At 36.1% G+C, this 57,671-nt stretch carries 55 protein-coding genes, 1 pseudogene and 1 riboswitch (1 of these 57 running past the window's edge); of the genes and pseudogenes, 43 read left to right on the plus strand and 13 right to left on the minus strand.

The genetic code is table 11. From position 1 onward, the window contains the following. Nucleotides 1-294: 294 nt before the first annotated feature. From CRI88_RS16030 to dnaA, 7 genes are all read right to left on the minus strand, one after another. Nucleotides 295-1,377, minus strand: a complete 1,083-nt coding sequence (locus tag CRI88_RS16030; RefSeq protein ID WP_101966850.1) for an HD-GYP domain-containing protein — start codon at nucleotides 1,375-1,377, stop codon at nucleotides 295-297. 142 nt (nucleotides 1,378-1,519) lie between these two features. Beyond that, on the minus strand, nucleotides 1,520-3,988 hold the full coding sequence (gene gyrA, locus CRI88_RS16035) for a DNA gyrase subunit A (protein WP_089933324.1): 2,469 nt from the start codon (nucleotides 3,986-3,988) through the stop codon (nucleotides 1,520-1,522). Between the two features lie 25 nt (nucleotides 3,989-4,013). Beyond that, nucleotides 4,014-5,948: a DNA topoisomerase (ATP-hydrolyzing) subunit B gene (gyrB, locus tag CRI88_RS16040; RefSeq protein WP_051891598.1), complete on the minus strand. Its 1,935-nt coding sequence runs from the start codon at nucleotides 5,946-5,948 to the stop codon at nucleotides 4,014-4,016. 92 nt (nucleotides 5,949-6,040) lie between these two features. Beyond that, on the minus strand, nucleotides 6,041-7,156 hold the full coding sequence (gene recF, locus CRI88_RS16045) for a DNA replication/repair protein RecF (protein ID WP_036119574.1): 1,116 nt from the start codon (nucleotides 7,154-7,156) through the stop codon (nucleotides 6,041-6,043). A gap of 3 nt (nucleotides 7,157-7,159) precedes the next feature. Next, nucleotides 7,160-7,384, minus strand: coding sequence for a S4 domain-containing protein YaaA (gene yaaA, locus CRI88_RS16050; protein ID WP_036119572.1), 225 nt, complete (start codon nucleotides 7,382-7,384; stop codon nucleotides 7,160-7,162). Nucleotides 7,385-7,495: 111 nt separating this feature from the next. After that, a complete protein-coding gene (gene dnaN, locus CRI88_RS16055) occupies nucleotides 7,496-8,632 on the minus strand; it encodes a DNA polymerase III subunit beta (protein ID WP_036119570.1) in 1,137 nt (378 codons plus the stop codon). Between the two features lie 169 nt (nucleotides 8,633-8,801). Continuing rightward, nucleotides 8,802-10,151, minus strand: coding sequence for a chromosomal replication initiator protein DnaA (gene dnaA, locus CRI88_RS16060; protein ID WP_036119568.1), 1,350 nt, complete (start codon nucleotides 10,149-10,151; stop codon nucleotides 8,802-8,804). A 607-nt stretch (nucleotides 10,152-10,758) separates the two neighbouring features. Between dnaA and rpmH the strand changes: the two genes are divergently transcribed. From rpmH to CRI88_RS16115, 11 genes are all read left to right on the plus strand, one after another. Beyond that, a complete protein-coding gene (rpmH, locus tag CRI88_RS16065) occupies nucleotides 10,759-10,893 on the plus strand; it encodes a 50S ribosomal protein L34 (RefSeq protein WP_004233310.1) in 135 nt (44 codons plus the stop codon). Nucleotides 10,894-10,993: 100 nt separating this feature from the next. Beyond that, nucleotides 10,994-11,338: a ribonuclease P protein component gene (gene rnpA, locus CRI88_RS16070; RefSeq protein ID WP_036119559.1), complete on the plus strand. Its 345-nt coding sequence runs from the start codon at nucleotides 10,994-10,996 to the stop codon at nucleotides 11,336-11,338. A 368-nt stretch (nucleotides 11,339-11,706) separates the two neighbouring features. Beyond that, a complete protein-coding gene (gene yidC / locus CRI88_RS16075; protein ID WP_025115704.1) occupies nucleotides 11,707-12,477 on the plus strand; it encodes a membrane protein insertase YidC in 771 nt (256 codons plus the stop codon). Continuing rightward, complete coding sequence (jag, locus tag CRI88_RS16080) at nucleotides 12,474-13,277, plus strand: RNA-binding cell elongation regulator Jag/EloR (RefSeq protein ID WP_058844070.1); 804 nt, start codon at nucleotides 12,474-12,476, stop codon at nucleotides 13,275-13,277. The genes yidC and jag overlap by 4 nt, the downstream gene beginning before the upstream one ends. Before the next feature lie 250 nt (nucleotides 13,278-13,527). Continuing rightward, nucleotides 13,528-14,913 carry a tRNA uridine-5-carboxymethylaminomethyl(34) synthesis GTPase MnmE gene (gene mnmE, locus CRI88_RS16085; RefSeq protein ID WP_036119549.1) on the plus strand — a complete coding sequence of 462 codons (1,386 nt, stop codon included), beginning with the start codon at nucleotides 13,528-13,530 and terminating at the stop codon, nucleotides 14,911-14,913. A gap of 27 nt (nucleotides 14,914-14,940) precedes the next feature. After that, entirely contained in the window at nucleotides 14,941-16,833 is a 1,893-nt protein-coding gene (gene mnmG / locus CRI88_RS16090; protein ID WP_036119546.1) for a tRNA uridine-5-carboxymethylaminomethyl(34) synthesis enzyme MnmG, read from the plus strand. Nucleotides 16,834-16,944: 111 nt separating this feature from the next. Next, nucleotides 16,945-17,661, plus strand: a complete 717-nt coding sequence (gene rsmG, locus CRI88_RS16095; RefSeq protein ID WP_036119543.1) for a 16S rRNA (guanine(527)-N(7))-methyltransferase RsmG — start codon at nucleotides 16,945-16,947, stop codon at nucleotides 17,659-17,661. 179 nt (nucleotides 17,662-17,840) lie between these two features. Further along, complete coding sequence (noc, locus tag CRI88_RS16100; protein ID WP_036119540.1) at nucleotides 17,841-18,743, plus strand: nucleoid occlusion protein; 903 nt, start codon at nucleotides 17,841-17,843, stop codon at nucleotides 18,741-18,743. 220 nt (nucleotides 18,744-18,963) lie between these two features. Continuing rightward, the gene (locus CRI88_RS16105) at nucleotides 18,964-19,725 is read left to right on the plus strand and encodes a ParA family protein (RefSeq protein WP_036119537.1); all 762 of its coding nucleotides are present in this window, start codon (nucleotides 18,964-18,966) and stop codon (nucleotides 19,723-19,725) included. Next, the gene (locus CRI88_RS16110; RefSeq protein WP_036119535.1) at nucleotides 19,718-20,566 is read left to right on the plus strand and encodes a ParB/RepB/Spo0J family partition protein; all 849 of its coding nucleotides are present in this window, start codon (nucleotides 19,718-19,720) and stop codon (nucleotides 20,564-20,566) included. Before CRI88_RS16105 ends, CRI88_RS16110 begins: the two co-directional genes overlap by 8 nt. A 77-nt stretch (nucleotides 20,567-20,643) precedes the next feature. Continuing rightward, nucleotides 20,644-21,360: a DUF554 domain-containing protein gene (locus CRI88_RS16115; protein WP_036119532.1), complete on the plus strand. Its 717-nt coding sequence runs from the start codon at nucleotides 20,644-20,646 to the stop codon at nucleotides 21,358-21,360. Here the strand turns inward: CRI88_RS16115 and yyaC are convergent. Continuing rightward, the gene (yyaC, locus tag CRI88_RS16120) at nucleotides 21,277-21,909 is read right to left on the minus strand and encodes a spore protease YyaC (protein ID WP_036119529.1); all 633 of its coding nucleotides are present in this window, start codon (nucleotides 21,907-21,909) and stop codon (nucleotides 21,277-21,279) included. The genes CRI88_RS16115 and yyaC overlap by 84 nt on opposite strands. 91 nt (nucleotides 21,910-22,000) lie before the next feature. Here yyaC and CRI88_RS16125 point away from each other — a divergent pair, with 91 nt between their 5' ends. The 4 genes from CRI88_RS16125 to CRI88_RS16140 all read left to right on the plus strand — a co-directional run bounded on the left by CRI88_RS16125 (nucleotide 22,001) and on the right by CRI88_RS16140 (nucleotide 25,398). Beyond that, on the plus strand, nucleotides 22,001-22,873 hold the full coding sequence (locus tag CRI88_RS16125; protein ID WP_101966851.1) for a mechanosensitive ion channel family protein: 873 nt from the start codon (nucleotides 22,001-22,003) through the stop codon (nucleotides 22,871-22,873). Further along, the gene (locus CRI88_RS16130; RefSeq protein ID WP_101966852.1) at nucleotides 22,873-23,073 is read left to right on the plus strand and encodes a DUF951 domain-containing protein; all 201 of its coding nucleotides are present in this window, start codon (nucleotides 22,873-22,875) and stop codon (nucleotides 23,071-23,073) included. The genes CRI88_RS16125 and CRI88_RS16130 overlap by 1 nt, the downstream gene beginning before the upstream one ends. A gap of 99 nt (nucleotides 23,074-23,172) precedes the next feature. Continuing rightward, nucleotides 23,173-24,273: a redox-regulated ATPase YchF gene (gene ychF, locus CRI88_RS16135; protein ID WP_101966853.1), complete on the plus strand. Its 1,101-nt coding sequence runs from the start codon at nucleotides 23,173-23,175 to the stop codon at nucleotides 24,271-24,273. Between the two features lie 84 nt (nucleotides 24,274-24,357). Next, nucleotides 24,358-25,398: an acyl-CoA dehydrogenase family protein gene (locus CRI88_RS16140; RefSeq protein ID WP_036119516.1), complete on the plus strand. Its 1,041-nt coding sequence runs from the start codon at nucleotides 24,358-24,360 to the stop codon at nucleotides 25,396-25,398. Nucleotides 25,399-25,453: 55 nt separating this feature from the next. Here CRI88_RS16140 and CRI88_RS16145 read toward each other — a convergent pair whose 3' ends face one another. Continuing rightward, entirely contained in the window at nucleotides 25,454-26,029 is a 576-nt protein-coding gene (locus CRI88_RS16145) for a DUF3267 domain-containing protein (protein ID WP_036119514.1), read from the minus strand. Between the two features lie 166 nt (nucleotides 26,030-26,195). On the opposite strand from CRI88_RS16145, the gene rpsF reads away from it, so the two are divergent. Genes rpsF through rpsR form a run of 3 tightly spaced genes read left to right on the plus strand, consistent with a single transcriptional unit; the run spans nucleotide 26,196 to nucleotide 27,375 of the window. Then, the gene (gene rpsF / locus CRI88_RS16150; RefSeq protein WP_036119511.1) at nucleotides 26,196-26,483 is read left to right on the plus strand and encodes a 30S ribosomal protein S6; all 288 of its coding nucleotides are present in this window, start codon (nucleotides 26,196-26,198) and stop codon (nucleotides 26,481-26,483) included. Between the two features lie 43 nt (nucleotides 26,484-26,526). Continuing rightward, a complete protein-coding gene (gene ssb / locus CRI88_RS16155) occupies nucleotides 26,527-27,099 on the plus strand; it encodes a single-stranded DNA-binding protein (protein ID WP_058844074.1) in 573 nt (190 codons plus the stop codon). A gap of 39 nt (nucleotides 27,100-27,138) precedes the next feature. Then, on the plus strand, nucleotides 27,139-27,375 hold the full coding sequence (gene rpsR, locus CRI88_RS16160; RefSeq protein ID WP_004233359.1) for a 30S ribosomal protein S18: 237 nt from the start codon (nucleotides 27,139-27,141) through the stop codon (nucleotides 27,373-27,375). 611 nt (nucleotides 27,376-27,986) lie between these two features. Here the strand turns inward: rpsR and CRI88_RS16165 are convergent. Together CRI88_RS16165 and CRI88_RS16170 are read right to left on the minus strand one after the other, a co-directional pair. Further along, nucleotides 27,987-28,184 (minus strand): hypothetical protein, encoded by a 198-nt coding sequence (locus CRI88_RS16165; RefSeq protein WP_036119346.1) that lies wholly within the window; start codon nucleotides 28,182-28,184, stop codon nucleotides 27,987-27,989. Nucleotides 28,185-28,193: 9 nt separating this feature from the next. Then, nucleotides 28,194-28,892 (minus strand): hypothetical protein, encoded by a 699-nt coding sequence (locus CRI88_RS16170; protein ID WP_058844075.1) that lies wholly within the window; start codon nucleotides 28,890-28,892, stop codon nucleotides 28,194-28,196. A gap of 368 nt (nucleotides 28,893-29,260) precedes the next feature. Between CRI88_RS16170 and CRI88_RS22980 the strand changes: the two are divergent. The 6 genes and pseudogenes from CRI88_RS22980 to CRI88_RS16200 form a co-directional block, all read left to right on the plus strand. Beyond that, nucleotides 29,261-29,365, plus strand: a pseudogene (locus tag CRI88_RS22980) (30S ribosomal protein S18); the annotation flags it as partial. Between the two features lie 419 nt (nucleotides 29,366-29,784). Then, nucleotides 29,785-30,726: a YybS family protein gene (locus CRI88_RS16180; protein ID WP_058844076.1), complete on the plus strand. Its 942-nt coding sequence runs from the start codon at nucleotides 29,785-29,787 to the stop codon at nucleotides 30,724-30,726. Between the two features lie 13 nt (nucleotides 30,727-30,739). After that, nucleotides 30,740-32,710, plus strand: a complete 1,971-nt coding sequence (locus CRI88_RS16185) for a DHH family phosphoesterase (RefSeq protein ID WP_036119352.1) — start codon at nucleotides 30,740-30,742, stop codon at nucleotides 32,708-32,710. Beyond that, nucleotides 32,710-33,156 carry a 50S ribosomal protein L9 gene (rplI, locus tag CRI88_RS16190; RefSeq protein WP_036119355.1) on the plus strand — a complete coding sequence of 149 codons (447 nt, stop codon included), beginning with the start codon at nucleotides 32,710-32,712 and terminating at the stop codon, nucleotides 33,154-33,156. Before CRI88_RS16185 ends, rplI begins: the two co-directional genes overlap by 1 nt. 13 nt (nucleotides 33,157-33,169) lie before the next feature. Continuing rightward, a complete protein-coding gene (dnaB, locus tag CRI88_RS16195) occupies nucleotides 33,170-34,531 on the plus strand; it encodes a replicative DNA helicase (RefSeq protein WP_036119357.1) in 1,362 nt (453 codons plus the stop codon). A 236-nt stretch (nucleotides 34,532-34,767) separates the two neighbouring features. Then, nucleotides 34,768-36,057, plus strand: a complete 1,290-nt coding sequence (locus CRI88_RS16200; protein ID WP_036119360.1) for an adenylosuccinate synthase — start codon at nucleotides 34,768-34,770, stop codon at nucleotides 36,055-36,057. Nucleotides 36,058-36,106: 49 nt separating this feature from the next. Here CRI88_RS16200 and CRI88_RS16205 read toward each other — a convergent pair whose 3' ends face one another. Continuing rightward, nucleotides 36,107-36,946: a YitT family protein gene (locus CRI88_RS16205; RefSeq protein ID WP_445238358.1), complete on the minus strand. Its 840-nt coding sequence runs from the start codon at nucleotides 36,944-36,946 to the stop codon at nucleotides 36,107-36,109. Between the two features lie 427 nt (nucleotides 36,947-37,373). Between CRI88_RS16205 and CRI88_RS16210 the strand changes: the two genes are divergently transcribed. The 17 genes from CRI88_RS16210 to CRI88_RS16295 all read left to right on the plus strand — a co-directional run bounded on the left by CRI88_RS16210 (nucleotide 37,374) and on the right by CRI88_RS16295 (nucleotide 54,014). Next, the gene (locus tag CRI88_RS16210; protein WP_058844077.1) at nucleotides 37,374-38,837 is read left to right on the plus strand and encodes a M23 family metallopeptidase; all 1,464 of its coding nucleotides are present in this window, start codon (nucleotides 37,374-37,376) and stop codon (nucleotides 38,835-38,837) included. 214 nt (nucleotides 38,838-39,051) lie between these two features. Then, the gene (gene yycF, locus CRI88_RS16215) at nucleotides 39,052-39,765 is read left to right on the plus strand and encodes a response regulator YycF (RefSeq protein ID WP_036077923.1); all 714 of its coding nucleotides are present in this window, start codon (nucleotides 39,052-39,054) and stop codon (nucleotides 39,763-39,765) included. A gap of 5 nt (nucleotides 39,766-39,770) precedes the next feature. Beyond that, nucleotides 39,771-41,636 (plus strand): cell wall metabolism sensor histidine kinase WalK, encoded by a 1,866-nt coding sequence (gene walK / locus CRI88_RS16220; RefSeq protein WP_058844079.1) that lies wholly within the window; start codon nucleotides 39,771-39,773, stop codon nucleotides 41,634-41,636. Then, nucleotides 41,633-42,958 carry a YycH family regulatory protein gene (locus tag CRI88_RS16225; protein WP_170829855.1) on the plus strand — a complete coding sequence of 442 codons (1,326 nt, stop codon included), beginning with the start codon at nucleotides 41,633-41,635 and terminating at the stop codon, nucleotides 42,956-42,958. The genes walK and CRI88_RS16225 overlap by 4 nt, the downstream gene beginning before the upstream one ends. Then, nucleotides 42,945-43,766: a two-component system regulatory protein YycI gene (locus CRI88_RS16230; RefSeq protein WP_036119375.1), complete on the plus strand. Its 822-nt coding sequence runs from the start codon at nucleotides 42,945-42,947 to the stop codon at nucleotides 43,764-43,766. Before CRI88_RS16225 ends, CRI88_RS16230 begins: the two co-directional genes overlap by 14 nt. Continuing rightward, nucleotides 43,766-44,554 carry an MBL fold metallo-hydrolase gene (locus CRI88_RS16235; RefSeq protein ID WP_036119378.1) on the plus strand — a complete coding sequence of 263 codons (789 nt, stop codon included), beginning with the start codon at nucleotides 43,766-43,768 and terminating at the stop codon, nucleotides 44,552-44,554. Before CRI88_RS16230 ends, CRI88_RS16235 begins: the two co-directional genes overlap by 1 nt. A 166-nt stretch (nucleotides 44,555-44,720) precedes the next feature. Beyond that, nucleotides 44,721-46,019 (plus strand): S1C family serine protease, encoded by a 1,299-nt coding sequence (locus CRI88_RS16240; protein WP_058844081.1) that lies wholly within the window; start codon nucleotides 44,721-44,723, stop codon nucleotides 46,017-46,019. A gap of 244 nt (nucleotides 46,020-46,263) precedes the next feature. Further along, on the plus strand, nucleotides 46,264-46,428 hold the full coding sequence (locus CRI88_RS16245) for a CxxH/CxxC protein (protein WP_082673719.1): 165 nt from the start codon (nucleotides 46,264-46,266) through the stop codon (nucleotides 46,426-46,428). A gap of 90 nt (nucleotides 46,429-46,518) precedes the next feature. Continuing rightward, nucleotides 46,519-46,998 carry a 23S rRNA (pseudouridine(1915)-N(3))-methyltransferase RlmH gene (rlmH, locus tag CRI88_RS16250; RefSeq protein WP_036119387.1) on the plus strand — a complete coding sequence of 160 codons (480 nt, stop codon included), beginning with the start codon at nucleotides 46,519-46,521 and terminating at the stop codon, nucleotides 46,996-46,998. A gap of 73 nt (nucleotides 46,999-47,071) precedes the next feature. After that, a complete protein-coding gene (locus CRI88_RS16255; protein ID WP_051891595.1) occupies nucleotides 47,072-48,517 on the plus strand; it encodes a hypothetical protein in 1,446 nt (481 codons plus the stop codon). A 416-nt stretch (nucleotides 48,518-48,933) separates the two neighbouring features. Further along, nucleotides 48,934-49,539: a hypothetical protein gene (locus CRI88_RS16260; protein ID WP_036119390.1), complete on the plus strand. Its 606-nt coding sequence runs from the start codon at nucleotides 48,934-48,936 to the stop codon at nucleotides 49,537-49,539. 14 nt (nucleotides 49,540-49,553) lie between these two features. Beyond that, nucleotides 49,554-50,570 (plus strand): DUF262 domain-containing protein, encoded by a 1,017-nt coding sequence (locus tag CRI88_RS16265; RefSeq protein WP_036119393.1) that lies wholly within the window; start codon nucleotides 49,554-49,556, stop codon nucleotides 50,568-50,570. Nucleotides 50,571-50,781: 211 nt separating this feature from the next. Further along, nucleotides 50,782-50,828: riboswitch (PreQ1 riboswitch) on the plus strand. 127 nt (nucleotides 50,829-50,955) lie between these two features. Then, complete coding sequence (gene queF, locus CRI88_RS16275) at nucleotides 50,956-51,456, plus strand: preQ(1) synthase (protein WP_036119398.1); 501 nt, start codon at nucleotides 50,956-50,958, stop codon at nucleotides 51,454-51,456. 119 nt (nucleotides 51,457-51,575) lie between these two features. Next, nucleotides 51,576-52,235, plus strand: coding sequence for a 7-cyano-7-deazaguanine synthase QueC (queC, locus tag CRI88_RS16280; protein WP_101966854.1), 660 nt, complete (start codon nucleotides 51,576-51,578; stop codon nucleotides 52,233-52,235). Between the two features lie 3 nt (nucleotides 52,236-52,238). Continuing rightward, on the plus strand, nucleotides 52,239-52,712 hold the full coding sequence (gene queD / locus CRI88_RS16285) for a 6-carboxytetrahydropterin synthase QueD (RefSeq protein WP_101966855.1): 474 nt from the start codon (nucleotides 52,239-52,241) through the stop codon (nucleotides 52,710-52,712). Then, nucleotides 52,705-53,433 carry a 7-carboxy-7-deazaguanine synthase QueE gene (queE, locus tag CRI88_RS16290; protein WP_101966856.1) on the plus strand — a complete coding sequence of 243 codons (729 nt, stop codon included), beginning with the start codon at nucleotides 52,705-52,707 and terminating at the stop codon, nucleotides 53,431-53,433. The genes queD and queE overlap by 8 nt, the downstream gene beginning before the upstream one ends. Before the next feature lie 41 nt (nucleotides 53,434-53,474). Next, nucleotides 53,475-54,014, plus strand: a complete 540-nt coding sequence (locus tag CRI88_RS16295) for a VUT family protein (protein WP_101966857.1) — start codon at nucleotides 53,475-53,477, stop codon at nucleotides 54,012-54,014. 156 nt (nucleotides 54,015-54,170) lie between these two features. On the opposite strand, the gene CRI88_RS16300 is transcribed toward CRI88_RS16295, so the two are convergent. Further along, nucleotides 54,171-55,361: an MFS transporter gene (locus CRI88_RS16300; RefSeq protein WP_101966858.1), complete on the minus strand. Its 1,191-nt coding sequence runs from the start codon at nucleotides 55,359-55,361 to the stop codon at nucleotides 54,171-54,173. 355 nt (nucleotides 55,362-55,716) lie between these two features. Between CRI88_RS16300 and CRI88_RS16305 the strand changes: the two genes are divergently transcribed. Then, nucleotides 55,717-56,529, plus strand: coding sequence for an MBL fold metallo-hydrolase (locus tag CRI88_RS16305; protein WP_058844085.1), 813 nt, complete (start codon nucleotides 55,717-55,719; stop codon nucleotides 56,527-56,529). 573 nt (nucleotides 56,530-57,102) lie between these two features. Then, nucleotides 57,103-57,671, plus strand: partial view of an S-layer homology domain-containing protein gene (locus CRI88_RS16310; RefSeq protein WP_058844086.1) — the 5' end (the start) only. It continues 1,264 nt past the right edge of the window; only the first 569 of its 1,833 coding nucleotides appear in the window; its start codon is at nucleotides 57,103-57,105; the stop codon falls past the right edge of the window.

Genomic DNA, 57,671 nt, shown 5'->3' on the forward strand with positions numbered 1-57,671 from the left:
CATTATTTCACTGTCACCTCTTGGCGACTCATTTATAATATCAAGATTCTAAAACTATGTCAACACTTTCTCCGAAAATATTTAAATGCAAGATAATTAAATGCGTTTAAACACCATCATAGCAAATAAGACTACTACCTAATGGATTAATATTGTCTGTTATTTTATAAAAATATACTATCCAGACACTTAGTAAAGAAGATGCAAACTATACTCAACATGGACACATACTTTACTAATGGCATTAAGGGTCAAAAAATGGCAAGCCATAATATATGGTTTGCCCTAATATTTTTAAAGACTTGTTATAATTCGTGAAATATAAAAACTACGATTTTTTCCTAAATCGAAAATTTCTCCTGAATGGATTAATTTAATGAGTGGACGTGTTGGTGCAAATTTATTTACAAACATTACTTCACCACGTTCCAAATTAGACAGTTCAACAATCGTACCTATAGGAAGATCTGCAACAATATCGATTAAAGCACGTACTACTTTAATATCGAACTTCCCAAACTCAGATTCATTAATCATTTCTATAACTTTAAATGAAGATTGTTTTGATCTATATACTCGTTCACATGTCATAGCATGAAAGACATCTGCCACAGCTATAATTTGAGCAAAAATTGAGATATTAGCGATCTTTTCACCTTTCGGATAGCCGCTTCCATTTAAACGTTCATGGTGTTGGAAAATTGCCTCTTTCATTGTCTCCTTTAAAATCGTTAAATCTTTTACCATATTATAGCTATAAATTGGATGTTTATAAATTTCATCATACTCTTGCTCTGTTAAAGGTGTCTTCTTATCTCTAATACGTGGGTGTACTTTAGCCATACCACAATCAGCTAATAAACCACCTATTGCAACTTGAATGGTAATCCCTCTATCATAACCAAGCTTTTGAGCAATCACTGCGGAAATCAAACCAGTTGCAACACAATGGTGATACAAGTAGTCTTTCGCATTTGAATACTCATTTAAATCAAATATAATTGTACGATCATCTAGGACCATCTCTACTAGAGGTAAAATAATTGTCCTTGCCTTGGCAATATCTACTTTTGCTCCGGCTTCCCAATTTTTAAATTCTTTTTTGAATTGTTCAACAGAATTATTATAGACTTTTCTAAAAGTCGGTATTTCTTCTATCACAACCTCAACATCATTTTCTTTCTTCTCTACTCGAGTATCGTTTCCATTTTTATAAACGGGGACGTTGAAAATATTAAACGCATGAAATACTTGCAAATGTACGTAGGAAATCATCGTATCTTTAAAAATGATTGGATACTGTGTATTAGCAAAAATATCTTCAGAAATTACTTTACCAACGCCTAACTCTGAAATCGGAACATATATAGTTTCCACGAAATGAACACCTCTCCACTGTTTCTTGCTTCAAATAAGGTATCTTCATTTTATCATGGAATTCTAAATAATTACTTATTTTTCATTATTTACGTAAAAAAAACCGATGAACGACATGTAATTCTGTCGTCATCGGTTGAAATTATTCCTCTATTTCATCTTCTTCGTCTTCTGGAGACTCTTCAGCTTTTTCAACTTTAGCTACAGTCGCAACTAATTCGTCGTCTCCTAATCGAATTAAACGAACTCCTTGCGTACTACGTCCAATTAATGAAATATCATTGATATCCATACGGATCAACATACCGTTGATTGTAATAAGCATGAGATCTTCAGAACCATCAACTGTTTTCACAGCTACCATAGGTCCATTTTTATCTGTAATCTGGATGGTTTTCAGACCTACACCACCGCGACTTTGTAAACGATATTCATCTTCAGAAGTACGTTTACCGTAACCTTTTTCAGTAACTACTAAAATTTCTTGCCCTGGTTCGACAATCTCCATGCCTACTACTTCGTCACCATCACGTAGCTTAATGCCTCGCACTCCACCAGCTGTACGACCCATAGAACGAATGTCATCTTCTTGGAAACGAACGAGCATACCATCGCGTGTACCAATAATCACTTGCTTATCTCCATCTGTTAGACGTACAGAAATAAGATCATCATCTTCTCGTAAGCTAATAGCTATTAAACCATTTGTTCGAATGTTAGCAAATTGTGAGACAGGTGTACGTTTCGTAATACCTGTTTTCGTCGTAAAGATAAAGTAAGCATCTTCATCAAACGATCCAACGCGAATCATGGCTGTTACTTTTTCACCTTTATCTATGTTGAGTAGGTTTACAATTGGTAATCCTTTAGCGGTACGACCGAATTCTGGAATTTCATATCCTTTTGCTCTAAATACTTTACCTTTTGACGTAAAGAATAAAATTGTATCATGGGTAGAGGTATTCATTAGATGCTCTACAAAATCATCTTCGTTTGTCCCCATTCCTTGTACACCACGACCACCACGCTTTTGACTACGATATGTATTCGCAGCTAAACGCTTGATATAGCCATTATGTGTTAAAGTAACAACTGAGTTTTCAACAGGAATTAAGTCCTCATCCTCAATCATTTCTAGACCACCAGATGTAATCTCAGTACGGCGTATATCATTAAAACGTTCTTTCACCTCTAAAATTTCAGTACGAATAATATCCACAATTTTTTCTTCATCCGCTAAAATTGCTTTTAAATCCGCAATAAGAATTTGAAGCTCTTGGTATTCTGCTTCAATTTTTTCACGTTCTAATCCACTTAAGCGAACTAAACGCATATCTAAAATAGCTTGAGCCTGGCGCTCTGATAAGCTAAAACGCTCCATTAATTGCGGCTTTGCTTCTTCGCCGCTACGCGAACCACGAATGATGGCAATTATTTCATCAATATGATCGAGTGCAATTCGTAAGCCTTCTAAAATATGAGCACGATCTTCAGCCTTTCGAAGTTCGAATTCTGTACGACGACGAATAATTACCTTTTGGTGCTCTAAATAATGGTAAAGCATTTCTTTTAAGCCCAATACTTTTGGTTGACCATTTACTAATGACAGCATATTGATACCAAAGCTTGATTGCATAGCTGTTTGTTTATATAAATTATTTAAAACTACATTAGCGTTGGCATCTTTACGAACTTCAATGACTACTCGCATACCGCGACGGTCAGATTCATCACGTAAATTTGTAATACCATCTATTTTTTTATCACGTACAAGCTCTGCAATTTTTTCAATAAGCTTAGCCTTATTCACTTGGTAAGGTAATTCATGAATAAGAATGGTCTCCTTACCATTTGACTTTTGCTCAATTTCCACCTTCGCGCGAATAATGATGGAACCGCGTCCAGTTTCATAAGCTCTGCGAATACCACTACGCCCTAAAATCAATCCTCCAGTAGGGAAATCAGGACCTGGAATAATATCCATTAACTCCTCAGTAGTAATGGCTGGATTTTCAGAAAGTGCTATAACAGCATCAATTGTTTCTCCTAACTGGTGAGGAGGAATATTCGTTGCCATACCAACGGCAATTCCCGCAGCACCGTTCACTAAAAGGTTTGGATAGCGACTTGGTAAAACAATTGGTTCTTTTTCTGATCCATCATAGTTATCAGTGTAGTCAATTGTATCTTTATTGATATCACGAAGCATTTCCATAGCTATTTTAGACATACGTGATTCTGTATAACGCATGGCTGCTGCTCCATCACCATCAACAGAGCCAAAGTTTCCGTGACCATCAACAAGCATATAACGATAACTAAAATCTTGCGCCATACGTACCATTGCATCATAAATGGATGAGTCACCATGTGGATGGTACTTACCCATTACATCCCCAACAATACGTGCTGATTTTTTGTAAGCTTTATCTGCGGTGTTACCTAATTCCTGCATCCCATATAAAATACGACGATGAACTGGTTTTAATCCATCACGTACATCAGGTAATGCACGCGATACAATTACACTCATTGCATAATCAAGAAAGGATGTTTCAATTTCTTCTGTGATATTAACTCCTTTAACACCGGAGCGTTCTTGTTCTGACAAAGTGTAGACCTCCTCTCAAGAAAAATTAGATATCTAAATTAGCGTATACGGCATTTTCCTCGATAAATTGACGACGAGGTTCAACTTCATCGCCCATTAAACGCTCAAATGCTTGGTTAGCTTTAATTGCATCATCTAATTCTACTTGTAATAATGTGCGGTACTCTGGATCCATTGTTGTTTCCCAAAGTTGCTCAGCGTTCATTTCACCAAGACCTTTATAACGCTGCACATTTGGTTTTGGCATTTTGGGTAGTCGTTCTATAATTTCTTTTAATGTTTCTTCATCGTAGCAGTACTCAATATGCTTACCTTGTTTCACTTGATAAAGTGGTGGCTGTGCAATATAAATATAGCCTGCTTCTATAAGTGGTCGAAGGAAACGGAAGAAGAATGTTAAAAGTAATGTACGAATATGTGCTCCATCGACATCGGCATCTGTCATGATAATGATTTTATGATAACGAGCTTTTTCTAAATTAAACTCTTCACCAATACCTGTGCCGAATGCTGTAATCATTGCACGAATTTCCGCATTCGATAAAATTTTATCTAGTCGGGCTTTCTCAACGTTAAGAATCTTACCACGTAAAGGCAAAATCGCTTGGAAGTGACGGTCACGTCCAGATTTAGCCGAACCGCCGGCTGAATCACCCTCAACAATATAAATTTCACAATCAGCGGGGATAGTAGAAGAACAGTCAGCTAATTTACCCGGTAAGCTTGATACTTCAAGTGCATTTTTACGACGAGTAAATTCACGTGCCTTTTTCGCAGCTACACGTGCACGGGCAGCCATTAAACCTTTTTCTACAACCTTACGAGCAACAGTTGGATTTTCTAACATAAAACGTTCAAAGCCATCTGAGAATAATGAATTAGTAATTTGACTTACTTCTGAATTCCCTAGCTTTGTTTTCGTTTGTCCTTCAAATTGTGGATCTGGATGTTTAACAGAAACAATAGCTGTTAACCCTTCACGTACATCCTCGCCTGTAAGATTGGCATCAGATTCTTTAAGCAATCCATTTTTTCGAGCATAGTCGTTAATAACACGTGTAAGGGCTGTTTTAAAACCAGACTCATGTGTACCGCCTTCATACGTATTAATATTATTAGCAAATGAAAAAATATTAGAGGAGAATCCAGCATTGTATTGCATAGCAATTTCCACTGAGATGCCATCCTTCTCTCCAAGAACATCAATTGGATCATGGATTGGCTCTTTAGATTGGTTTAAATGCTCAACATAAGATCGAATACCACCTTCATAGTGATATGTAGTTGAACGAACCTCTTCTTCTCGTTCATCAGCAATCGTAATCTTAATACCACGATTTAAATAAGCCAATTCTCTAATACGATGAGCTAAAATATCATATTCATAAACAGTCGTTTCTTTAAAAATTTCTGGATCAGCTTTAAATCGCGTTGTTGTACCATTGTGGTTTGTTTCACCGATCACCATTAATTCTTGAACAGTTTTCCCACGTTCAAACTTAATTTCATGAATATGACCTTCACGATGAACCTGAACAATTGTTTCAACAGAAAGTGCATTCACCACTGATGCCCCAACTCCATGAAGACCACCAGAAACTTTATAGCCTCCACCGCCAAATTTACCACCAGCATGTAAAACTGTCATAATAACTTCAACAGCTGGCTTACCCATTTTTTCTTGAATGCTAACTGGAATACCTCGACCGTTATCTTCTACGCGAATCCAGTTCTCTTTTTCAATTGTTACTTGTATGTCAGTACAAAATCCTGCAAGAGCTTCATCGATACTATTATCAACAATTTCCCATACTAAATGGTGAAGCCCTTTAGAACTTGTTGAACCGATATACATCCCTGGTCTTTTACGTACTGCCTCTAAACCTTCTAGTACCTGTATCTGATCGGCTTCATAAGCTTGGTTTTGTAAACCTTCGTTCTCTATAGCCACGGCTTTCATCTACTCCTTCATAACATCATTGTGTGTAAATGAATGAACAGTCAACCGAGCTGACTATTACCATTCTTTTGTAATCTAAAAAACTACCCTGGCTAACTTTTTTCAATCGCACCTTGTTTCACGTGGAACAGTTGAGCCTGTTCCATCGTTTCATGATGAATTCCATCCACACTTGTAGTTGTTACAAAGGTTTGGACTTCACCTTGAATGGTATTTAATAAATGCGATTGACGATAATCATCGAGTTCCGACAAAACATCATCTAAAAGTAGTATGGGTGTTTCTTTTGTTTCTTGTTTAATTAATTCAATTTCAGCAAGCTTTAAAGACAATGCAGTTGTACGTTGTTGTCCTTGAGAGCCATAAGTTTGAACATCATAGCCATTTACTAAAAACTGCAAATCATCACGGTGTGGGCCAACAAGTGTCACACCCCTGTCAAATTCACGTTCTCTCGCTTCAATCAATTTTTGATGTAAAGTATTTTCAATTTCACTGGTAGAGTGTTCTTTTTCAATACCAGCTACCGTACGATATTTTATAACCAGTGTTTCCTTGCCTTGTGATATGCCTGCGTGTATAGGTTCAGCCCACTCCTGCAATAAATCCATAAATTGAAATCTTTTACGAATAATTTGGGTAGCTGCATGAATATATTGTTCATTGTAGACCTCATACATCACATCATTTGACATGGACTTGCCTTGATTCATCTTTAAGAAATGGTTACGTTGTTTTAAAACTTTTTGAAAGGTCAATAAATCATGTAAATAGACAGGCGAAATTTGCCCAATCTCCATATCAATAAAACGTCGGCGTATTTGAGGACTCCCCTTTACAACGTTCAAGTCTTCTGGCGCAAACATAACAACGTTCATTTGACCAATATAATGACTGAGGCGACTTTGCTCTATATGATTTATCTTGCCCTTTTTACCTTTCTTTGTAATCGTAAGTTCGATTGGTAAAATACCATGCCTTTTTTTAACGGCCCCTTCTATTTTACCATAGTCTGAATCCCAACGTATCAATTCTTTATCGTTCGTTGTTCGATGGGATTTAGCCATTGCTAAAACATAGATGGACTCCATAACATTTGTTTTTCCTTGAGCATTTTCACCAATAAAAACATTAATTTTTGGAGAAAAGTTTAAAGCTAAGGCATCATAGTTACGATAATTTGTAAGTTTTATTTGCTCAATATACATAATTTATTGTCCAGCTGGTCCTACGATTTGGAAGCGACCACATCCTGGAATATTTATAACGTCTCCGTCACGTAATTTTCGACCTCGACGATCGTCTACTTCTCCATTTACATATACAGCATTTTCTTGTAAAAACCACTTGGCCATGCCACCTGAACTAATGGCATCAGTGATTTTTAAAAGCTGCCCTAACGTGATGAACTCCTCATCAATTTTAATGTCCTGCATAGTGTGTTTCCCTCCGAATACAGACTGTCTATCTCTCTATCATACCTAAAATTACGCCATAAGTAAAAAAAGATAGTCACAATAGCGACTATCTTAGCAGTTATGAAATTCTTAATAAGTTCGTACAGGTAAAATCAATTGTAAAATAGCATCATCGTGAACGGAGCGTAAAATAAATGGTCTCATCGCTCCTGTAAATTGAATAACTACATCTTGGCCATCAATTGCTTTTAAAGCTTCCATCATATATTTTGCACTGAAGGAAATTTTCAAGCTTTCTCCTTCTAATGATTCAACAGGAATTTCTTCTTGCACTTTACCGATCTCCGGAGAATTAGAAGAAACTTCAACTGCTTGGTTATCTAATATTTCAAAACGTACAACATTGTTACGATCTCCTCGTGCAACAAGTGACGCACGATCGATAGCTTGTAATAAAGCTTTACCGTTAATCGTTACATTTGTTTGATATTCTTCAGGGATTAAACGCGTTGTATCTGGGTAATTGCCTTCCAGTAAACGAGAGAAGAATAATACATCACCAGTTTTAAATAATACTTGCTGACTTGTAATAACAATTTGCACTAGATTTGTAGAATCTTCTAGTACTTTATTTAATTCATTTAAACTTTTCCCTGGAATAACTACGCTATGTTCAACTTCTGGCAAATTTTCCAATTGCACTTTACGTCTTGCTAATCGATGACTATCTGTTGCAACACAGATTAAAGTTTCGTTTTTGATCTGCCAGTTTACACCTGTCAACACTGGTCTACTTTCAGAAGTGGCAACAGCAAATACTGTTTCACGGATAATTGTTTTTAAAAGATCAGCCGGAATAGTAAATTTTTGATCTTCCGTTAATTCTGGTAATAATGGGTACTCTGCTGCATCAGAGCCAATTAGATGGAACTCAGATTTACCTGAACGAATATGCGTTTGGAAACCTGGTGTTACTTGGATTTCAACATCGTTTGTTGGTAATTTACGTACAATTTCATTAAACATACGTGCTTGTACAACAATAGATCCTGTTTCAGTAATGTGAATAATTTGTTGTCCATCTTCCTCTACTGGAATAAATGTTTGAATTGTAATATCAGCATCACTACCTGTTAAGCGGATACCTTCCTCTGTTACATCAATTTTAATCCCTGTTAAAATCGGAATAGTTGTTTTTGAACTTACTGCTTTCATGACATCATTTAAACCCTCTAATAAACGGTCACGTAAAATATCAAATTTCATTCTATTTCCCTCACATATTTATATTATTTATTTATATAAAATAAAAAGATATAGTAATAGGCCCTGTGGATTTGTGGATAAGTGTATTTTTATGAATAAAATCAGTCTATCCACATGTAGATAGACTGTGTATAAGTTTGTGTTTAAATAGTTGGTTTGTCCACAGTAATTACTTACCTAACATACTACGAATTTGTTTAACATCTTGTTGTAGTTGAACGTCATCTTTCAACATAGAAGATATTTTTTCGTGTGCATGGATGACAGTCGTATGATCACGACCACCAAATTCTTCGCCAATTTTCGGCAGCGAAAAATCTGTTAATTCGCGTGATAAATACATAGCGATTTGACGTGGGAAAGCAATTAATTTTGTACGTTTTTTGGCAGAGAAATCTTCTAAACGTATATTAAAATGTTCCCCTACTGCATTTTGAATATCTAGTATTGTCACTGCTCGCGGCTTTGAATTTGGGATTATATCTTTTAATGCCTCAGCTGCTAATGTTGCCGTAATATCTTTGTTCACCAGTGAAGAATAGGCGACGACGCGAATAAGCGCACCTTCAAGCTCCCTAATATTGGAGTCAATCTGGTTCGCAATATAAAGCATTACTTCATTTGGTACCTCTAGACCATCTGCTTTTGCTTTTTTGCGCAAGATAGCTATACGAGTTTCCAAATCAGGCGGCGCAATATCAGTTATTAACCCCCACTCAAAGCGTGAACGTAGACGATCTTCCAATGTTGGAATTTCCTTAGGAGGACGGTCACTGGATATAACAATTTGTTTTGATTCTTCATGTAAAGTATTAAAAGTGTGGAAAAATTCTTCTTGAGTTGATTCTTTTCCAGCAAGGAATTGAATATCATCAATTAGCAGTACATCCACGTTGCGGTACTTATTGCGAAAATCAAGTGCTTTGTTATCACGAATAGAGTTAATAAATTCATTTGTAAATTTCTCGGATGATAAGTAGACTACTTTTGCATTTGGATTATGTTCTAAAACATAATGGCCAATCGCATGCATTAAGTGTGTTTTACCTAGCCCAACTCCCCCATAAATAAAGAAAGGATTATATGCCTTTGCAGGGGCTTCAGCGACAGCTAACGAGGCAGCGTGTGCAAAGCGGTTACCAGAGCCAATAACAAACGTATCAAAAGTATATTTCGGATTTAACATACCTGGTGAAATATCATGGTGATCGTTATTTTTCGCTTGGATAATCGGCGCCGGCAAATCGAAATCGTCCGAATCCTGGTTTTTTTGAACAACAAATTTAATAAGCAAGTCTTCGCCTGTAAGCTCCGTTAATATACCTGTAATCAAATGAATATAATGATTCTCAAGCCAGTCTCGAGCAAACGAATTAGGCGCAGCTATTGTCACAGTGGAACCACTACCATTATAAGATAGTAGTTTTGTAGACTTTAGCCACGTTTCGAAGCTTGGTTTAGAAATTTTTTGTTCAACTTGAGCCAGGACATTATTCCATAGTTCTTCTAAATGTTCCAAGCTGCTAATCTCCTTTACAGTGTTCAATACATAAAAAAAAATCGCATTTATAGAAATGGTAAATACGTTCATATTACAACTCGTCCACATAATCACAAGCTGTGGATAAAAGTTAACCAAAGGCTGTGATAAAAATTATCCACAGCATATTAACAGTTGTGGATAATTAAAATGTTCATTTCAGTTTTCAACAAAGTGAAGCACAGTAATCGTATCAGAAAAACAAAGCTATTTCAATAGTTTATGAAACTTATCCACATAGCTTGTAGTTATGCACTTTAGAGTTGTCCACAAGCACTGCTTATGTGAAAAAGCTGTAGATAATCGTTGTGGATAAAAAATAATGCAAAAAATACTATACACAACTCTGTGTAAAAAAAACAAGTACTCTGTGGATAAATATTTTATGTTCATGCAATAAATAATCTTTGAATTAGTAAAGATCCAAACGCCCAATGAGGGAAGATGCAATAGATTGATTTTGATACATAGATTAGCTGGTTAAAAGAAATTTATGAAATACATTGACAAAATAACTAGAAACTTTATATAATATTCGAGTCTGTATGTTGAAAAATTCAACTCATATCAGGAGGTGTCTATATAAATGAAACGTACTTACCAACCAAAGAAACGTAAGCACAGCAAAGTTCACGGTTTCCGCGCACGTATGAGCACGAAAAACGGTCGCAAAGTTCTTGCTGCTCGTCGTCGTAAAGGAAGAAAAGTTTTATCAGCATAAAATAAGTCCACTGAGCCACATCAGTGGTCTTTTTTTTCTTTATTTTTGGTAAACCTAGAAATGAGGATCAAAAGATATTATCTAATAGCAGGTGAAAGAAATGAAAAAACGCCAAAGAGTGAAAAAAAATGATGATTTTCAAAAGGTGTTTAAAAAAGGTAAATCTTTCGCTAATCGTCAGTTTGTTGTTTATTTTTTAGCAAAAGAAGGGCAAACAGAATTTCGTGTAGGTTTATCGGTTAGTAAAAAGCTTGGAAATGCGGTAACACGCAACAAAATAAAACGCTATATTCGACAAAGTATTCAAGAATTAAAGGATGATTTAAAGCCGAATATGGATTATGTTATTATCGCCAGACATCCGGCGGCCACTATGGATTTTCATGAAGTGAAACAAAGTTTGCAGCATGTACTACAAATCGCAAAGGTAATGAAGAAAGTGTAATGTATGCAAGCAAGTGGTGAAAATACGCCTGTACTGTTAGTAATGGAGTAGAAATAGAGCGGTTTTGCATACAATTATAAATAGAGGAATATACGCGTAGGGGTATTTGTAGCGTGCGATTTCATAAAAAAATATGTAAAATTCGCAACATAACTTAGGAATAAGTATATGTAGTTAGAATATTTAGTAGAGTGAACGTTATAGGCGTGATAAAATAACTGATAACTTTATCTTTATTGAGGACGTCCCAAACGCTGGCTAAATCATGATAAAGTAGCTGGCAGATCTTGAGGTAGGAAACTGCCAGTGAATGAAGAAATGCATATAGAATGAAGAAAAAGTGAATAGTAATTGTAGGGGGAAGAAGGTTGAAAAAACAACATTGGGTAATTTTGTCACTAGTATCAGTAGCCTTACTACTTTCTGGTTGTACAGAATTCAATGAACCAATTTCAAAAGACAGCACAGGCTTCTGGAATGAATTCATTGTTTGGCCGTTGGTATCAGCGATAAAATACTTTGCTGATTTGCTCGGTACGTATGCATGGGGGATCATTGCCGTAACGATTATTATTCGTTTAGCAATTTTACCTTTGATGATTAAACAAACAAAGAGCTCTAAAAAGATGCAAGAAATTCAACCAAAATTGAAGGAACTGCAGAAGAAGTATGCTTCTAAGGATGCTCAGACACAACAACAATATCAGCAAGAAATGATGAAGCTAATGAGTGAATCTGGAGTAAACCCACTAGCAGGGTGTTTACCAGTAATCATTCAAATGCCAATTTTAATTGGTTTCTATCATGCAATTAGTCGTATGAATGCTACATCTACATTTGATTTAGGAAATTTCTTTATCTTCCCGTTAGCAGATCCTGCACCTGCATTAGCAATTACGGCAGGTTTAATGCAATTTATCGTATTACGTACAGGACCAGCAATGGATAATCCTCAAATGAAAATCATGATGTATATTATGCCATTCATGATCATTGGTTTTGGTATGGCCTTACCAGCTGCATTATCACTATATTGGGTAATCGGGAATATTATTTCGATTTTCCAAAACCTGTATATTTATAAACCTTGGAATAAAGATAAAACACAACCTGCTCAAAATGGAGGGGCTAAAAAGTGAAACAACTTACGCAAATAGGCGCAACAACACAAGAAGCGATCTCATTGGCGTTACAGAAACTTGGCAAAACCCGTGAACAAGTAGATGTTGAAGTTTTACAAGAAGGTAAAAAAGGATTTTTAGGTTTTGGTGCACGTTCTGCAGAGGTACGTGTAACAGTAAAGGAAGTTCAGGTTCCGACAATTGAAAGTGACAAAGCCGAACCGCAAAATGCGACTAAATTAGACGAACCATTAGTAGTAGATGATGTTGAAACAATAAGTTCACAAGTTTCTGAACAACCAAGTGAAATCGAAGAAGTTCAACAAATCGTAAAAGAGCAAAATGAGGAAGAAGACACGGCAAACCCAATTGAAGAGGCAAAAGCTTATTTACAAAGTATTGCTGAACAGTTGGCTATTGATGATCTTGATATTGCTACGACTCGCGAGGGGAAATATGTATTATTTCAACTAAAAAGTGAGAAAGCTGCACTGCTTATAGGAAAACGTGGTCAAACACTAAATTCCTTACAGCAATTGACGCAACTCGTATTGAATAAAAGCGCCAAGCAGTTTTTAATGGTGAAATTGGATGTAGAAAACTATCGCGAACGTCGACAAGAAGCTTTAGAATTACTTGCAGATCGAATGGCGGATAAAGCATTACGCTTAAATCAACGTGTGGCATTTGAACCAATGCCGTCTTACGAGCGAAAAATAATTCATAATCAATTAGCAAATCGTCTAGATCTTGAAACGTATTCAGAAGGCACAGAGCCTAATCGTTATTTAGTGATTGAACCAGTAAATAATAATTAGTCTGCTGCTGTAAACATACAGACACTATATATTGAAAGGTCATTTTATCTTCGTGATAAAATGACCTTTTTTAGTGAGGCAAAGAATAGTGATTTTTGTCGAAAATAAGATAACCTAAAAAATTGATATTATCCACATTTGGAAATGATCCTTACTTTAGATTTTGTTGAAAATATGTTAGTCTAAGGTGTTAGTAAGTATTGGTCGGTTTCGATTATCCACATGTGGATAACGTTGAGGAGGTCATTAAATGGAGTTCGATACAATTGCTGCGATATCCACACCTATGGGTGAAGGTGCCATAGCTATCGTTCGTTTAAGTGGGGACGAGGCAGTGACAATTGCAGATAAAATATTCAAATCACCTGGTGGGAAAAGTTTAACAACGAAAGATTCGCACACCATTCATTATGGTCATTTAGTTGATCCTAAAACAAGTGAGGTAGTAGAGGAAGTAATGCTATCACTGATGCGTGGACCAAAAACATTTACACGTGAGGATGTAGTTGAAATAAATTGTCACGGTGGACTAGTTTCAGTGAATCGTGTATTGCAACTTGCGTTAACGAATGGAGCAAGATTAGCTGAGCCTGGCGAATTCACAAAACGAGCGTTTTTAAATGGACGTATTGATTTATCTCAGGCTGAAGCGGTTATGGATCTGATAAGAGCTAAAACAGATCGTGCGATGAATGTTGCTTTGGGTCAAATGGATGGAAAATTATCGAGACTTATTGGTGATTTACGCCAAGCTTTACTAGAGACATTGGCACAAGTAGAGGTTAATATAGATTATCCGGAGTATGATGATGTAGAAGAAATGACAGTACCTGTATTAGTAGAAAAATGTACATGGGTAAGAAATGAAATTAGTAAACTTCTGCAAACATCTTCTCAAGGAAAAATTTTACGCGAGGGCTTATCAACTGTTATTTTAGGTCGTCCAAATGTAGGGAAGTCTTCTCTTTTAAATAGCTTAGTACAAGAAAATAAGGCCATAGTGACAGATATTGCAGGGACTACTCGTGATATTATAGAAGAGTATGTCAATGTACGCGGTGTTCCACTTCGTTTAGTGGATACGGCAGGTATTCGGGAGACAGAAGATATTGTTGAACGAATTGGAGTAGAACGTTCTCGAGAAGCTCTTCGTGGAGCAGATTTAATTTTGTTTGTATTAAACTACGCAGATGAATTAACTGCTGAGGATGAGCGTCTATTCAAAACAATTGAAGCGATGGATTACATCGTTATTGTCAATAAAACAGATTTACCGCAAAAAATTGATTTAGCACGTGTCGAAGAATTAGCTGATGAGCATCGTATTGTAACGACTTCCTTGTTACAGGAAGAAGGCATTACAGAGCTAGAAGAAGCCATTGCTGCTTTATTCTTTGAAGGACAAATCGAAGCGGGCGATTTAACATATGTTTCAAATGCAAGACATATTGCACTTCTGCACCAAGCACAGGCAACGGTTGAAGATGCAATAGCAGCTGCACAGGAAGGTGTACCAGTTGATATGGTACAAATCGATGTAACAAGAACATGGGAAATACTTGGTGAAATCATTGGTGACACTGTACAAGAAAGCCTAATTAATCAGCTATTTTCACAGTTCTGCTTAGGAAAATAAATTGATAAGAGAAAGGAAGATACGAGCATGCCAACAAAATATGAGGCAGGCACGTTTGATGTTATTGTAATTGGCGCAGGTCATGCAGGTTCAGAAGCTGCACACGCTGCGGCTAAAATGGGCGCTAGCACATTAATGCTAACAATCAATTTAGATATGATTGCATTTATGCCATGTAATCCATCTATTGGTGGCCCTGCCAAAGGAATCGTCGTACGTGAAATTGACGCTTTAGGTGGCGTCATGGGGAAAGTTATCGATAAAACACATATACAAATGAGAATGTTAAATACAGGGAAAGGTCCAGCAGTACGTGCATTGCGCGCACAAGCGGATAAAGTTTTGTACCAACAAGAGATGAAACGTGTGTTGGAGGAAACTGAAAACTTAACAATCCATCAAGGAATGGTTGAAGAGCTGATTATTGAAGATGGGGAAGTTAAAGGAGTCATTACACAAATTGGTGCCGTTTATCGTGCTAAAACAGTCGTTGTGACAACAGGTACTTTCTTACGCGGTGAAATCATTATTGGTGATATGAAGTATTCAAGCGGTCCTAATAACCAACAACCTTCGATTCGCTTAGCCGATAATTTAAAAGAGCTTGGCTTTGACCTAGTTCGTTTCAAAACAGGTACTCCACCACGTGTAAATAATCGTACAATTGATTATGACAAAACAGAGATTCAACCAGGGGATGACGTTCCACGTGCATTTAGTTTTGAAACAACTGAGTTCATTATGGACCAGCTACCTTGCTGGTTAACCTATACAAGCCCTGAAACGCATGAAATTATTGAAGCAAATTTACATCTTTCACCGATGTATTCAGGAATGATTAAAGGGACAGGGCCACGTTATTGCCCGTCTATTGAGGATAAAGTTGTGCGTTTTAATGATAAGCCTCGACACCAAATTTTCTTAGAGCCAGAAGGCCGTAATACGCGTGAGGTGTATGTTCAAGGTTTGTCAACAAGCTTACCAGAACATGTCCAAACACGTTTACTAAAATCTATTCCTGGCTTAGAAAATGCGGAAATGATGCGCGCTGGTTATGCCATTGAATACGATTCAATTGTGCCAACCCAATTATGGCCGACATTAGAAACAAAACGCATTAAAGGCTTATATACAGCTGGTCAAATTAACGGTACATCTGGTTATGAAGAAGCAGCCGCACAAGGCTTAATGGCGGGAATGAATGCTGCTGCTAATGTACTTGGTAAAGAGGAGTTAATTTTAAGTCGCTCTGATGCCTATATTGGCGTTTTGATCGATGACTTAGTGACAAAAGGGACAAATGAGCCATATCGTTTATTAACATCCCGTGCAGAGTATCGTCTATTGTTACGTCACGATAATGCCGATTTACGTTTAATAGAGCTGGCTTACAAAATGGGCATGATTCCACAAGAAAGATATACAAAGTTCATTGAGAAAAAGGAACTGATTGAAACTGAAATTGCACGTCTTCGTGAAATCATTATTAAGCCAAATGAAGCAACCCAATCTGTTATTCGTTCTGTTGGCGGTAGTGAATTAAAGGATGGTATTCGTGGCGCAGATTTATTAAAACGTACTGAAATGCATTATGAGTTAATCGCATCTTTAATTCCTGCAGAAATAGAGTTTACGGATGAAGTAAAAGAACAAATTGAAATTCAGCTTAAATATGAAGGCTATATCGAAAAAGCATTACAACAGGTAGAGAAGCTACACAAAATGGAAAACAAAAAAATTCCTGAGAATATTGATTACGATGCGATTTCAGGTTTAGCAACAGAAGCACGTCAAAAGTTAAAACAAGTTATACCACTTTCTATTGCACAAGCTTCTCGTATTTCGGGTGTTAACCCAGCTGATATTTCCATTCTGCTTGTTTATATTGAACAAGGTAAAATCGCGAAAGTAAGCAGCTAATCAACAACGTAAAGTGAATAAGGGGCGGGCATACCATTGTGCCCGCTTCCTATTTTTAAGGTTATACTGCTGAGTGAAGTAGTATAGTAAGATCGATAAAGGAGACTTTACATGAACGAACAACAATTTATTGAGGCTCTGAAAGAGAAAGGCATCGAACTTTCGGATAAGCAGATCGCTCAATTTAAAAAATATTTTGAATTACTTGTCGAGTGGAATGAAAAAATGAATTTAACCGCTATTACAGATTTAGAAGGCGTTTATTTAAAGCATTTCTTCGATTCGATCAGTGCCTCATTTTATTTTGATTTTTCAAAAGTAATTACTGTTTGTGATGTTGGAGCAGGTGCTGGTTTCCCTAGTATCCCTATTAAAATCTGTTTCCCGCATTTACATGTCACAATTGTCGACTCCTTAAATAAACGAATTACATTTTTAAATCATTTAAGTGATGAGCTACAATTAGAGAATATGCATTTTGTACATGCACGAGCAGAAGAGTTTGGTCAAAATACAAAATATCGTGAACAATTTGATGTGGTAACAGCACGCGCTGTAGCTCGTTTATCAGTGTTATCTGAGCTATGCGTACCTTTAGCAAAGCAAGATGGTTATTTTGTTGCTTTAAAGGCTGCAGCAGGAGCAGAGGAATTAAAGGATGCTAAAAAAGCTTTAATAACATTAGGTGTTAAACTGAGAGAAGAATTTTCTTTCAAGCTACCTGTTGAAGAAAGTGACCGCACTTTATATATATTTGATAAAATAAAAGGAACACCGAAAAAATACCCGCGTAAGCCAGGTGTACCAAATAAAACACCAATTCAATAATTAGTGTTTCATGTGAAACTTCTCAAAGTAGAAAATATTTTTTCTATTTTGAGCATACATACTAGTTATGGATGGTTCACGCAAAAGACATCTATGAACTATATACATTTGATGAAATATAATAAATAATAATAGAATGACACTTAGCAAGATAGTTACTTAAAGGTGGTGCCACTTGGATGAAAAGTCCTTTTTCACGTTTTTTTGGAGGCGGGAGTAAAACGGAGCCTATTGTGAAAAATGAAGTAGAACAAGCAGAGGCGGTTCATGCAGCGGAAGAAGTCATAAAGTTGCCTATTGATCAAATTGTACCTAACCGTTTTCAGCCACGTACTATTTTTGATGATGAAAAAATTGAAGAATTATCAAGAACCATTCATACACATGGTGTGATTCAGCCAATTGTTGTACGTAAAACATCAGAAAATCAATATGAAATCATTGCCGGTGAGCGCCGTTACCGAGCGATGAAAAAGCTACAATGGACAGAGGTCCCTGCTATTGTACGTAATTTAACTGATAAGGAAACAGCTTCTATTGCGCTAATAGAGAACTTACAGCGTGAGGAGTTAACCGCAATTGAAGAAGCGGTAGCCTATCAAAAATTATTAGAGCTTCATGAGCTAACACAAGAAGCTCTGGCCCAAAGACTTGGAAAAGGACAATCCACTGTAGCCAATAAATTGCGTTTATTAAGGCTGCCGGATGAAGTGCAGCAAGCCATTTTGAAGCGTAAAATATCTGAACGACACGCACGTGCATTAATTGCTATTAAGGATCAACCATTACAATTAGAAATTTTACAGCTATCGATTGATAATGAATGGAATGTTCGTCAGTTAGAGGAGCAAATTCAAGCCATATTAAACCCAGTCACAGACGAGCCGGAAGAAACAGTACCAAAGAAAGCAAAACCAAAACGTAAGGCTATAAGTAAAGATGTGCGCATTGCTTTAAATACCATTAAACAATCACTAACAATGGTAACGAAAAGTGGTATTACAGTAAAAACAGAAGAAGAAGATACAGAGGAATACTATCAAATTACAGTGAAGATACCTAAAAAGAAAAAGGTGCAATAAATTATTTTAAAAAAGTAATATATTGTTCTGTCCAATACTGAACAGAGGAGATATCTCAGAAAAATAAATGAGATATCTCCTTTTTTGTATATATTCTTAATATTTTATACAACTCTCTTCAATTTTTTTGATAGAATGAAAGTTAGATAGCGTATTAAATAGTGATTTTACAAATGATTTGTCAAAGTTAAGTTTGATAGATGAAAGCAGGTGCTTTTAAATGGGTAGAATTATAGCAATCGCCAATCAAAAGGGTGGCGTAGGTAAAACAACAACTTCGGTCAATTTGAGCGCTTGCCTAGCATATTTAGGTAAGAAAGTGCTATTAATTGATACCGATCCTCAGGGGAATACAACAAGTGGACTTGGTATTAATAAAGGAGAAATACAAGCTTGTATTTATGATGTGCTCATTGATGATGAAGATGTTGAAAATGTCATTCAAAAAACAAACGTAGAGAATTTATCAATCGTGCCAGCAACCATCTCACTTGCAGGTGCAGAAATTGAATTGGTTTCGACTATTTCAAGAGAAGTGCGTTTAAAACATGCACTGCAAAATGTGAAAGAAGATTTCGATTATATAATTATTGACTGTCCTCCATCTTTAGGGCTTTTAACTATTAATGCTTTAACAGCTTCAGATGCGCTCATTATCCCTGTACAATGCGAATATTATGCGTTGGAAGGGCTAAGTCAATTGCTCTCAACTGTTCGCCTTGTTCAAAAGCATTTAAATCAGCAGCTCTATATTGATGGCGTTCTATTAACAATGCTAGATGCACGTACAAACTTAGGCTTGCAAGTTATTGATGAAGTAAAAAAATATTTCCAAGATAAAGTATACAAGACGATCATTCCTCGTAATGTGCGATTAAGTGAGGCACCAAGTCATGGTCAACCAATCATCACTTATGACGCAAAATCGAGAGGTGCAGAAGTTTATTTGGAGATGGCGAGGGAAGTGATTAAAAATGGCTAAAGGTTTAGGAAAGGGTATTGGTGCACTATTTCCAGGAGAGTCTTTAGAGCAAAGTGGTCAAGTGGAAGAAATTCAATTAGATTTAATTGTGGCGAACCCCTTTCAACCTCGTAAAATTTTTGATGAAGAAAGTTTACAAGAGTTAGCAGATTCGATTAAAGAACATGGTATTTTGCAGCCAATTGCTGTGCGCAAAAAAGGGCGCAAATTTGAAATTGTTGCAGGGGAACGTCGTTATAGAGCCTGTCTGTTAGCTGAATTAGAGGTTATTCCTGTCATCATAAAAGAGCTATCAGATGCACAAATGATGGAGTTAGCTATTTTAGAAAATCTTCAACGTGAGGATTTAACCGTTATTGAAGAAGCGGAAGCCTATCAGAGTCTAATGGAAAACTTACATTTAACTCAAGAAGAATTATCGAAACGGTTAGGGAAAAGTAGACCACATATCGCTAATCATGTTCGGTTGCTTGCTTTACCAGAAGATGTACGTAAATTTATGAATGATGGTACCTTATCGATGGGGCAGGGACGAGCATTACTTGGCCTGAAAAATAAAAGAAGAATCTCAGAAGTGGCTAATAAGGTCATTAATTTAGGGTTGAATGTACGTCAAGTTGAAATGCTAGTACAAAACTTAAATGAAGAAGTTTCACGTGAAACAATTCCACCAAAGAAGAAAGATATATTTGTATCAGCCAAGGAATCCCAATTACGAGACTACTTTGGAACAAATGTTCAAATCAAAAAAACAAATAATAAGGGGAAAATTGAAATTGAATTTTATTCTGAAGATGATTTAGAACGTATTTTAGAAATACTAAATTTACAGGAAGAATAAAATACATTTCTATAACTTAATCAGAGCGCCAAGCAAACAGGCGCTCTCTATTTTTTAGAGAGAAGGAAGGCTTAAGTGTGGTATTACTAGGGGCATTGATTAATGCTGTGCTAATAGTAGCAGGTGCATTAGTAGGGCGCATTTTTAAAAATATTCCTGAATCTATGAAATCTACTGTACTATCTATTATTGGCTTAGCAGTCACATTATTAGGGATAAAAATGGGCTTTGAAAGTGATAATTTTATTATATTAGTAGTAAGTTTAGTAGTAGGTACTGTAATAGGTGAGTGGTTAGATTTAGATAGACAAATGAATCGTCTAGGGAAATGGGTAGAGAGTTTATTTCGTACAAAACGAAATGACCAAAATCAAATTAGCATAGCAGAGGGCTTTGTCACTGCCTCCTTAATTTTTGTTGTTGGGTCAATGGCTGTAATCGGTGCACTCGATAGTGGTCTTCGTAATGATCATAATGTATTAATTACAAAAGGATTAATAGATGGGTTTACATCCATTATTCTAGCATCCACTTTAGGCATTGGTGTATTGCTATCCGCTGTACCTGTTTTTGTTTATCAGGGATTAATCGCACTTTTTGCAGGCGTTATCAGTTCCTTTATACCTGATGCTGCACTACAAATGTACATTACAGAAATGACAGCTGTAGGCGGTGTTATGATTATGGCAATAGGGTTAAATATTGCTGGCTTAGCTAAGATCAAAGCTGCTAACTTGCTGCCAGGTATCGTCATTGTTGGTATTATGGTGGCTATCTTCTACACTTTTCAATGAATAGCGATGGGAAGCCAATAATAAAGCTCTTGAAAGTTTTTCAGCCATAGCATAAGAAATATGAAGTCTTGTATTTTGTAAAACGAGCATTTCCATAAAGCCTCCAATATTGACGATTCCTTTAACGGAAATGTCTCCGATTGGGGGTAATTCTTTTTTTACAGCCTTGCCAGGGAAGATGGGGCCGCTTTGCACTGAAATATGACCAACATTTTGCTCACTGCCTAGACAGGCATCAATCGCAATAATGAAAGGTTTTGTAGTATGATTGTGTAGCTGTTGCATTGTAGAATCAAGATTTAGAGCATGTAAAGGATCTTCTAAAGAACCTACAATTTCATAGGGAAAGCTGACAGATTTTTTTAAAAAGCTACCTGTTAATGGCCCAAGTGTATCGCCCGTACAACGGTCACTGCCAATACAACAAAAAATTAGTCGTTCATGATGAAACGGTATATGTTCTAAAAATAATGTACTTAATTGCCAAACGGCATTTTTACTCTCGTGATGAAGGGAATAAGGTAGTAACAAATTTGGTATAGTATTCATAAAAAAACTCACTTTCTTTTTATTTTTAGAAGTGCTCAATTTTTATGCAGTATACGCAAATTTTTAGCAAGTTATTCAAGAGGTGGTAATTATGGAAGAGAATAAAAAATTAATGGAGAGATACTGGGATAAGCTCACATCTGAGGACCTTTGGGAATCGGTTATTAATGCATCTTTAGAGATATTGCTCATTTTATTAGCATCATGGATTGCAGTAAGATTAGGTAAAAAATTTATTAAAAAAGTGTTTTTAATACGAATGCGTTCCCCATTAAACCACTCAGAGCGACGCCAACGAACAATTGCAAGATTATTACAAAGTGTGATTTCCTATGTTGTTTATTTCTCTGCAATCATTGGTATTCTTTCTTCCTTAGAAATAAAGGTAGCAGGTTTATTGGCTGGTGCAGGGATTGTTGGTTTAGCAATTGGTTTTGGCGCTCAAAGTTTAGTGAAGGATGTTATTACTGGATTCTTTATTATCTTTGAAGATCAGTTTGGTGTAGGGGATTATATAAAAATTAACGCAGCAGAAGGTACGGTTGTAGAAATTGGTTTACGTACAACGAAAATTAATGGTGCTACAGGTGAGCAATTCATCATTCCAAATGGTGCAATTGGTGAGGTCGTCAATTATTCTGTTAACAACTCCAAAATTTTTATAGATTTACAAATGGCTACTGAGGCTGATTTTGAAAAAGCAGAGGCAGTTATTAATAAGTATTTAGAAACATTACCAAAAATGCATAAGGAGCTAATAGCGACGCCAGTATTTTTAGGTGTGCAAAATGTTAAAGGGACAGAGGTAACGATACGAATAGCTGCTGAAACATTACCGCAGCAGCAATATGGAGTAGCACGTAGTATTCGCCGTGACGTTACCAAACTTTTTGAAGAAAATAATATACCAATGGCCTATCCAAAAATGATGTTCTATGGCAAAGATGAAGGGAGAAGTGAATAATGGAAGCGAAAAAATTTGGTTTAAATGATATTGTTGAAATGAAGAAACAACATCCATGTGGTACTAATAAATGGAAAATCATTCGTATGGGGGCAGACGTACGTATCAAATGCGAAGGATGTCAGCATAGTGTAATGATTCCACGCCGTGACTTTGAGAAAAAAATGAAAAAGGTTTTAATTTCTGCTGATGAGGCGTAACATCAGGCATATTAGACTTTTTATGAGTGAATCAATATAATAGATAAGGTTATATGAGAGAAAAAATTTGAACTGAGTATAGAAAGGTTGTGTCCATTCATGGCATTAACAGCTGGAATCGTTGGTTTACCTAACGTTGGAAAATCAACATTATTTAACGCAATTACAAAAGCGGGCGCATTGGCTGCAAACTATCCATTCGCAACGATTGATCCAAACGTTGGTATCGTTGAAGTACCTGATGCACGTTTAGATAAATTAACAGAATTAGTTGTACCGAAAAAAACTGTACCAACTGCATTTGAGTTCACAGATATCGCAGGAATTGTAAAAGGTGCTTCCAAAGGTGAAGGATTAGGGAATAAATTCCTTGCTCATATTCGTGAAGTAGATGCAATTTGTCAGGTTGTACGTTGTTTTGTAGACGAAAACATTACGCACGTATCTGGTGCAGTAGACCCAATTGATGATATAGAGGTTATTAATCTGGAGCTTGCACTTGCTGACTTAGAATCTGTAGATAAACGTTTACAACGTGTTAGCAAAATGGCAAAACAAAAAGATAAAGAGGCTATGGTGGAAGAGCCAGTTCTTCTAAAAATTAAAGAGCAATTAGAAAACGGTAAACCGGCACGTGCGGCTGAGCTTTCTGATGATGAACTAAAGATAATTAAAGGTCTTCATTTACTAACAATTAAACCAATGCTATATGTAGCAAACGTTTCAGAAGATGAAGTAGCAGATGCTGACAATAATGAGTATGTGAAAAAAGTACGTGAGTATGCTTCAGCAGAAGGTGCTCAAGTTATTACAATTTGTGCAAAAATCGAAGAAGAAATTTCTGAGCTTGATGATGAAGAAAAAGCTATGTTCTTAGAAGAACTTGGAATTAAAGAATCAGGCTTAGATCAGTTAATCCGTACTTCTTATGATTTATTAGGATTAGCTACTTACTTCACTGCAGGCGTACAAGAGGTACGTGCATGGACGTTCCGTAAAGGGATGAAGGCGCCACAATGTGCAGGTATCATCCATACGGATTTTGAACGTGGCTTTATTCGGGCAGAAACAGTTGCTTATGCTGATCTATTAGAGGCAGGTTCTCAAGCAGCAGCGAAGGAAGCTGGTAAAGTACGTCTTGAAGGTAAAGAATATGAAGTACAAGATGGCGATATTATGCTGTTCCGCTTTAATGTATAAAAACTGACAAGGGCAATCGAAAATGGTTGCCCTTTTTCGATTGTATCATTATCAGAATTTTTAACGTATGGAGGCGACTAACGCATGAATGCTTTGCAAATTAAGGAACGTGGTTTAGAGTTTGAGCAACTGGGGATGCTACCACAGGACGTCTTAGATTTTATTTATGAGCAACAATTATTTAAATTGTTCACGTCAAAAGAATTAGGTGGTAAGGATTTAGATTTAGTAGAGGGTGTAAAAGTATTTCAGCAAATGTCTGCACTTGATGGTAATGTCGGCTGGCTAATTACTATTGGTACAGGTGGAAATGCATTTATCCCAACATTCAACCAGGATATTTGTGAGAAAATCTATATGCCTAAAGAAGCAGTCATAGCAGGCAGTGGTTATCCAACGGGAATAGCAGTAAAAACAGATGGAGGCTACTACATAACGGGGCAGTGGAAGTATTGTAGTGGCTCTAACTATGCGTCAACATTTACAATGAACTGCTATATTGAAGAAAATGGTGTCAAAACAGAAAAAATTATTAGCTGCTCAGTGAACCCGCAAGATGTTGAAATTTTGAACGATTGGTGTGCCATGGGCTTGAAGGCAACAGCAAGTCATACAATCCGTGTGAACAATGTTTGGGTACCACAGGAAGCTACTTTTCAATTAGGTACAATCAGAAATAATTATGGCGATTCAGTACATAGCTTTCCATTTACCACTTTTGCGGAAGCTTCCTTTTTAAGTGTTTGTCTTGGGATAACAGAGAATTTTTTAGAAGAAGCAACCGTTTTAATGAAGCAACGAAATCATGATAGAAGCTGGGCTGAGCATATTGGATCCCTTCAGTTTTTATTAATGCAACAGCAGAAACGTTACAAGCAATACGAGGAACAATTCTATACAACATTATCTAAATATTGGGAATTACATCAACGTGGTGATCAATTATCCGAAGAGGACTTATCACAATTTACACAAATGAGTAAGGATATTGCTGCAGCTTGCCTAGAGATAGCGAATAATTTAATACGCAGTCTTGGTATGGATGCTATTACAGAAACATCCACTATTAATCGTATTTGGAGAAATTTATACACAGCGGCCCAGCACGGATTTTTAACGCCTTAAATTAGAATCTGTAGCTAGTCATTTCTACGCTACAGATTCTTTGAATGATGAAGTGTTACTTTAGTGAGCTATCCTTTTCCAGTGGTAGATAGACATAAAGTTTCGGCAATTTGGGATCATCCCGTATCAAAGCATCTCTTGGATATTTTCGTAATTCTTTATACATGGCAAAATCACCTACTGCTCCTGCTATTAAAAAAGCCCCAATCAGGATCAAAACCGTACTATTGAGATAAAACCCAACGATGGTTGGAAGGATGCCGGTTGTCCAGAATGGCAGTAATAGAGCCTTTTTCATAGCATGATTGAAAAGAGGCTGTTCAGTCGTCGCATAGGCAATGCCAAGCTCTAAATTGATGCCGTATTTTAAAGCCTTAAAGGGCACTTTGCCAAAAAACATAAAGCCAATTAAATGAAAAACCTCATGTAGGATAATAAAAATAATATACAACACCACGAACAGTGCTGTGCCACTAACCATGTTCCAAACAGAAAAATGAAAATCTTTAAAGCAAATATATTGAATAGCTGTAAATAATATGACAAGACCACTAGTGATCACAAAATTGTCGATCATTAATTTCTTTAAATCTAATTCGATAACAATAGGCTCTTTATTATTAGTTAGCATGAAGGTGCTCCTTTCAATTATACTGTCATTATATAATGAATTATTAGTTTGTGACTTGAAAGAAATGTATCTATATGTTACAATTCATTGATGTGAGTAATAATTAATTACTTGCTCCTTGCTCCCTTCAATAGGAGAGCCTAAGTCCATAAGGAGGTGTAAACAGATGAGAAAATACGAATTAATGTACATCGTACGTCCGAACATTGAAGACGAAGCGAAGAAAGCTTTAGTTGAACGTTTCAACGAAATCTTAACTTCTAACGGTGCAGAAGTCATCGAATCAAAAGAGTGGGGCAAACGCCGCTTAGCTTATGAAATTAAAGACTTCCGCGAAGGTTACTACCAAATCGTAAAAGTAAACGCTTCTTCAGATGCAATCAACGAATATACACGTCTTGCTAACATCAGCGAAGACATCATTCGCCACATTGCAGTTCGCCAAGAAGCTTAATAATTAATTTTTAACAAAACGCTGAAAAGGAGGTTGCATTCTGATGATAAACCGTGTCGTATTAGTCGGAAGACTAACAAAAGATCCTGAGCTACGTTATACACCAAATGGAATTGCGTCTACAAGATTTACAGTTGCTGTAAACCGTGCATTCTCAAATCAACAAGGTGAACGCGAAGCTGATTTCATTAGCTGTGTTGCATGGCGAAAACAGGCTGAAAACCTAGCGAACTTCATGCGAAAAGGAAGTTTAATTGGGGTAGAGGGCCGTATTCAAACAGGCAGTTATGAAGGACAAGACGGTAAGCGAGTATACACAACAGATGTCGTGGCAGATAGCGTACAGTTTTTAGAACCCCGTAATGGTAGCGGTGCACCTGCTCCTCAATACGGTGGTGGACAAACTTACGGTAATAACCAACCGTCATATGGCGGTGGTCAACCACAACAACAGTTTGGTGGCGGCGCAATGCCAGGACAGGGTTCCTATGGCGGCGATGCTTATCAGCAAAATCAACCACCTATGAATCAGCCGAATTATACACGTGTAGATGAGGACCCATTTGCGAATAGCAAAGGGCCAATAGAAGTATCTGAGGATGATCTTCCATTCTAATGCTTCTAAAATTATAATAAGATAAGGAGGAGACATACTATGGCACCACGTCGCGGAGGCCGCAAACGCCGTAAAGTTTGCTACTTCACTTCAAACAATATTACGCACATCGACTACAAAGATGTAGATTTATTAAAAAAATTCATCTCTGAGCGCGGTAAAATTTTACCACGTCGCGTAACTGGCACAAGTGCAAAGTACCAACGTAAATTAACTTCAGCTATTAAAGTATCTCGTATCATGGGATTACTTCCATTCGTAGCAGAAGACAAATAATATTAAAAAAAGTACAACATTGGTTATTGAACCTTTGTTGTACTTTTTTTATGTACTTAATTTCAAATATATGTAAAAATATTATAGCAATAGCTGCGGATTATTGTAGAGGTCTTAGATTTTATAAATATTTTAGAACAAAAAGGGTTATCATCAAATACTGTAAAAGGTTATTTAGAAGATTTAAAGGTTTTTTATTTATGGCTAAATAGGAGAGTTTGAAATAAAGCCAGCAGATATACCAAACTTCATTGAGTTTATTGATAATCGTCAAGCTAGTAAAAAAGTTTCTCCTGCAACATTAAATCGTTACTTAGCAACAACTAGTTCTTTTTATAGTTAAAACAATAAAAGTGTGAGTTAATCTGAATATGTATCTCGTATAAACTTTCTAAATATATTTTTCCATGAAAAGATATAGCTGGAGGACATATTTACCAAGCAGTTTTATAAACTGAAATTAGAAGGAACAAGTCGGAATTTATTTTCGAACGCTTAGACAAAATAAAACTGTATTCTTTTACCTCTTGTTTAAAATCATCCTCAGTAAAAAAGAGCAGTCAAAGTTGACTACTCCTTAATACCACGGCTTTATTCATTTAATAAATATATTACTCTCTTTTTGCATCTAATCGCCGACGAAATACTAAAGCCGAGACAGCGAAAATAACGAAAGCTAATGTTGAAGCAGCCGTAACCATCTGTAACACAATTCCTATTGGAGATTTGAACAACAAGGCGACCGAGATGATTAAAACGGCACCAGTTAAACCCATTCCTAAAATCGAGATTGCCAAAACCTTATTCATCTAATCACCTCACAGGTAGTTGAAACAAGCTACCGCTCCAGCAATACCCCCTGCACCAATAACAGCATATGCTCCAATACATGCAGCACAGATTGGAGCAGTTACTGGTGTCGGTGCTGCACACGAACCGCCACACGCAACCGCAATAATATAAGCCACCGTACCACCGACACCAAGTACTGCTCCAAGACAACTTGCCACTGCTCCTATACCCATCGGTTGAATCATAGATGGCTCTTCTGCAAGTAATTCTTCATCCGTCATATAAGCAATCCCAGCATCCTGAGATTTAACAAGTGTTCCATTCAAATACGTCGAAATCTGGAAATTTCCTAGCTCATTCTGGGTAACCAGCATTTCATTTGTCTGCAATACATTATGATCCTCATCTAAGAATACCGTTATATTACTAGGAAGGCTATAATCCCCATGCAAAGGAACTGTAACCGCCGTAACTCCACCACCAACAGTGTACACACTCGAACCTTCCAAATCAAATGCAGACACAGGAGCTACATTCTCAACTTTCCCCTTCTCGACTGCACGGAGCGTTGTATTAACCAGTTCCTTAGCAAGTTTGCCGGTAACTACAACAATACTCGGAGCATCCTCAGCTTGCACAGAAACATCTTTAGCTGGAGACAAACCTAAACAAAAAATAGTAAAGATCATTAATACTGGCAAATACATTTTTTTTGCCATCGACATAATAAAACCTCCCATTTTTAGTATTTTGTTACAAATTATTAATTCTACACCAAATCTAAATTTCCTTCTTTTTGGTAATTAATATATTTATCTGCAACAAAAAAGTAGACATTATTTTTTTGAGTTGATAACTCGTGCAATTAACACTTAACAGCCCTTGAGATTGCATCAAATACAGGATAGCTCTGCCTAATTCTGTATCTAACATGATTCTATCCCTCAAGGGCTTTTTGTGTTTAAAATACAAAGAAGAAAGGAGGGATTGGTCTAGAATAATAAAACTCAGATTATACATGTTTTTTTGTTTGATAGTGTTATCAATTGAATACACAAGGATTACATACTGTATGGTAAGAAGGAGACATACTATGGCACCACGTCACGGAGGCCGCAAAGTTTGCTACTGCACTTCAAACAATATTACGCACATCGACTATAAAGATGTGGATTTATTAAAAAAATCCATCTCTGAGTGAGGTAAAATTTTACCACGTCGCGTAACTGGCACTAGCGCTAAGATTAACTTCAGCTATCAAAGTATCTCGTATCATGGATTCGTAGCAGAAAATAAATAAGATTGATGACGTTAAGGTAACGGACCTTACATCAACTTAAAAACCAGCATATTACGATATTCGAATCAGTATATGCTGGTTTTTTGTTATAGGTAAAAGTCATTTTTTCAAGCCTAATATACGTTTTCTCTTCATGGACCGTTGAATTTGCACCAGTAATGTACCAAAGTATTTTATAAGCAAGCGCAATAATACTAAACAAGAATGATAAAATTAATGGCAATGCATATAGTGATCTAAGTGATTTTTGTTCAATACTATGAAAAAATGGTACAATAAAGGGTAGTAAGTTTGACTGAAAAAAAGGAAGGTTTTCAATGCCGAATAATCAAACAAAAGCGCTTGTACAAGGCTCAATGATGGTTGCACTTTTTACAATATTAATGCTGATTTCTGCATATGTACCATTCATCTTTATAGTAGCTTTATTATTCGCTCCTCTACCGATTGCTTGGTATAGTGCAAATTACAAGCGTTCCTCATCAATACTCGTTGCAATAGTAGGCTGTATCCTAACCACTATCACGAGTGGAATAACCATGCTACCGTTTGCCTTTATTTTAGGGCTATTAGGTGTCATTATGGGTAATGCAATTTATCTGAAGAAAAGTAAGCTCTATTTATTTATGTCAACAGGGATTGCTAATCTAATCTCCATGGCAATGGTTTATCTTGCCTATGTAAAACTTGCAGGAATTGACTTCATTAGCATGAGTTTAGAAATGGTTCGTAAAAATTATGAACAATCTAATGAATTTGCAAAAAGTGTAACGGGGCAAGTAGCTTTACAACCAGAACAGCTTGAGGCGATGCTTAAAACAATCGAGCTGACGATGCCTGCAACGATAACAATATCAGCATTTTTTGCTGCATTTATTATCATCACGTTAAATTTACCAGCTTTAAAACGACTAGGAGTAGATGTACCAAAGTTTGCTCCGTTCCAAAATATGAGATTACCACGCTCTATTTTATGGTATTACATGATTGTTTTATGCATTAATCTGTTTATGCGTCCAGAAGCTGGTTCCACGTTAGATATAATTGTATTAAATGTTTCTTATATTTTATGGATTTTACTCATTCTACAAGGGATATCTTTTATCCATTATTTCATTTCTAAAAAGGGCATGCCAACGGGAGTAAAATGGGTAGCTACCTTGTTAGCTATTCCGTTATCATCCTTCATGATTTTACTTGGTATTGTTGATTTAGGTTTTGACGTACGTGCACTTGTAAAGGGGAAAACTAAAGAATAAGGGGCTGATTGTAATGGGGACTTTTAGAAAACGACCAATTCGCTATCCGCTTTTTGTTCTTTCCATATTTGGAATTGTGACGTTCGTGCTTCTATGTATTTGGAATATCGGGATAGGTATCGGTTATGGGGTAGGTTTTATTTTATTAATGGCCTACACATGGAAGGTAGAAAAGATTGCTTTTGAAGAAACTGAAAAGCATATTGAATCCATTTCCTTCCGAATGAAAAAAGTAGGCGAAGAGGCATTGCTTGAAATGCCTATCGGGATATTGCTCGTTAACGAGCAATATGAAATCGAATGGTCGAATCCATATATGCAAGGTATCTTAAATATGGAATCATTAGTGGGAGAAGGTATTGTCGATATATCTGACGACATCTATGTATTAATGAAGACCGAGGAAACAAACGAGGCTACGATTACACTAAGTGATCGGAAATATCGTGTGTATTATAAAAAAGAGGAACGATTACTATACTTCTTTGATATAACAGAACAGATTGCCATTGAAAAGCAATACTATGCAGATCGTACAGTTATTGCTATCTTATTTGTCGACAATTATGATGAAATCACACAAGCTATGGACGACCAACCACGAAGTTTAACAAATACGATGGTTACGTCAATTGTCAATGAATGGGCTGCTGAGCATGGTGTATTTGTCAAACGAATATCATCAGATCGTTTTTTAGCGGTACTAAACGAATCTATTTTAACAGAGCTTGAAAAGAAAAAATTTGCTATTTTAGATACTATTCGAGAAAAAACAGCTCAGAAAAATTTATCATTAACATTAAGTATTGGTGTAGGGGCTGGATCATCATCACTAGTAGAGCTTGGTGAATTGGCACAATCGAGTCTAGATCTTGTATTAGGACGTGGCGGTGACCAAGTGGCGATCAAACAACCTACTGGAAAGCTTAAATTTTACGGTGGGAAAACGAATCCAGTTGAAAAGCGTACACGAGTTAGAGCTCGCGTCATTTCACACGCATTGCGTGATTTAATTCAAGACAGTGACCAAGTGTTTGTTATGGGACATAAAAATCCTGATATGGATTCCATAGGTGCATCTGTCGGTGTACGAAAAATGGCTCAGATGAATGATGTAAAAGGCTATGTCATTATAAACTTTGATGAATTAAATGGTAGTGTGACACGACTCATGAATGAAATTGAGAGTAAATCCGATTTCTATGAAAATTTCCTAACACCTGAGGAAGCTGCTGGGAAAATGACAGAAAAATCATTGCTCGTGATCGTGGACACTCATAAACCGAATTTAGTCATCGATGAACACTTATTGAAGCTAGCTGAAAAGGTTGTCGTAATCGACCACCATCGTCGAAGTGAGGACTTTATAGAAAATCCTACACTTGTTTATATGGAACCATATGCATCATCGACGGCTGAGTTAGTGACAGAGTTACTAGAATATCAGCCGAAGCGTGCAAAGATCAATATGCTAGAGGCTACTGCGTTACTGGCAGGCATTATTGTCGATACCAAAAGCTTTACACTTCGAACAGGAGCACGTACATTTGAAGCGGCTTCTTATTTACGAACGAATGGTGCTGATACAATATTGGTGCAGCGTCTTTTAAAAGAAGATGTGGACACCTATATTGAGCGCTCCAAAATTGTGCAAACCGTGCAATTTGTAAAACCTGGAGTAGCTATTGCTGTAGGAGAGGAATCGAAAGTGTATGACTCTGTTTTAATTGCACAAACAGCAGATATTTTACTAACCATGAAGGATGTTAGTGCATCCTTTGTCATTGCACATCGAGCAGATGGAAAAATTGGTATAAGTGCACGATCTCTAGGGGAGGTCAATGTACAGCTCATCATGGAAAGGCTTGGCGGCGGTGGACATTTAACGAATGCTGCCTGTCAAATAGAGGCTAAATCCATTGATGGTGTGAAAAAACATTTAGAAGAGGCCATAAATGAGGTCTTTGAAGGGAGTTCTGACTAATGAAAGTAGTATTTTTAAAAGACGTTAAAGGAAAAGGAAAAAAAGGTGAAATTAAAAATGTAGCTGATGGCTATGCACAAAATTTCCTGATTAAAAATGGCTATGCTGCTGAAGCAAATGCTCAAGCACTGAGTCAATTAGATGGACAAAAAAAATTAGAAGCTAAAAATGCAGCAGCTGAATTAGCTGAAGCACAAGCATTAAAAGAGAAATTAGAAGCGTTAACAGTTGAGGTAAAAGCAAAATCAGGTGAAGGTGGCCGCTTATTCGGCTCAGTATCAACGAAGCAAATTGCTGATGCATTACAAAAAGTACATGGCATTAAAATTGATAAACGTAAAATGACTTTACCTGATGGCATTCGTGCTCTTGGCTTTACAAATGTTCCTGTAAAATTGCACCATGAAGTATCAGCAACGTTAAAAGTACATGTAACGGAAGAATAAGGAGCGACGATCCATGAGTGAACCGATGATGGACCGCGTTCCACCGCATAACCGGGAGGCGGAGCAATCGGTTATCGGTGCAATATTTCTTGAACCACAGGCGTTAATAACAGCATCAGAAATTTTATTGGTGGATGATTTTTATTTAAATGCCCATAAGAAAATTTTCGAAACGATGCTACGCTTGAGTGATCAAGGAAAAGCGATAGATGTTGTAACAGTTACAGAAGAGTTATCAGCTAAAAAAGAGATTGAAGATGTTGGCGGGCTATCTTATTTACTAGAGCTCGCCAATGCTGTCCCTACAGCTGCTAATGTCGCACATTACGCCAAAATCGTTGAGGAAAAGGCGCTATTACGTCGATTGATTCGTGTAGCTACGAAAATCGTTGAGGACGGCTACACACGTGAGGACGAGGTAGAGGCATTATTAGGCGAAGCAGAGAAGAAAATGATGGAGGTTGCCAATCGAAAGAATGCTGGTGACTTTAAGCATGTTAAAGATGTGCTAGTGGAAACATTCGATAATATTGAGAAACTTCAATCACAAAAGGGAGATGTAACGGGTATACCGACAGGCTTCCGTGATTTAGACAATATTACGGCGGGCTTCCAGCGCAATGATTTAATTATTGTAGCAGCACGTCCTTCTGTAGGGAAAACGGCCTTTGCGTTGAATGTGGCGCAAAGTGTCGCCGTACAAGCGCGTGAGAATGTGGCAATATTTTCTTTAGAGATGGGTGCAGAGCAACTTGTCATGCGTATGCTTTGCGCAGAAGGCAATATTGATGCACAAGTTTTACGTACAGGTGCTTTAACTACGGATGATTGGGGTAAACTAACTATGGCAATGGGTAGTTTATCGAATTCAGGAATTTTTATTGATGATACACCAGGTGTACGAATCAATGAAATTCGTGCGAAATGTCGACGTTTAGCACAGGAAAATGGACTCGGAATGATCTTAATCGATTATTTACAGTTAATTCAAGGTAGTGGCAAACCGGGAGAAAACCGTCAGCAAGAAGTATCGGAGATTTCACGTTCCTTAAAGGGACTAGCCCGTGAATTAAAGGTTCCTGTTATTGCACTATCACAGCTATCTCGTGGGGTTGAGCAGCGACAGGATAAACGACCAATGATGAGTGACTTACGTGAATCGGGAAGTATTGAGCAAGATGCTGATATTGTTGCCTTTTTATATCGTGATGACTATTACGATAAAGAATCTGAGAGTAAAAATATGATCGAAATTATTATTGCAAAACAGCGTAATGGTCCAACAGGAACCGTTACACTGGCCTTTAAAAAGGAATTCAATAAGTTCATTAATGTGGATTGGTCTCAAATGCCACCACCACCGCCACGTGATTAGTCGTTATTCAGATAAGTTGCCTCTTAAGTAATGCAATATTACCCATAGATTAAATTAATCTGAATGTTCGATAATATTCATATCATTCTGTTATTAAACACGAACGTTGAATCGGATTTTTTGATTTTATGTTCGTGTTTTTTCACTGTTTTTTATTGACGGGGCGTTTCTATCATTGTTACAATGATTGAGGCTTGAAAATTGAGATACAAAGGTATCTAACGGAGGTGCTGATTATGACATCAGTAGTAGTTGTAGGAACACAGTGGGGAGACGAAGGGAAAGGTAAAATTACAGATTTCCTTTCGCAAAAAGCCGATGCAATCGCTCGCTTTGCAGGTGGAGATAATGCAGGACATACCATTAAAATTGATGGTGAAACATACAAACTACATTTAATTCCATCAGGGATCTTCTATAAAGAAAAAACTTCAGTAATTGGTAATGGATTAGTTGTCAATCCAAAGTCATTAGTAACAGAGCTTAAAGGTTTACAGGAGCGCGGCATTAATACAGATAATCTACGTATTTCTAATCGTGCACATGTTATTTTGCCTTATCATATTAAGCAAGATATTGCAGATGAAGAAAGTCGTGGCGATAATAAAATCGGCACAACTTGTAAAGGGATTGGACCTTGCTATCAAGATAAAGTAGCGCGTATTGGAATCCGTATGGCTGATTTACTTGATAAGGAAATCTTTGAAGAAAAACTACGTCATAATTTAGCCATTAAAAATAAATTATTTGAGAAATTCTATGAAGTTGAAGGCGTAACATTCGAAGAAATTTTTGAGGAATACTATGGCTATGGACAAGAAATCGCAAAATATGTAGCAGATACATCTAAAATCTTAAATGATGTCCTTGATGAAGGCGGCAAAGTGTTGTTTGAAGGTGCACAAGGAATTTTACTTGATGTCGATCAAGGTACGTATCCATATGTAACATCTTCAAATCCAGTTGCAGGTGGTGTAGCGATTGGAGCAGGTGTTGGTCCATCACGTGTGACAAGTGTTATTGGCGTATCGAAGGCCTATACATCTCGTGTAGGAGATGGTCCTTTCCCAACAGAATTATTTGATGAAGTGGGTCAACAAATTCGTGAGGTTGGTCGCGAATACGGTACAACAACAGGTCGTCCACGTCGTGTAGGTTGGTTCGATACAGTCGTTGTTCGTCACTCACGTCGTGTAAGTGGAATTACACATCTTGCACTTAACTCTATTGACGTTTTATCTGGTTTAGAAACAGTAAAAATCTGTACAGCATATAACTATAAAGGTGAAACAATTACGGAGTATCCAGCAAATCTTCATATTATTGAACAATGTGAGCCGATCTATGAAGAGCTTCCAGGCTGGTCAGAGGATGTAACGAGCTGCCGCACTTTAGAAGAGCTACCTGAAAACGCACGACGCTATGTAGAGCGCATCAGTGAGTTAACTGGCATTCAAATTGCTACTTTCTCAGTGGGACCTGCTCGTGAGCAAACAAATGTTTTAGTGGATGTTTGGGAAGCCTAATAAAGTAAAATAAATTGAAATGGGCGTGCCATATGAGGTACGCCCATTTTTAGTGAATATCCCTTTTCTTAAAGCGACCGCCTTTTACCTCGGCGATATTACCGATGGCTAAAAATGCATTGTCATCAATTTCTGCAACAATTGATTTTAACTTCGCTTCTTCTAAACGAGTAATAACGGTAAAGATGACTTTCTTATCGTTCCCCGTATAAGCCCCCTCCCCATGAAGGAAGGTAACACCACGACCAAGTCGATCCATAATCGTTTGTCCAATTTCATCAATGTCATCACTTATGATATAAACCGATTTTGATTCTTCTAATCCTTGAATAACAATATCAATCATTTTATAGGCAATATAGTATGCAATGATGGAGTACATGGCTTGCTCCCAATTAAAAACAAAACCTGCCACTGCAAAAATAATGACGTTGAAGATCATAATGATTTCCCCGACTGAAAACGGTGTCTTGCTATTAAATAAGATGGCTAATATTTCAGTTCCATCCAATGAACCACCATAACGAATGACAATACCGACACCAACGCCTAAAATCATTCCACCAAAAACTGTAGCCAATAGTGTGTCTTCCGTAAATGGATGTATGTTATGTAAGGCAAGTGTTGCTAACGAGAGTACAGTAATACCGAGCCCTGTAGAAATAGCAAAGGTTTTCCCAATTTGTTTATAGCCTAAAAAAATAAAAGGTAAGTTTAAAATGAAGATGAAAATACCAAGGGGTAGATTTAATAAATGAGATGTGATAATGGAAACGCCTACGATGCCTCCATCCATGATGTGGTTAGGTACTAAAAATAGCTCCAAGCCCAATGCCATTATTATTGCACCTAGCGGAACCATAATAATCCTAAGAAAAATTTTACGCATATTATTTTTCTGCAGTCTCAACATTTTTGTTGAGATCTCAGAGGTTTGTGAATCACTCAATTTAATCGCTCCAATCAAATAATGTATTTTCTTTTATAGTTTATCGGAATATTAAAAAAGTAAAAAGTATTAAGTCGAAATTCACTTGAAAAAATTTAGAGATTAATATACCAATGGCTCAATATAGTTTATTTTATCCTTCTATAGGCAGGTGTTTTTTATAACCTAATATATGAATAAAAATACAGTAATTACTAACTATATAAAATTTATTCTATGTAACAATTAGTAGATAAATAATACATTTACATTACAAAAGGGTGAAATCATTCAAACGCCATTTTCTTTATGGTAAATTATAAGGGTGCAAAAAATCCTTGTGGGTAAATCATCCTACTATAGGGTAAAGTTGGAAGGGGCTTTATTGATGAATTCGTTTTGGAAAAGAAAAGAAGAAAACAATAGATTCACCTACAATTTTTCTTCTTTTAAAAAGGCTTCAATCGTTGCAGTTTTAATGACCAGCCTAACGATTAATATGGGTTTTGCTAAGGAATATAATAAAGAAAACTTAAATAAAATTTTCCACGTTTATGTGGGAAATGAATATATTGGTGCAGTATCTGATGAGAAAGCTATTCAAGAAATTATTGCCTCAAAGGAAAAAGTAGCGAGTCAGCAATTCAAAGGATTATCGATTGATGCTAGTTCAGCTGTTAAAATAATCCCGGAGCAAGTATTTGCGAATGAAACAAAAGATGCGGAAACGTTATCCAAACTTGAGCAATCTTTAGTAGCAAAATCCGATGCTTTTACATTATTAGTTGATCATAAACCGGTTGTATCATTAGAGAATACAGAGGCTTATGAAAAGACTGTCCAATTGTTAAAGCTACAATATGTTTCTCAGCAAGAATTAGATAAACTTGCTGAAACCCAGCAAGCTATTAACAATTTACCTGAATTACAAAATGGTGAATCTCGTCTATTAGATATTTCGTTTAAACAGGGAGTTTCGGGATTGTCGCAAAAAGTTACACCGACTGAAATTGTATCGCCTGAGCAAGCGGTAAAATATTTAATGACAGGCTATCTTGAGCAAGAGACATATAACATTCAATCAGGTGATGTGTTAGGGTCGGTTGCTAAAAAACACAATTTAACAACAAGCGAACTATTAGCATTGAATCCTGACATTACAGTGGATACAGTTTTACAAATTGGACAAGCACTAAATGTTACAGTGGCAAAACCGTTTGTAACACTTGAAGTGAAAAAGGAAAAGAAAGTTGCAGATGAAATTCCATTTAAAAAAGTGGTCAAAGAAGACCCTACAATGTATAAAGGCGAAAAAGTAATTAAACAAGAAGGCGCTAATGGAAAAAAAGAAACAACCTATGCATTAACGTCTGAAAATGGAGCACAAACTTCAAAAGTTGCATTAGCAGAAAAGGTTATTCAACAACCAGTAGATCAAATTGAAGTAGTTGGTACAAAGGTAATTTCTTCACGAGGAACTGGTGAATTTGCATGGCCAGCAGTAGGAGGCTATATTTCAAGTGGCATGGGTGAACGTTGGGGAGCCTTCCATCGAGGTATAGATATCGCTCGTCCAAGTAACTACAATATTTTAGCTGCTGATAATGGCGTAGTTGTTGCAGCTGGTACTTCAGGCAGCTATGGTAATCGCATTGTTATCAATCACAATAATGGCTATACGACACTTTATGGGCACCTATCTTCAATTAATGTTGAAGTGGGCCAAGTAGTGGAAAAGGGTTCTGTAATTGGAATAATGGGTTCTACTGGAAATTCGACAGGTACACATTTACACTTTGAAGTTGAAAAGAACGGTTCATTAGAGAATCCGTTATCTTATGTAGGTCGATAAACATGTGGAATAGAAGGCAGTCCAAATGGTGGGCTGTCTTTTTTCAATTATTTCCCGAGAAATAATTGTTGGAATATATCATTTTCTGTCACAGTATAAGATGGATTGAATATCGATTAATGCATAGAACTCGAAAGCATGATAGAGTTAAGAGTAGTGAATTTACAAATACACATTGTTTAAGAATAGATAAAAAGCGAAAGGGAGAGAATGAATGAACAAAACCATTTTAGTTGTTGACGATGAAAAACCAATCGCAGATATTTTGCAATTTAATTTGATAAAAGAAGGCTATAAAGTTATTTGTGCTTATGATGGTGATGAGGCATTAAAAAAAGTAGAGGAAGAGCAACCAGATTTAATGCTTTTAGATATCATGCTACCAAAGCGCGATGGAATGGAAGTGTGTAGAGAAGTACGTAAAAAATACGATTTCCCTATTATTATGCTAACTGCTAAGGGCTCTGAGATTGATAAAGTATTAGGATTAGAGATGGGCGCAGATGATTATGTCACAAAGCCATTTAGTACACGAGAGCTGATTGCACGTGTGAAGGCTAATATGCGCCGTCTACAAGTTGTTGCTCCTGCAGCAGAAGAGGCTGAGGAAGAGTCTAATGAGATTGTTGTGGGATCTCTTGTTATCCAACCAGATGCTTATTTAGTAATGAAGCGTGATGAAGCAATTGAACTGACACATCGTGAATTTGAATTACTTCATTATTTAGGAAAACATATTGGTCAGGTCATGACACGAGAGCACCTACTACAAACAGTATGGGGCTATGATTACTTTGGTGATGTACGAACAGTTGACGTAACAATTCGTCGTTTACGGGAAAAAATTGAGGATAATCCTAGTCATCCCGCTTGGATCGTCACACGACGTGGTGTAGGTTATTATTTACGAAATCCTGAACAGGAGTAATAGGAATGCAGAAAGTGAGCTTCTTTAAATCCATTCATGTCAAACTAGTGCTGATTTATATTTTATTAATATTGCTTGCCTTACAAATTATCGGTATCTATTTCGCTCGTGAATTAGAACGAAATTTGAAGAGCAACTTCCAAGATTCCATTTTTCAGCGTGTCGACTTGATGCAATATAGTATTCGTGAAGAAATATTAAAGGAACGCGATGAAAGCATGCCTAAATTAGAAGAAAGTCTAAAATCCATTGTGATGGAGTTTTCTACTGGTTTAAAGGATGTTTCGAATGGAGATATTTTAGAAATTCGTGTTATTGATGATAGACAAAGAATTCTTGCCACATCGGAGCTTGAAAATCAAAATTTAATCGGACAACGTTCTAATACGGATCTAGTGCGTCGAGCCATATCTGCTGAAACACTCTTTGACATCATTAAACTAGACAATAAAACGAGAAATCGAGTGTGGGTATTAGCGAATCCGATTAGAGCTGGTGCAGGACCAGACGATGAAATTATCGGTGTTCTCTATATTGAAGCTAATATTGAATCCGTTTTTGAACAAATGAATGACATTAACCGAATTTTCCTTGGTGGTACGGCTATGTCCTTAGTTATTACCATCTTCTTAGGTATTCTTGTTGCACGAACGATTACACAGCCAATTGCTGATATGCGAAAGCAGGCTCAGGCGATGGCAAAGGGGAACTATTCTCGGAAAGTACGAGTATACGGTACGGATGAAATAGGACAGCTAGCCATTACCTTTAATCATTTAACCAATCGTTTACAAGAAGCACAATCGACAACAGAAGCCGAACGTCGAAAGCTAGATTCGGTTCTGACTAATATGACAGATGGCGTTATCGCGACCGATCGCAAAGGACGTATAATTCTGATTAATGACCCTGCACTAGAATTACTGCATATTTCAAGAGATATTACATTAGGGCGTCCTATCGCCTCTGTATTGGGAATTGATCAGGAATATGGCTTTGAAGACTTAATTCATATGAATGATGCGATCAATTTAAACTTTAGTACAGCCGATGCACCTTATATACTTCGTGCTAATTTCTCTGTTATTCAAAAAGAGACTGGTTTTATTAACGGTCTAATTACTGTACTACACGATATAACAGAGCAGGAAAAGATTGAAATGGATCGTCGAGAATTTGTATCGAATGTATCACATGAGTTAAGAACGCCGTTAACAACGATGAATAGTTATTTAGAGGCACTAGCAGATGGGGCATGGAAAGATGAAAATATTGCTCCGACATTTTTAAATGTGACACAAACCGAAACAGAGCGAATGATTCGTCTAGTGAATGATTTATTACAATTATCAAGAATGGATAGTTCGGATTATGAGTTGAATAAAGATATTGTGTTATTCAATTCATTCTTTAACCGTATTATCGACCGATTTGAAATGTCTAAATCGGATAAAGTCCAGTTTGAACGATTATTCCCTGAAACATCCTTCTATGTAGAAATTGATACGGATAAGGTGACACAAGTCATCGATAATATCATTTCGAATGCCATTAAATATTCACCAGATGGCGGTAATATTCGCTTTGGCTTTACTGGACAAGAGGACATGCTGAAGGTCATGATTTCTGATGATGGCATGGGTATTCCTAAAGAAAATGTAGGGCGTATTTTCGATCGTTTCTATCGTGTGGATCGTGCACGTGCTCGTTCTATGGGAGGAACAGGTTTAGGATTAGCTATTGCGCGGGAAATGATTGAAGCTCACGGTGGGAAGATTTGGGCTGAAAGTGAGGAAGGACACGGTACAACGATTTTCTTCACATTACCATATGATGCAGATGAATTTGGTGAGGCAGGTGAGTGGGAATGAAATATATAGAGCCAGTTAAATCTGTTGTATTATTTCTACTTGTCATGTTAAGTGTGGTCTTAACTTTTTTGATTTGGACCTACACACCTGATTATAAATTTATTGAAAAAACAACAGGAGAGGAAATTCTCATTAAGCCACAAAAGGATATGGAGGATATTATTCGTCCGTATAAGGCTATTTTCCGTTCCGATGAAGAATTTACAGGTACAGTATCTAATGCTGCAATGAAAGATATGATGAAGACTTTTAAAGGCTGGAATATTCTTGACCTAGTACCTGTTAACAATAATCTATCTCCAAACTATGTGAATCAAATTATTAGTGCAGATAATCGGATGACCATCTTCTTTACTGGTGAAATTCCGTTTTCAGCCTTTAATACGATCTTTCAGTTTACGGACAAGGAATTACCCGAAACAACGTTCAATCGTATGATTATCGATTGGAGTAATTATAATAGCAAGGATCTAATGCTTTATTATATTAGCAGCAATAACCAATCATTATTCCGTTCACATGTCAGTGTGCCAAACGTAAATCAGTTTATCAAAGAAGTCATAGAGCCTGCGAAAAAATATGAAGCTTTTAAAGAAGTTGAGCGCGAAGGCCAGACATCTCTTTATGTAGCTAGTAATAAAATGGAATCTGTAAAATTTACGTACTATATTGAAGAAATCACACCAGAATTATTTAAAAATGTGTTATTCCCAGAACCAAATATTGTCCAGCGTAATGTTGAAAGTGCATCCTCTGAAAAATATACAGATGGTATGTCCTTAATGACATTAGATACAAATCTCAAATCATTAAACTATGTTTATCCAGCGGCAGAAAGCAGTATACGAATTGAGCCATCGAAGCTTCTTAAAGATAGCTTTGAATTTATCAATGAACATGGAGGATTTACAGCAGATTTTCGTTATGCTTCAACGAGCATCAATAAAAATCAAATGGATTATCAATTATACTTACAAGGTTTACCTGTCTATAGCAATCATGTCATTACTCGAATGACGACAATTTGGGGAGATAGCCGGATTTTCCATTATAAGCGTCCATACTTTTCATTAGATATGGATATTGAAGCAGAGAAGGAAATTAAAGAACTACCTTCTGGTACAGAGATTGCTGAGAGATTAAAAAATGCTAATAACATTGCCTTATCAGATATTGAGGAACTTGTATTGGGCTATTATTTAACGCAAAATCAAGAACTGAATATCTTTACATTTGAACCTTGTTGGTTTGTTATTCGTAATGGTACATGGATTAAACTGACGCCTGAAGTTTTAGGAGGTGTTAAAAATGGATTGGAATAGAACAAAATCTATTTTTATATTCGTTTTTTTAATTCTCAACATCTTCTTATATACACTTTATGTAAATCGCTATAATGAAGCAAAAGATATTGAAGTACCTGGTGAAAAAACGATCGAAGCTCGTTTAAAAGATGATAATATTACGTATGGCTCATTACCAAATAATATTGAATCGGCCTCTTATATTACAGCCCAAGTACATAAATTCACAAAGGCTGAATTTAAAGATACTAATCAACAGGTCACCCCTACGGATGACAATACAAAGGCTCGTGCTATTTTCATGAAGCCTGTTAAATTACGTAATGTGAATGATGATGCAAGCTTTACAGATTTTGTTCTAGCCAATGTCAATGAAGGAGCATCGTATGCTTTATGGAAAATAGATCGAGAAGAACGCGTCGCTGTTTTTTTCCAAAAGACGAATAATCGAATGTTCTATTATAATGGTTCATTAAAAATAAAATGGAATACAAATGACGAAGTAATAATGTATGAACAAACAATGATTGATAATATTGAAGAAATGGAGCAGCAGGAAACGGTTATTCCACCACTTCAAATTATTCAAACATTGTATGCAAAAGGACCGCTCAAACCAGACTCGCGCATTACACAAATGAAGTTAGGTTACTCCACGCTCGTTAAATTAACGCGTACACAGGTACTGGTGCCAACGTGGGAGGTTCAAGTGAAATTACCTGATGGAGGAAAAGAGGAGTACTTTGTCAATGCAGTAGAAGGTAAAGTCATTGAAATCCAGGAGGACAAGCAGGAGAGCGGAGAAGAAGACTGGGGAGTTGAATAATGCGATTTAGTGTTTTAGCAAGTGGCAGTACAGGAAATTCGATTTATGTAGAGAATGACGACCATGCTTTTATTGTCGATGCGGGACTTAGTGGGAAAAAGATGGAGCAGCTCTTTACAAAAATCGACCGTAATATGAAGCAGCTTAGTGGCATTTTTGTTACACATGAGCATAGTGATCATATTAAGGGAATTGGTGTACTGGCACGAAAATATAGTGTACCAATTTATGCAAACGCCAAAACATGGCAGGCAATGGATGGGCTAGTTGGTGATATTCCTGTAGAACAGCGTTTTGAATTTGAAATGGATACAGTGAAGTATTTTGGTTCTTTAGCTGTTGAGTCCTTTGCCGTTTCACATGATGCAGCAGATCCAATGTTCTACACTTTCCATGAGAATGATCGCAAGCTGGTCATTATTACAGATACCGGCTATGTCAGTGATCGTATGAAAGGGATTATCCGTGGAGCAGATTCCTTTGTTTTTGAAAGTAATCATGATGTCAACATGCTTCAAATGGGACGTTATCCTTGGTCCATTAAACGTCGTATATTAAGTGATGTAGGACATGTGTCTAATGAGGATGCAGCTATCGCAATGAGTGAAGTTGTATTTGATAAGACGACCAATATTTATCTTTCGCATTTAAGTAAAGATAATAATATGAAAGAGTTGGCACGCATGAGTGTCTCTCAAACTTTGCAATCTTGTGGCATCCTTGTCGGTGAGCATGTTCATCTCTTTGATACAGATGCAGAAGAACCAACAAAATTAGTCACGGTTTAATCATAAGCTATTTAGGCAAAACTTGGAGCTGTTCAAGGCATTTAAAAAAATGCTTTGGGCAGCTATTTTTATGCCCATTTTATTTGTTTTTCATCTGATTTTAATGTTTGAATTGTAAGATTAGGGTAACAATTAACAAATAGCACTAAAGGAAAGGATGAGGAACTTGAGTTATTTCCAAGATGATGATAAAAACAGTGATTTCTTAAAAAATGATGAAGTACCGAAATCACCTCTTCAAGAAAGATTAGAGCGTGAGGAGCAAGAAATGCAAGCCAAGCGGCATAAAAAGAAAGGCGGTGCCGGAGGAAAGGGAGGCTATTTCTTTAGTGGTCTTATCGGTGTGATTATAGGTGCTTTACTTGTATGGCTTATGTTACCTGGACTAGTCAATCAAATGCCTGGGACAACATCAAGTGGTACAGGAAAAAATAACACAACGATTAACCAAGTTGCGACAGAGATAACAACCGATGTGACATCCGCAGTAGATAAAGCTTCAGCAGCCGTTGTGGGTATTACGAATATTCAAGAAATAACGAGTGGAGGTTTTTGGAGTCCACCATCAACAACGACAAAAGAAGCAGGAAGCGGTTCAGGTGTTGTTTATAAAATTGAAGGAGATAAAGCCTTTATCGTCACAAACAACCATGTGATTGAAGGTGCAAAACAGTTAGAGGTCACAATGCCAGACGGAACGAAAGAACCAGCTCAATTAGTAGGTCATGATGTTTGGACAGACCTTGCTGTTATTTCTATTAGCGCTAAAAATGTAAAAACAGTTGCGACATTCGGTAATTCTGATGTATTAAAACAAGGCGAAACAGTTATTGCAATTGGGAATCCCCTTGGCTTAGATTTCTACGGCTCAGTTACAACAGGTGTAGTTTCTGGGAAAGACCGTTCTGTACCAGTAGACTTAAATGGTGATGGTACGGAAGATTGGCAACAAGAAGTATTACAAACAGATGCTGCGATTAACCCAGGAAATAGTGGTGGAGCCCTTGTCAACTTAGCTGGAGAATTAGTAGGGATTAACTCCATGAAAATCGCTCAATCCTCCGTGGAAGGTTTAGGATTCTCTATTCCCATTAATTCAGCTATTCCAATTATCGAGGAATTAGAGAAAAATGGTGAAATGAAACGTCCAACAATGGGAGTGTCACTAGCAGATCTAACAGATGTCCCATCATTCTATCAGCAACAAACATTAAAATTACCTGCAGAGGTGACAACAGGTGTTGTTGTAACAGATGTCATGAATAACTCAGCTGCATCAAAAGCAGGTGTTCAACAATATGATGTTATTGTGGAAATGGATGGTCAAAAGATCGAAACAACTATTGATTTACGCAAGCATTTATATAATGAGAAAAAAATTGGTGATAAACTAACATTAAAAGTTTACCGTCAAGGTAAATTAGTCGAGCTATCACTAACATTAACAAACGGTAATACATTGTAAAGAATATGAAGAGCGATGGAGATCTAACAATTCTCCATCGTTTTTTTTGCGAGGATGAAGAAAGGCTTTTATGAAATATTGTGGATAACTAGAAAATTGTGAATACTATTTCTGTACAAGTAAACGTGAGAAGAAGGCACTTCTTCCATACATGCCATTCCTTTGTTACAATAGGTTGTGGATAACATAGACTGATTTGTGAATAAGTTTGTGGAAATTTCGGAAAATAAGGAGACGTAAAAAAATGGAAAAATACAGCTGTGAAAGCCATATAGAACACGCTTTAGACATGTTTGTAGCAGAGCAAAAAGTGTTCCCAATTATGGATAAAATCAAAGAGGATAAAAAGTTATCCACAAAGTGTAGCTACTGTGAACAGCCAGCAGAATATATTGTATCAAGTAAATAACTTTACACAATATATAGAAGTGACTTGTGGATATGTTGATAACTTTTGTGGATAATTTGTTTGTAAATGAATTGTAAAGGTGGATAACGTGTGAATATAACGATTGTATCAGTCGGCAAACTAAAAGAAAAGTACTTAAAAATGGGCATCGATGAGTACGTAAAGCGACTTGGCGGCTATGCAAAAATGGATTTGATTGAAGTACCAGACGAAAAGGCACCTGAACAACTAAGTGAAGCCGAAATGGACATCGTCAAGAAAAAGGAGGGCGAACGCATACTAGCCAAAATAAGCCCAGATGCCTACGTCATCGCCCTAGCCATCAACGGCAAAATGAAAACCTCCGAACAAATGGCAGCCGATATCGAATCCCTCATGACCTACGGCAAAAGCAAAATCACCTTCGTCATCGGCGGCTCCCTCGGCCTACATGATGACGTGCTAAAACGTTCTGATGAACAACAATCTTTCGGTAAAATGACGCTCCCTCACCAGCTCATGAAGCTCGTGCTAGTCGAGCAGGTTTATCGTAGTTTTAGGATTATGAAGGGTGAACCGTATCATAAGTAAGTGAGGTTTTTGTAGAAATATGTAAAAACATGGGATGATGGCTAATAGAGTTCTTGTTACGAGGGGGATGAATATGGAACGTGATATACGTTTAAAAATTATAGATTTGAATCTGGGTTTTAAAATACTAAAGAAATTTGAAGATAATTGGATTTATATAAAGATGGTTTCACATACTTCTAAAAATTCGAGTAATTGTGCCTATTTTAAATTTAAACTGAAAGATTTCATACTTTTAGATGATGATATATTCTTTCATGGAAATGAAGATGAGGATAGGCTGTATTTAAACAAAAGTGGAATTGTTCAAACTGAATGTTCCCCTGAAGAAGATGAAATTCTTTTTAAAATAACGTCCTCCGATGGAATTATAGAGGTATTTATAAAAAAATACCTCCCTATCTTAAATGTTAGATTAGATGAGTTAACTAATTCGAGAAAAAATATAATTATTACAGAAGGGCACACAGATTGGAGACACTTAAAATATGCTTTAAAAAAACTAAAAACAAAGGGAATGTTTGAAAGTTTAGATATTGGATTTTTTGAACCTGATAAAAAAACTGAGATAAATAACAATAAATTAAAAACAGTTCGTGATTATCATGCCTTATTAGAGAATGAGTATTGTAAAATATTTATTTTCGATAGAGATGCTGATGATATTAATAGGGAATTTGGAGATGCGGAGTGGCTATGTCATGGGAATAATGTATATTCTATGTTATTGCCAATACCAGAGCATCGTAAAGATACACCACATATTAGTATCGAACATTATTATTTCGATAAGGATTTATTTAGAGAAGATAGTAATGGAAGAAGACTATATATGGTAAAAGAATTTGATAAAATTACAAAAAAACATCTACTAATCCCTCATTTATATGCACTTAAAATAAATAAAGATTCTAGTGATATAGGTATCTTAGATTATAAAATTATGAAGTATGAAAAACAAGATGCAGACTTATCCAAAGTAGCTAAAGACGGAAAAAATATTGCATTAAGTAAAACTAATTTTATTAAACATATTGAAAATGGAGAATTTAAGGGGGCAAATGTAGCGGCATTTTCATCAGTCTTCATGCTGATTGAAGATATATTACAAGATTATATACAAAACAAAACTGGAGGAATAGAGATAAGTACGGGTGTATATTTGGAGAAATATCCTACAGGACTAAGTGCATTATCTTTATTCGCAGAGGTTCCAGAAGAACTATTAACCCTTTATAAAAGTGCAAATTTAGTGTCTGTTGGACCCGAAGTATTAAAAAATCATAATACATTGATATTAAAAATAGCAGCTTTGATTAATGGAGAATTGCATCAAATTATACAATTTCCTATAGATATTACTCCTGATTTAGTGGATTTTATAATGAAAAAAAATAAGAATAGATTTAATCGTATAGAACTTCATTTATTTAGCCTTAATCGAGAAATGAGTTCTTCAAGAGAAATATTAAGAGATGATATCTCTGGAACTGTTCTATTAAGAGCGCTAAATTTGTAAAAAAAATTCGTTAGACGAATAGGTGTTTTTAAACAAAAAAGTAAAATAAAGATTTTTTGGATTTGGCGAGTAGATTTAATGTTTTAACGATAGTATTTTATGAGAGGATATGTAGATTATAAGAGATGAACGTGCTCTAAATTATGGGAAAATGGACTTGGCTATAAAGTTCTGCAATTCATTAGACCCTATGTTTACGAAAGAATACTTCAAGAATCTATAGAATGTCCTCGAAACCTCACTTAGTCACATCACGCCATAAGTAAAGGCGGTTTTTAAAAGAAAAAGATGTTTTAAAATGGGAATTATAGAATCAAATAAACTAGAAAATTTAAGCGTACAAGGTAAATAAATTAAAATGTATTATAATAAATAAAGACTAGCATCATATATGTGAGAATAAAGAAGGTGAATAAGTGAATACTGTAAAGGAGTTTGATGAAATTTTGCTTTCTATGCAATTACCACAAGACAGAATTGAATTTATCAGAAAATATTTTTTTCATGGAACACCATATGTTTTTAAAAATAAAGAAAATGAGTATTTTGATTTTAGAAATAAAATTTCAAAGCAGTTTAATATAAATTTTCATGAAGTTTTTATTGTAGGTTCAGCCAAGTTTGGTTTTAGTTATATAAAGAAGACAGAGTTTAGCTATGAATCAGATATTGATGTTGTATTGGTTAATGAAAAATTATTTGATTATTATTTTGAAAAGATATGTGATTATCAATACGAGATTGATAGAAATAATAAATCGATAACTCTAAATGAAAAAAATAAGTATGAGCGATTTCTACAATATATGGTTAAAGGATGGATGCGACCAGATTTATTACCAATATCTTTTCAAGTTGATTTGTTAAAGAATGATTGGTTTGAATTTTTTTCTTCAATATCTTATGGGAAATCTGAAGTGGGGAATTATAAAGTAGCTGGTGGTTTATATAGAAATTATAAATATTTAGAAAAATATTACAAGATAGGGATGGAAAACTATTATTCCAAATTAACTATGTAAAAGGAGAAAAAATATTGGTAAAACAAATTTTAGCCTCACCAAGCACAAAAAAGATATCTGAATTATACACTAGATTATCTGGTGAAAATCCGACCTTAATACTACAACCTGAATTTCAAAGAAAATTTGTATGGAATGATGAGCATAAAGAAAAATTTATTGAAACGTTATTAAAAGGTATGCCTATACCTGAAATTTATATTGCTCAATCGGGCATAGATGTAGAAAAAATTGAAACTCAAGAAGTAGTTGTTGATGGTCAACAAAGATTAAGTACAATACTTCAGTATATTAATGAAAAGGAAGATTCTAAAGTTTTTGGTAATATTGTTAAAAAATTCAAAGAATTAAATGCAGAAACTGAACGAAGAGATTTTCTTAACTATAATGTAGTAATTAGAGATTTAGGAGATATTAATCCAGAAGAAATTATAGAAATATTTAAAAGAATAAACTTAACTAGATACTCACTGACGGATATTGAATTACAAAATGCGATATATAATGGAGAATTTATTTCGGCTGCAAAAGAAATATTAGAAACTATAACAATTCAAGACCTACCTTTTTTAACAGATTCAAAATTAACTCGTATGGAAGATTTACATTATCTATTATTGATTTTATCTACTCTTGTAAGAGGAGGATATTTTAGCAGAGATGTTGAGGTAGAAAAATGCATCATCGAATTTAATAATGAATTTCCAAATAAAGAAGAGTATCAAGAAAAAATTAATTTAGTATTTAGTTTTATTCAAAATTTATCTTTAGATATTGATTCAATTTGGTTAAGAAAATCTAATTATTTTACATTATTTATTGAATTGTACAATCGATATGAATCATTAGATATAGATTCTCTAAAAGGAAGATTATTAAAGTTTGAAAATGATATTTTGAAAAATAAAAATGCTGGTAAGGATACTAATGATTATGGCAGATATTACTCCTATATGTATTCTGGAACTAATAGTAGACAAGCTAGAGTTGTAAGAGCTGAGCTATTAGGAAAGTATGTTTTTGATAATTAAAACCTCACTTACCCACATCACGGAGAACCGTACCATAAATAAGTGCGACGGTTCTAAAGAAAATATAAAAATCCGATTCTAAATCCTTTGAGTCAACTCTTTAGTAATGCTTTCAAACCACACTCCATACAGAAAGATTTTTTAAAAAAATCTATTTGACGTTCTGTATTATTTTTTGTACGATATTGAAGAAAAGAATGCCCGGACTAGAACGGGAGAGGTTCATAGCGGATACCCTCTATAAAAAACTATGGAAACATGACAATAATGCCATGTCCATATTGGACGTGGCTTTTTTTTATGTGTTTACTTATGTTTTAAATAGAATGCTTGGTGATGCCTCTCTTGAAAAGTGTTGGGAAACATTTTACAAGGAGGTTTTTTTATGTCTGGCCGAAGTCATGAAGAAGGATTAAAGGATTTAACCCTATTAGGTAATCAAGGTACAAAGTATTCCTATGATTATGCACCTGAGGTATTGGAGGCTGTAGATAATCTGCATGCCAATCGAGATTATTTCGTTAAATTTAATTGTCCAGAGTTTACTAGTTTATGCCCGCTTACACATCAGCCTGATTTTGCTACGATGTACATTTCGTATATCCCAGATAAAAAAATTGTTGAAAGTAAATCACTAAAGTTGTATTTATTCAGTTTTAGAAATCACGGTGATTTCCATGAAGATTGCGTTAATATCATTATGAATGACTTAATTGCATTGCTTGATCCACGATATATTGAGGTTTGGGGGAAGTTTACGCCACGTGGGGGTATTTCGATCGATCCATGGTGTAACTATGGGAAGCCAGGAACGAAATACGAGGAAATTGCCAATTATCGTTTAATGAATCATGATCTTAATCCAGAAAAAATTGATAATCGATAAATGAAGATTTGAATAGTTATATCAAGAAAGAGGTTTTTAGCTACCCTCTTAAAAAAACTAAGAAGAAAGCAGCACTTTTTCTTAGAGTGCTGTTTTTTCGATATAAGGGAGTTTTATAGATGAAGCAGGAAAAAGCAATTGTTGTATTTAGTGGAGGTCAGGACAGTACAACTTGTTTGTTTTGGGCAAGGGAACGTTTTAAAGAGGTTGAGGCAGTCACTTTTGATTATGGTCAAAGGCATCGTCTTGAAATTGAATGTGCAAAAGAGATAGCGAGTGAACTTGGAATCAAGCATCATACTCTTGATATGTCACTCCTAAACCAACTTGCTCCGAATGCTTTGACACGACAAGATATTACAGTAGAAGACGGAGATAATGGTGAGCTGCCATCGACTTTTGTGCCTGGTCGTAATCTTCTCTTTCTTTCATTTGCTGGTGTTTTAGCGAGTCAAGTAGGAGCTAAGCATATCGTGACGGGTGTTTGTGAAACAGATTTTAGCGGATATCCAGATTGCCGAGACGTTTTTATTAAATCCTTGAATGTAACGTTAAATTTATCGATGGATGATTCCTTTGTAATTGATACACCGTTAATGTGGCTGAATAAGGCGCAGACTTGGGAGCTTGCTGATCGTTTTGGGGCATTGGACTTTGTTCGAGAACGAACGTTGACTTGCTATAACGGTGTCATAGCTGATGGTTGCGGTGAATGCCCAGCATGTAAACTGCGAAACAAAGGGCTTGATGAGTATTTGCGTTATAGGAAGGAGTCTTAAGGTATGTCAGATTTTAGAATCGTCGAGAGGCTCCAAAAAATAGATGTCGATATTCAAAGAAATCAATTGAACTATCATGCAAAGCGCGTTCTTGTAAGCAAAGAATTTACCTTTGATGCTGCTCATCATTTACATCATTATGAGGGAAAATGTAAAAACCTACATGGTCATACCTATCGTGTAGTATTGGGATTGAGTGGCTACACAGATGAACGCGGTTTGATGATTGATTTTGGCGATATAAAAAAAATATGGAAACGAAAAATAGAGATTCATTTGGATCATCGTTATTTAAATGAAACGCTTCCACCCATGAATACGACGGCAGAAAACATTGTAGTTTGGATTTATGAAAAGTTGGCAGAGGCATTGCTTGATGAACCAAGCTATAGCGGTGCATGTGTAGAGTTTATTAGGTTATATGAAACTCCGACAAGCTATGCAGAGGCGAGACGGGAGTGGATGGAAGGTGAGTAAGGTACCTGTTATCGAAATCTTTGGACCAACAATTCAAGGTGAGGGAATGGTCGTTGGTCAGAAGACAATGTTTGTGAGAACTGCAGGTTGTGATTATTCCTGTTCTTGGTGTGATTCATTGTTTACTTGGGATGGCAGTGGAAAGCATCTGATTGTCCAAATGACAGCGGAAGAGATTTGGACTGAGTTGAAACGTCTTGGAGGCAATGGCTTCTCATTTGTCACGATTTCAGGCGGCAATCCTGCACTCACCCCACATTTAGCTGAGCTCATTGCCATTTTAAAAGAAAACAACATAAGAATTGGGGTGGAAACACAGGGAAGTAGGTGGCAAAAATGGATGCATGAGATTGATGAACTGACCATTTCTCCAAAGCCACCTAGTTCTGGAATGACCACGGACTATTCAGTGCTCTCATATATCTTCGAAAAACTTAAAAATCAAAACAGCAATCACCATATATCTCTTAAAATAGTCGTTTTTAATCAAGAGGATTACGATTATGCTAAACAAATTCACCATCGATATCCAATGATTCCTTTTTATCTTCAAGTCGGTAATGATGATCTCATGACAACGGACAATTCACAATTAATTATGCATTTATTGGATAAATATCATGCACTGATTGATAGAGTGATGAAGGATGAAGAATTAAGAGATGTTAAAGTACTACCACAGTTACATGCCCTTGTTTGGGGAAATAAAAGAGGCGTATAGTGTGCCATTACAAAAATGTTTTTAAATTGAGGAGTAGTAGTATGAGAATATTGTTTTATTTATTATCTATTGTCATCGCTAATGTAGTAACGGCAGCATTTGCGCCATTGCACTTCGGTATGTTTATTGTTCCAATGGGGACGTTTTTAATTGGGGCAACCTTTATTTTTCGGGACCTTGTACAAAATAAATATGGTAGAGCAAAGACGTATTTATTTATTATTACAGCTTTAATTTTATCAGCAGTAGTGTCATTCCTACTGGGGGATACACTTTTGATTGTGGTAGCGTCAGCACTATCATTTGTTGTCGCTGAAACAGCTGATACAGAAATCTATACTCGATTAAAATTACCAATGGCTTGGCGTGTGTTCTACAGTGGTCTTGTTGGAGGATTTTTGGATTCTGCAATTTTCGTAGTAATCGGCTTGAGTCCACTTGGAGCTAATATATTACCTTGGGAAGCCGTACCAGCCGCCATTTTCGGACAAATTGTTGTGAAGACAATTATTCAAATGTTTGGCGCAATGATTTTAAATCAAGTTGGTACAATGAAAGAAAAACATCTAACTACAGGATAACTCGTTGAAAACATTGATTAGGCATATTCCACAAGAGATGCCGTTCATTTTGACGAGACAGAGCTATAAGTAAAACAGGCAGATTCGCTTTATAATGCGAATCTGCCTAGTTTAATTTTAAAGGTCTTAATGCATTTTCAATTGTTTCTATCATTTTTATGCTGATTTCTCTAGTTTTTGATCTAAATGATGACTAAGAAAAGTTAGGAAACTTGCACAGACGGCAACAATCCCACCGACCCATGTAACATTCATTAAATTTCCCTGATGATAGACAATTCCCCCTAATGCAGAACCAAAAGCGATACCTACGTTACTTGCTACGGGCATAAGTGAAGCAGCCAATCCTTTCGCACTGGGTTGGTAAATTTCAGCGAGGTCTATTAAATAAAGCTGAGTAGATGTTGTTAAGAGGATAGCCATTAATGACATTAAGCCAATATTGACCAGCCCTAAAATAAAATGATTTGTAGTCCAAAATAAACTTGTCAGAACAATAGCCTGCACAAGAAAAACAAAGCGAAGGCGACCGATAGCATTATGACTGGCAATTTTACTGGCGAGGATATTGCTGAAAATGGAAATAAACCCATAACCAAATAAGATTAGACTAATAGAATTATTTGGTGCTCCCATTCCCTTCAAAATAGGAACAAGGTACGTAAAGACAGCGTAAGTGGCCCCAAATCCTAGAGCAGGAATGAAAAAAGCCATTAAAATACGCGGCTTGATCATTAAAGAAAACTGATCCCGTATCGAGCTACGTACTTGGCTGAGTTGATTAGGTAAGACAAAAAAGGATGCCAAAAAAGCCAAACCACCTAGAAAGGTTGTTAACATGAAAGTGGCATTCCAACCATACCAGTCTGCGATTACAATACCAATTGGCACTCCAACGACATTTGCTAGTGTGAAACCACCAAAAACGAATGATATAGCAAGTCCGCGTTTGTTTATCGGCATGGTTTCGCTTGCAACAATCATGGCTAGAGAGATTAATACTCCTGTTACAATCGCTGTCATAATACGAAGTACAAGGAGCATGATGTAGCTCGTTGAAATGACGCAAAAAGCATTGAGGACGATGAAAGCAAGGATCAAAAACAACATCCATTTACGCTTTGGAAAATGACTTGTTGCTGACATCACTAGTGGTGTGGCAATAGCAAATGTAATGGCAAATGCAGAAACGAGTGTGCCTGCTTTTGCATTAGTCATTTGAAGGCTTGAGGAAATATCAGTTAAGATTCCGACTATAACAAATTCGCTTGTCCCTAGTACAAATGTCAATAACGTAAGTGTTAAAATGAGTAACCAATGTCGCTTGGATAATTGTGAGTTGTGCATAGATACCTCTTTCTAAGATGAATATAAATGTGTAGTAGATAAACAACCTAAACATCATATCATAAAATATTTTAGCGAGAAAAAATCTTTCTAGATTAAATCGGAATGAATGGATTCCCAAAATCGACAAAACTACAGAGAAATCGCATTCTGTTGCTAATCCTAAAAGGATATCAATAAAGATGCTTTTGTATTAAATATGTACATAAAGAATAATTCCTAGTACCTTCCACTTTTCCTTAAAGAAGGAATTTACTGATTTTGCTCGAACTCTATAAATAAGAAATTCCTGTTCAAAATCTAAAATACTCACTTAAAGATGCTCCCTTTTAAAAGGGGAAAAGGAAGGTTTATGATGATTCAATTCCAAAAAGATAATATTACTGTTTTTCAAAGTGCATTGTATATGACTACTTCGGCTATCATTCAAACGAATGAAGCGATAATTATGACAGATCCTAATTGGTTACCTAGCGAAATTGAAGAGATTCAGGCTTACATAAACAACATGGAAGGTGATAAGCAACTATATATTATTTACACTCATAGCGATTTTGACCATATTATTGGTTCAGGGGCCTTTCCAGGAACAAAGGTAATTGCATCTAAACAATTTGATAAAAATCCGAACAAAGCAAAAAGCATTCAAAAAATCCAACAATTTGATCAAAGTTATTATATACAGAGGAGCTATTCCCCTGTATATCCAACAGTAGATATTGTCGTTTCAGAGGATGGGCAAACATTAGAGTTAGATTCGATAACTATGACATTTTATCAAGCACCTGGTCATACGGATGATGGTTTATTTACAGTGATAGAGCCGTATGGGCTATTTCTTTCGGGAGATTACTTGTCAGATATTGAGTTTCCTTTCATTTTTAGCAGTTATAAAGACTATGTCAATACTATTCGTAAAGCTGAAGATATTTTACTGCATCATCAAATAACAACCCATATACCAGGACACGGAACGACAACACAGAACCAACAAGAAATCCAAAAAAGGATTCATTTTTCTAAACATTACTTAGCACAGCTTCCGCAGGATAACGAAGCGTTAGAGAAATGTTTAAGGGAAGAGTATTCGTTTTTTGAAGGAATGAAAAGCATTCATATTGACAATAAAAAGATGGTCAATAAAGAATGTTCAGAAGAGAATCTGTAGTCAATAATCTTTTGAGATGTATTACAAGTAAAACAAAAAGGAGATTGGTTTAGTACCCATAGAAAAAACACCTCCACGTTGAATGTTTTGTATTTAATACCCGTTTTTCAACGAAAGGTGTTTTTATTTGTCTCTTATTTTTAGGTCAGTGCGAGATGGATACGCATTGTCTTTTTTTCTGAGTATTATCTACGTTCAGGCAAATGTGCCAACTCCTCGTATATTTCAGCCCTCTCGTACAAAAGTTGTAGAGGTTTTACTTTTGTGTCGGGCCTTTCAATGTCTAATAGAGGTGAGGGGCACAATTGCGCTTTAGTTCATGTGAAAATGTAATTACAGAAAATGAGGTTTTATTATAAAACTACTATTCTAAATAATATTGTAAAAGTTTAATATAAACATTTTACAAAAAATTTAGAATATTAATATTAAATAACAATATATTTATTATTTTTCTGTTAAAATTACTATGTTAAACAATATTTTGGCAATGTTTAATAATTACAATTAATTGTATTGATTGGATTCAAAATCATCCTTATTAAATAGGAATGGGGAGGTATTACTCTAAGTATGCGTAAATGGGGAAAATCGAAGTATTTAAAAGCAATAACAGCAATGGCATTAACGGCTTCAGCGGTAGTAGTAGCACCGATTGCATCTGAAGCTAGTAGTTTCAAGGATGTACAACGAACGCATCCATTTTATGACGAGATTAAAAATTTAAATGATCGTGGCATTATTAATGGGTTCCAAGATGGGACATTTAAATCTGAGCAAAACGTAACACGTGGACAAGCTGCTAAAATTATTGCGGGTGTATTAGGACTGGATACATCGAATGTTAGCAATCCAAACTTTAAAGATATTCCTACTAATCATGTATATTTTGGTGCAATTGCTGCATTAAAGGAAAAGGGGATTATTAATGGTTATGAGGATGGAACATTCCGTCAGGATGAATTTATTCAACGTAACCATGTAGCAAAAATTTTAGCGAACGCTTTTAATTTAAAAGCTTCAAATACGAATTCATTACCGTTCACTGATGTGCGTGCAGATTATAAAGAAGCGATTGCTGCTTTATATGAAAACAACGTAACGGCTGGTAAGACAGCTACATTATTTGATGGTTCTTCCAA

Source organism: Lysinibacillus fusiformis, assembly GCF_002845985.1.
Classification (GTDB): Bacteria; Bacillota; Bacilli; order Bacillales_A; family Planococcaceae; genus Lysinibacillus; species Lysinibacillus fusiformis_D.

Bases quoted from the DNA above. Each gene is read 5' to 3' on its own strand.
- gyrB (WP_051891598.1), bottom strand. From the start codon at position 5,948: ATGAAAGCCGTGGCTATAGAGAACGAAGGTTTACAAAACCAAGCTTAT.
- recF (WP_036119574.1), bottom strand. From the start codon at position 7,156: ATGTATATTGAGCAAATAAAACTTACAAATTATCGTAACTATGATGCC.
- yaaA (WP_036119572.1), bottom strand. From the start codon at position 7,384: ATGCAGGACATTAAAATTGATGAGGAGTTCATCACGTTAGGGCAGCTT.
- dnaN (WP_036119570.1), bottom strand. From the start codon at position 8,632: ATGAAATTTGATATTTTACGTGACCGTTTATTAGAGGGTTTAAATGAT.
- rpmH (WP_004233310.1), top strand. From the start codon at position 10,759: ATGAAACGTACTTACCAACCAAAGAAACGTAAGCACAGCAAAGTTCAC.
- rnpA (WP_036119559.1), top strand. From the start codon at position 10,994: ATGAAAAAACGCCAAAGAGTGAAAAAAAATGATGATTTTCAAAAGGTG.
- mnmE (WP_036119549.1), top strand. From the start codon at position 13,528: ATGGAGTTCGATACAATTGCTGCGATATCCACACCTATGGGTGAAGGT.
- mnmG (WP_036119546.1), top strand. From the start codon at position 14,941: ATGCCAACAAAATATGAGGCAGGCACGTTTGATGTTATTGTAATTGGC.
- rsmG (WP_036119543.1), top strand. From the start codon at position 16,945: ATGAACGAACAACAATTTATTGAGGCTCTGAAAGAGAAAGGCATCGAA.
- noc (WP_036119540.1), top strand. From the start codon at position 17,841: ATGAAAAGTCCTTTTTCACGTTTTTTTGGAGGCGGGAGTAAAACGGAG.
- CRI88_RS16105 (WP_036119537.1), top strand. From the start codon at position 18,964: ATGGGTAGAATTATAGCAATCGCCAATCAAAAGGGTGGCGTAGGTAAA.
- CRI88_RS16110 (WP_036119535.1), top strand. From the start codon at position 19,718: ATGGCTAAAGGTTTAGGAAAGGGTATTGGTGCACTATTTCCAGGAGAG.
- yyaC (WP_036119529.1), bottom strand. From the start codon at position 21,909: ATGAATACTATACCAAATTTGTTACTACCTTATTCCCTTCATCACGAG.
- CRI88_RS16125 (WP_101966851.1), top strand. From the start codon at position 22,001: ATGGAAGAGAATAAAAAATTAATGGAGAGATACTGGGATAAGCTCACA.
- CRI88_RS16130 (WP_101966852.1), top strand. From the start codon at position 22,873: ATGGAAGCGAAAAAATTTGGTTTAAATGATATTGTTGAAATGAAGAAA.
- ychF (WP_101966853.1), top strand. From the start codon at position 23,173: ATGGCATTAACAGCTGGAATCGTTGGTTTACCTAACGTTGGAAAATCA.
- CRI88_RS16140 (WP_036119516.1), top strand. From the start codon at position 24,358: ATGAATGCTTTGCAAATTAAGGAACGTGGTTTAGAGTTTGAGCAACTG.
- CRI88_RS16145 (WP_036119514.1), bottom strand. From the start codon at position 26,029: ATGCTAACTAATAATAAAGAGCCTATTGTTATCGAATTAGATTTAAAG.
- rpsF (WP_036119511.1), top strand. From the start codon at position 26,196: ATGAGAAAATACGAATTAATGTACATCGTACGTCCGAACATTGAAGAC.
- ssb (WP_058844074.1), top strand. From the start codon at position 26,527: ATGATAAACCGTGTCGTATTAGTCGGAAGACTAACAAAAGATCCTGAG.
- rpsR (WP_004233359.1), top strand. From the start codon at position 27,139: ATGGCACCACGTCGCGGAGGCCGCAAACGCCGTAAAGTTTGCTACTTC.
- CRI88_RS16165 (WP_036119346.1), bottom strand. From the start codon at position 28,184: ATGAATAAGGTTTTGGCAATCTCGATTTTAGGAATGGGTTTAACTGGT.
- CRI88_RS16170 (WP_058844075.1), bottom strand. From the start codon at position 28,892: ATGTCGATGGCAAAAAAAATGTATTTGCCAGTATTAATGATCTTTACT.
- CRI88_RS16180 (WP_058844076.1), top strand. From the start codon at position 29,785: ATGCCGAATAATCAAACAAAAGCGCTTGTACAAGGCTCAATGATGGTT.
- CRI88_RS16185 (WP_036119352.1), top strand. From the start codon at position 30,740: ATGGGGACTTTTAGAAAACGACCAATTCGCTATCCGCTTTTTGTTCTT.
- rplI (WP_036119355.1), top strand. From the start codon at position 32,710: ATGAAAGTAGTATTTTTAAAAGACGTTAAAGGAAAAGGAAAAAAAGGT.
- dnaB (WP_036119357.1), top strand. From the start codon at position 33,170: ATGAGTGAACCGATGATGGACCGCGTTCCACCGCATAACCGGGAGGCG.
- CRI88_RS16200 (WP_036119360.1), top strand. From the start codon at position 34,768: ATGACATCAGTAGTAGTTGTAGGAACACAGTGGGGAGACGAAGGGAAA.
- CRI88_RS16205 (WP_445238358.1), bottom strand. From the start codon at position 36,946: ATGCGTAAAATTTTTCTTAGGATTATTATGGTTCCGCTAGGTGCAATA.
- CRI88_RS16210 (WP_058844077.1), top strand. From the start codon at position 37,374: ATGAATTCGTTTTGGAAAAGAAAAGAAGAAAACAATAGATTCACCTAC.
- yycF (WP_036077923.1), top strand. From the start codon at position 39,052: ATGAACAAAACCATTTTAGTTGTTGACGATGAAAAACCAATCGCAGAT.
- walK (WP_058844079.1), top strand. From the start codon at position 39,771: ATGCAGAAAGTGAGCTTCTTTAAATCCATTCATGTCAAACTAGTGCTG.
- CRI88_RS16225 (WP_170829855.1), top strand. From the start codon at position 41,633: ATGAAATATATAGAGCCAGTTAAATCTGTTGTATTATTTCTACTTGTC.
- CRI88_RS16230 (WP_036119375.1), top strand. From the start codon at position 42,945: ATGGATTGGAATAGAACAAAATCTATTTTTATATTCGTTTTTTTAATT.
- CRI88_RS16235 (WP_036119378.1), top strand. From the start codon at position 43,766: ATGCGATTTAGTGTTTTAGCAAGTGGCAGTACAGGAAATTCGATTTAT.
- CRI88_RS16245 (WP_082673719.1), top strand. From the start codon at position 46,264: ATGGAAAAATACAGCTGTGAAAGCCATATAGAACACGCTTTAGACATG.
- CRI88_RS16255 (WP_051891595.1), top strand. From the start codon at position 47,072: ATGGAACGTGATATACGTTTAAAAATTATAGATTTGAATCTGGGTTTT.
- queF (WP_036119398.1), top strand. From the start codon at position 50,956: ATGTCTGGCCGAAGTCATGAAGAAGGATTAAAGGATTTAACCCTATTA.
- queC (WP_101966854.1), top strand. From the start codon at position 51,576: ATGAAGCAGGAAAAAGCAATTGTTGTATTTAGTGGAGGTCAGGACAGT.
- queD (WP_101966855.1), top strand. From the start codon at position 52,239: ATGTCAGATTTTAGAATCGTCGAGAGGCTCCAAAAAATAGATGTCGAT.
- CRI88_RS16295 (WP_101966857.1), top strand. From the start codon at position 53,475: ATGAGAATATTGTTTTATTTATTATCTATTGTCATCGCTAATGTAGTA.
- CRI88_RS16300 (WP_101966858.1), bottom strand. From the start codon at position 55,361: ATGCACAACTCACAATTATCCAAGCGACATTGGTTACTCATTTTAACA.
- CRI88_RS16305 (WP_058844085.1), top strand. From the start codon at position 55,717: ATGATTCAATTCCAAAAAGATAATATTACTGTTTTTCAAAGTGCATTG.